Annotated in this window: 47 protein-coding genes, 1 tRNA gene and 1 pseudogene (1 of these 49 only partly in view); 31 read left to right on the top strand and 18 right to left on the bottom strand. The window is 70.3% G+C overall.

Translation table 11 applies throughout. The features are described 5' to 3' along the window. Positions 1–1076 (bottom strand): histidine--tRNA ligase (hisS, locus tag Q0916_RS07715; protein WP_299236327.1); only part of this gene is annotated, 1076 nt, incomplete at its 3' end. Between the two features lie 138 nt (positions 1077–1214). On the opposite strand from hisS, the gene ppc reads away from it, so the two are divergent. The 3 genes from ppc to Q0916_RS07730 all read left to right on the top strand — a co-directional run bounded on the left by ppc (position 1215) and on the right by Q0916_RS07730 (position 5809). After that, positions 1215–3890: a phosphoenolpyruvate carboxylase gene (ppc, locus tag Q0916_RS07720; RefSeq protein WP_299236329.1), complete on the top strand. Its 2676-nt coding sequence runs from the start codon at positions 1215–1217 to the stop codon at positions 3888–3890. Between the two features lie 96 nt (positions 3891–3986). Beyond that, entirely contained in the window at positions 3987–4772 is a 786-nt protein-coding gene (locus tag Q0916_RS07725) for a VOC family protein (RefSeq protein WP_299236331.1), read from the top strand. A gap of 83 nt (positions 4773–4855) precedes the next feature. Continuing rightward, a complete protein-coding gene (locus Q0916_RS07730) occupies positions 4856–5809 on the top strand; it encodes a DUF7260 family protein (protein WP_299236332.1) in 954 nt (317 codons plus the stop codon). Positions 5810–5815: 6 nt separating this feature from the next. On the opposite strand, the gene Q0916_RS07735 is transcribed toward Q0916_RS07730, so the two are convergent. Next, positions 5816–6427: a VOC family protein gene (locus Q0916_RS07735; RefSeq protein ID WP_299236333.1), complete on the bottom strand. Its 612-nt coding sequence runs from the start codon at positions 6425–6427 to the stop codon at positions 5816–5818. Positions 6428–6546: 119 nt separating this feature from the next. Here Q0916_RS07735 and Q0916_RS07740 point away from each other — a divergent pair, with 119 nt between their 5' ends. The 3 genes from Q0916_RS07740 to Q0916_RS07750 all read left to right on the top strand — a co-directional run bounded on the left by Q0916_RS07740 (position 6547) and on the right by Q0916_RS07750 (position 15415). Beyond that, positions 6547–11943, top strand: coding sequence for an AMP-binding protein (locus tag Q0916_RS07740; protein WP_299236334.1), 5397 nt, complete (start codon positions 6547–6549; stop codon positions 11941–11943). A gap of 120 nt (positions 11944–12063) precedes the next feature. Further along, positions 12064–12534 (top strand): hypothetical protein, encoded by a 471-nt coding sequence (locus Q0916_RS07745; RefSeq protein ID WP_299236335.1) that lies wholly within the window; start codon positions 12064–12066, stop codon positions 12532–12534. A 166-nt stretch (positions 12535–12700) separates the two neighbouring features. Further along, positions 12701–15415 carry a PAS domain S-box protein gene (locus tag Q0916_RS07750; protein WP_299236336.1) on the top strand — a complete coding sequence of 905 codons (2715 nt, stop codon included), beginning with the start codon at positions 12701–12703 and terminating at the stop codon, positions 15413–15415. 25 nt (positions 15416–15440) lie between these two features. Here Q0916_RS07750 and Q0916_RS07755 read toward each other — a convergent pair whose 3' ends face one another. Then, a complete protein-coding gene (locus Q0916_RS07755) occupies positions 15441–16241 on the bottom strand; it encodes an SDR family NAD(P)-dependent oxidoreductase (protein ID WP_299236337.1) in 801 nt (266 codons plus the stop codon). Positions 16242–16475: 234 nt separating this feature from the next. On the opposite strand from Q0916_RS07755, the gene Q0916_RS07760 reads away from it, so the two are divergent. From Q0916_RS07760 to Q0916_RS07780, 5 genes are all read left to right on the top strand, one after another. Continuing rightward, positions 16476–17567 (top strand): lysylphosphatidylglycerol synthase transmembrane domain-containing protein, encoded by a 1092-nt coding sequence (locus Q0916_RS07760; protein WP_299236338.1) that lies wholly within the window; start codon positions 16476–16478, stop codon positions 17565–17567. A gap of 23 nt (positions 17568–17590) precedes the next feature. Beyond that, a complete protein-coding gene (locus Q0916_RS07765; RefSeq protein WP_299236340.1) occupies positions 17591–18772 on the top strand; it encodes an alpha-1 4-glucan-protein synthase in 1182 nt (393 codons plus the stop codon). A 38-nt stretch (positions 18773–18810) separates the two neighbouring features. Then, positions 18811–19932, top strand: a complete 1122-nt coding sequence (locus Q0916_RS07770; protein WP_299236341.1) for an extracellular solute-binding protein — start codon at positions 18811–18813, stop codon at positions 19930–19932. A 165-nt stretch (positions 19933–20097) separates the two neighbouring features. Next, entirely contained in the window at positions 20098–22251 is a 2154-nt protein-coding gene (locus Q0916_RS07775; RefSeq protein ID WP_299236343.1) for a glycosyltransferase family 39 protein, read from the top strand. A gap of 127 nt (positions 22252–22378) precedes the next feature. Continuing rightward, complete coding sequence (locus Q0916_RS07780; protein WP_299236344.1) at positions 22379–23311, top strand: NAD-dependent epimerase/dehydratase family protein; 933 nt, start codon at positions 22379–22381, stop codon at positions 23309–23311. A gap of 54 nt (positions 23312–23365) precedes the next feature. Here Q0916_RS07780 and Q0916_RS07785 read toward each other — a convergent pair whose 3' ends face one another. The 3 genes from Q0916_RS07785 to Q0916_RS07795 form a co-directional block, all read right to left on the bottom strand. Beyond that, positions 23366–24013, bottom strand: coding sequence for a dolichyl-phosphate hexose transferase (locus Q0916_RS07785; protein ID WP_414689323.1), 648 nt, complete (start codon positions 24011–24013; stop codon positions 23366–23368). Between the two features lie 210 nt (positions 24014–24223). Further along, entirely contained in the window at positions 24224–25831 is a 1608-nt protein-coding gene (locus Q0916_RS07790; RefSeq protein ID WP_299236347.1) for a GMC family oxidoreductase, read from the bottom strand. After that, positions 25828–26379, bottom strand: coding sequence for a gluconate 2-dehydrogenase subunit 3 family protein (locus Q0916_RS07795; RefSeq protein WP_299236349.1), 552 nt, complete (start codon positions 26377–26379; stop codon positions 25828–25830). Before Q0916_RS07795 ends, Q0916_RS07790 begins: the two co-directional genes overlap by 4 nt. Before the next feature lie 121 nt (positions 26380–26500). Between Q0916_RS07795 and Q0916_RS07800 the strand changes: the two genes are divergently transcribed. Continuing rightward, positions 26501–28105, top strand: coding sequence for an ABC transporter permease (locus Q0916_RS07800; protein ID WP_299236351.1), 1605 nt, complete (start codon positions 26501–26503; stop codon positions 28103–28105). Between the two features lie 55 nt (positions 28106–28160). On the opposite strand, the gene Q0916_RS07805 is transcribed toward Q0916_RS07800, so the two are convergent. Next, positions 28161–28670 carry a hypothetical protein gene (locus Q0916_RS07805; protein ID WP_299236353.1) on the bottom strand — a complete coding sequence of 170 codons (510 nt, stop codon included), beginning with the start codon at positions 28668–28670 and terminating at the stop codon, positions 28161–28163. A gap of 176 nt (positions 28671–28846) precedes the next feature. Here Q0916_RS07805 and Q0916_RS07810 point away from each other — a divergent pair, with 176 nt between their 5' ends. The 3 genes from Q0916_RS07810 (at position 28847) to Q0916_RS07820 (ending at position 30407) form a co-directional block, all read left to right on the top strand. Further along, positions 28847–29272 carry a hypothetical protein gene (locus tag Q0916_RS07810; protein WP_299236355.1) on the top strand — a complete coding sequence of 142 codons (426 nt, stop codon included), beginning with the start codon at positions 28847–28849 and terminating at the stop codon, positions 29270–29272. A 109-nt stretch (positions 29273–29381) separates the two neighbouring features. After that, complete coding sequence (locus Q0916_RS07815) at positions 29382–29540, top strand: hypothetical protein (RefSeq protein WP_299236357.1); 159 nt, start codon at positions 29382–29384, stop codon at positions 29538–29540. A 3-nt stretch (positions 29541–29543) separates the two neighbouring features. Beyond that, a complete protein-coding gene (locus Q0916_RS07820; RefSeq protein WP_299236359.1) occupies positions 29544–30407 on the top strand; it encodes a sulfite exporter TauE/SafE family protein in 864 nt (287 codons plus the stop codon). A 40-nt stretch (positions 30408–30447) separates the two neighbouring features. Here Q0916_RS07820 and Q0916_RS07825 read toward each other — a convergent pair whose 3' ends face one another. Continuing rightward, complete coding sequence (locus Q0916_RS07825) at positions 30448–31206, bottom strand: pirin family protein (RefSeq protein ID WP_299236361.1); 759 nt, start codon at positions 31204–31206, stop codon at positions 30448–30450. An 89-nt stretch (positions 31207–31295) separates the two neighbouring features. Here Q0916_RS07825 and Q0916_RS07830 point away from each other — a divergent pair, with 89 nt between their 5' ends. Then, positions 31296–32654, top strand: a complete 1359-nt coding sequence (locus tag Q0916_RS07830) for a restriction endonuclease (RefSeq protein ID WP_299236363.1) — start codon at positions 31296–31298, stop codon at positions 32652–32654. Positions 32655–32752: 98 nt separating this feature from the next. Here Q0916_RS07830 and Q0916_RS07835 read toward each other — a convergent pair whose 3' ends face one another. Beyond that, entirely contained in the window at positions 32753–34117 is a 1365-nt protein-coding gene (locus tag Q0916_RS07835) for an MFS transporter (RefSeq protein ID WP_299236365.1), read from the bottom strand. A gap of 162 nt (positions 34118–34279) precedes the next feature. On the opposite strand from Q0916_RS07835, the gene Q0916_RS07840 reads away from it, so the two are divergent. Both Q0916_RS07840 and Q0916_RS07845 read left to right on the top strand, forming a co-directional pair. Then, entirely contained in the window at positions 34280–35506 is a 1227-nt protein-coding gene (locus Q0916_RS07840; protein ID WP_299236367.1) for a PQQ-dependent sugar dehydrogenase, read from the top strand. Between the two features lie 122 nt (positions 35507–35628). Beyond that, entirely contained in the window at positions 35629–36345 is a 717-nt protein-coding gene (locus Q0916_RS07845; RefSeq protein ID WP_299236368.1) for an SDR family NAD(P)-dependent oxidoreductase, read from the top strand. 54 nt (positions 36346–36399) lie between these two features. Here Q0916_RS07845 and Q0916_RS07850 read toward each other — a convergent pair whose 3' ends face one another. Next, positions 36400–36816 (bottom strand): NAD(P)-dependent oxidoreductase, encoded by a 417-nt coding sequence (locus Q0916_RS07850; RefSeq protein WP_299236405.1) that lies wholly within the window; start codon positions 36814–36816, stop codon positions 36400–36402. Then, positions 36802–37353 (bottom strand): annotated as a pseudogene (locus tag Q0916_RS07855) (NAD(P)-binding domain-containing protein); the annotation flags it as partial. The pseudogene Q0916_RS07855 and the gene Q0916_RS07850, both read right to left, overlap by 15 nt. Positions 37354–37405: 52 nt before the next feature. Between Q0916_RS07855 and Q0916_RS07860 the strand changes: the two are divergent. Next, positions 37406–37888 (top strand): DUF2062 domain-containing protein, encoded by a 483-nt coding sequence (locus Q0916_RS07860; RefSeq protein WP_299236369.1) that lies wholly within the window; start codon positions 37406–37408, stop codon positions 37886–37888. Positions 37889–37926: 38 nt separating this feature from the next. Here the strand turns inward: Q0916_RS07860 and Q0916_RS07865 are convergent, their stop codons facing one another. Beyond that, entirely contained in the window at positions 37927–39795 is a 1869-nt protein-coding gene (locus Q0916_RS07865) for a type II secretion system F family protein (protein WP_299236370.1), read from the bottom strand. Beyond that, positions 39788–41968 (bottom strand): type II/IV secretion system ATPase subunit, encoded by a 2181-nt coding sequence (locus Q0916_RS07870; RefSeq protein WP_299236371.1) that lies wholly within the window; start codon positions 41966–41968, stop codon positions 39788–39790. Before Q0916_RS07870 ends, Q0916_RS07865 begins: the two co-directional genes overlap by 8 nt. A 140-nt stretch (positions 41969–42108) precedes the next feature. Here Q0916_RS07870 and Q0916_RS07875 point away from each other — a divergent pair, with 140 nt between their 5' ends. Together Q0916_RS07875 and Q0916_RS07880 are read left to right on the top strand one after the other, a co-directional pair. Next, positions 42109–43320: a M24 family metallopeptidase gene (locus tag Q0916_RS07875; RefSeq protein ID WP_299236372.1), complete on the top strand. Its 1212-nt coding sequence runs from the start codon at positions 42109–42111 to the stop codon at positions 43318–43320. Between the two features lie 48 nt (positions 43321–43368). After that, positions 43369–43977, top strand: coding sequence for an urea carboxylase-associated family protein (locus Q0916_RS07880; RefSeq protein WP_299236373.1), 609 nt, complete (start codon positions 43369–43371; stop codon positions 43975–43977). Here Q0916_RS07880 and Q0916_RS07885 read toward each other — a convergent pair. From Q0916_RS07885 to Q0916_RS07895, 3 genes are all read right to left on the bottom strand, one after another. Then, on the bottom strand, positions 43974–45665 hold the full coding sequence (locus tag Q0916_RS07885) for a histidine kinase N-terminal 7TM domain-containing protein (protein ID WP_299236374.1): 1692 nt from the start codon (positions 45663–45665) through the stop codon (positions 43974–43976). The two genes, Q0916_RS07880 and Q0916_RS07885, sit on opposite strands and share 4 nt — an antisense overlap. A gap of 141 nt (positions 45666–45806) precedes the next feature. Beyond that, positions 45807–47051: an MFS transporter gene (locus Q0916_RS07890; RefSeq protein WP_299236375.1), complete on the bottom strand. Its 1245-nt coding sequence runs from the start codon at positions 47049–47051 to the stop codon at positions 45807–45809. A 79-nt stretch (positions 47052–47130) separates the two neighbouring features. Then, positions 47131–47277: a hypothetical protein gene (locus Q0916_RS07895; protein WP_299236376.1), complete on the bottom strand. Its 147-nt coding sequence runs from the start codon at positions 47275–47277 to the stop codon at positions 47131–47133. A 261-nt stretch (positions 47278–47538) separates the two neighbouring features. On the opposite strand from Q0916_RS07895, the gene Q0916_RS07900 reads away from it, so the two are divergent. Next, the gene (locus tag Q0916_RS07900; protein ID WP_299236377.1) at positions 47539–48549 is read left to right on the top strand and encodes a hypothetical protein; all 1011 of its coding nucleotides are present in this window, start codon (positions 47539–47541) and stop codon (positions 48547–48549) included. 69 nt (positions 48550–48618) lie between these two features. Further along, positions 48619–49008 carry a cupin domain-containing protein gene (locus Q0916_RS07905; RefSeq protein WP_299236378.1) on the top strand — a complete coding sequence of 130 codons (390 nt, stop codon included), beginning with the start codon at positions 48619–48621 and terminating at the stop codon, positions 49006–49008. Between the two features lie 24 nt (positions 49009–49032). Here the strand turns inward: Q0916_RS07905 and Q0916_RS07910 are convergent, their stop codons facing one another. Continuing rightward, positions 49033–50235: a CaiB/BaiF CoA transferase family protein gene (locus tag Q0916_RS07910; RefSeq protein WP_299236379.1), complete on the bottom strand. Its 1203-nt coding sequence runs from the start codon at positions 50233–50235 to the stop codon at positions 49033–49035. 124 nt (positions 50236–50359) lie between these two features. Here Q0916_RS07910 and Q0916_RS07915 point away from each other — a divergent pair, with 124 nt between their 5' ends. Together Q0916_RS07915 and Q0916_RS07920 are read left to right on the top strand one after the other, a co-directional pair. Next, positions 50360–51139: an enoyl-CoA hydratase/isomerase family protein gene (locus tag Q0916_RS07915; protein ID WP_299236380.1), complete on the top strand. Its 780-nt coding sequence runs from the start codon at positions 50360–50362 to the stop codon at positions 51137–51139. A gap of 107 nt (positions 51140–51246) precedes the next feature. After that, positions 51247–51666: a hypothetical protein gene (locus tag Q0916_RS07920; protein ID WP_299236381.1), complete on the top strand. Its 420-nt coding sequence runs from the start codon at positions 51247–51249 to the stop codon at positions 51664–51666. 276 nt (positions 51667–51942) lie between these two features. Here the strand turns inward: Q0916_RS07920 and Q0916_RS07925 are convergent. After that, a tRNA-Tyr gene (locus Q0916_RS07925) sits at positions 51943–52016 on the bottom strand. Between the two features lie 125 nt (positions 52017–52141). Here Q0916_RS07925 and Q0916_RS07930 point away from each other — a divergent pair. From Q0916_RS07930 to Q0916_RS07955, 6 genes are all read left to right on the top strand, one after another. Continuing rightward, positions 52142–52702, top strand: coding sequence for a double zinc ribbon domain-containing protein (locus Q0916_RS07930; RefSeq protein WP_299236382.1), 561 nt, complete (start codon positions 52142–52144; stop codon positions 52700–52702). Positions 52703–52932: 230 nt separating this feature from the next. Continuing rightward, a complete protein-coding gene (locus Q0916_RS07935) occupies positions 52933–53106 on the top strand; it encodes a ribbon-helix-helix domain-containing protein (RefSeq protein WP_299236384.1) in 174 nt (57 codons plus the stop codon). A gap of 3 nt (positions 53107–53109) precedes the next feature. Continuing rightward, positions 53110–54309, top strand: a complete 1200-nt coding sequence (gene ftsZ, locus Q0916_RS07940) for a cell division protein FtsZ (protein ID WP_299236386.1) — start codon at positions 53110–53112, stop codon at positions 54307–54309. Between the two features lie 213 nt (positions 54310–54522). Continuing rightward, on the top strand, positions 54523–55185 hold the full coding sequence (locus Q0916_RS07945; RefSeq protein ID WP_299236388.1) for a DUF7095 family protein: 663 nt from the start codon (positions 54523–54525) through the stop codon (positions 55183–55185). A 109-nt stretch (positions 55186–55294) separates the two neighbouring features. Then, positions 55295–56059 carry an AAA family ATPase gene (locus Q0916_RS07950; protein WP_299236390.1) on the top strand — a complete coding sequence of 255 codons (765 nt, stop codon included), beginning with the start codon at positions 55295–55297 and terminating at the stop codon, positions 56057–56059. Beyond that, positions 56056–56535: the 5' portion of a hypothetical protein gene (locus Q0916_RS07955; protein WP_299236391.1), read on the top strand. The gene runs 48 nt beyond the window's last position; only the first 480 of its 528 coding nucleotides appear in the window; it begins with the start codon at positions 56056–56058; its stop codon lies off the right edge, out of view. The genes Q0916_RS07950 and Q0916_RS07955 overlap by 4 nt, the downstream gene beginning before the upstream one ends.

Here is a 56535-nt window from a genome sequence, read left to right on the forward strand (position 1 = left end):
TCCCGGAGCTGTCGGGCGATCCCGAGGGCGACGTCGCGGGTGTCGCCGACGGTCAGCACGTAGTAGTCGGTTTCGACGGACTCCTCGGGCCAGACGCCGGCCCGCCGACAGAGCAACGAGAGCGTCTCGTGGCCGATCCCGACGCCGACGGCCGGGGTTGGCTCGCCGCCGTAGCCCTCGATGAGGTCGTCGTACCGGCCGCCGCCGAAGACCGACCGCGAGACCTCCCCCGCGGTGTCGAAGCACTCGAAGACGACGCCGGTGTAGTAGTCGAGCCCGCGGGCCGTCCGCAGCGAGACCGTACAGTACTCCCGGGCGCCGAAGGCCGCGGTCGCCTCGAGGACGGCCCGGAGGTTCTCGACGGCGGCGGCGATCCGGTCGGTCCCGGCGAACGCGACGAGGTCGTCGAGGTCGTCGGTCCCCAACACCGCGTCGAAGGACTCGGCCTCCGAGCGCGTGAGGCCGGCGTCGACGAGGAGGTCGTAGTACGCCTCGCGGTCGATCTTCTCGCGCTTGTCGACCGCCCGGATCGCCTCGGCGGTGGCGACGTCGCTGTCGAGCGACCCGAGGAGGCCGCCGAGGATGTCCCGGTGGGAGACCCGGAACTCGAAGTCCGAGCCGGTGAGCCCGAGCCCGGTCAACACGTCCGCGGCGGCGGCGAGGACCTCGGCGTCGGCGACGGGGCGATCGGAGCCGAAGACGTCGACGTTCGTCTGGTAGAACTCCCGAAACCGGCCCTGTTGGACCTGCTCGTAGCGCCAGAAGGGCCGCGTCGAGAACCACTTGATCGGCTTTGCGAGCGCGCTTCCCCGGTCGCCGACCATGCGGGCGACGGTCGGCGTCAGCTCCGGGGTCAACGCCACCTCGCGGCCGCCCTTGTCCTCGAAGGCGTACAGCTCCTCGACGATCTCCTCGCCGGACTTCTCAGTATACAGCCCCGTCCGTTCGAGCGCGGGCGTGCCGATCTCCCGGAACCCGTAGCGCCGCACCCGTTCTTCGATCGTGTCCGCCATCGCCCGCCGGGCGGACATCTCGCCGGGGTAGAACTCGCGGAACCCTTTCAGGCCGTCGTACATGCCGGAGGGTTCGCGGGCGAACCCCTAAAAGGTGCGATCCCGCCGCCGATCGGGGGAGGCGCCGACCGCGCCGGGGATCGACCGGAAGCCCTCTGTCGATCGAAAACTGTTATTCGTTACCGTGCCCACGAGCCCGGTATGGAGCTGTACCGCCGCGACATCAGTCAGGACATCCGAGAACTCGGCGCGCTCATCGACGACGTGATCGCCGAACAGGGAGCGCCCGGCGCGTTGGAGACGGTCGAATCGATCAGGACGGCCGCGGCCGGGTACCGCAACGGGGAGGCGGACAGCCGCGAGGAGCTCCGATCGCTTCTGTCCGGGCTCGACGACGGCGAAACGCTGACCGTCGCTCGCGCGTTCACGACGTACTTCGAGTTGATCAACCTGGCGGAGGAACGGGAACGGGTCCGGGCGCTCCGCGAGCAGTCGCAGGCGGCGGCCCCCGACGAGGGGCTCGAGGAGGCCTTCGACGCCCTCTCTGCGGTCGAGAAAAGCACCCGAACCCGGGTCTTGGAGGACGTCCTGATCCAGCCGACCTTCACCGCACACCCGACGGAGGCGCGCCGGAAGACGGTGAACACGAAGCTGCGGACAGTCGCCGGGCTCCTCGAACGGCTCGACGAGCGGCTGGTGACCGACGACGAGGCCGCGCGCCTCGAGCGGGAACTCCGCGCGGAGGTGACGAGCCTCTGGCAGACGCCCCAGATCAGAGAGCGCCGACCGGAGCCCAGAGACGAGGTCCAGAACGTCCAGTGGTACCTCGAGCACGTGCTCTTCGACGTGGTCGGGGGCGTCTACGGGAAGCTCACGGACCTCTCGCCGGAGGGGTCCGCGCCGAAGCTCCTCGAGTTCCGCTCGTGGGCCGGCAGCGACCGCGACGGCAACCCCTACGTCACCCCCGAGGTGACGACGGAGACGCTCGCCCGCCAGCGCGAGGTCGTCATCGAGAAGTACCGCGACCGGATCACCGCCCTCTCGAACACGCTCACCCAAGACCGGACGGAGATCGACCTCGGCGAGGGGCTGGCCGCCTCGATCGCCGACGACAAAGAGCGGCTCCCGACGACCGCCGTCGACGCCGAGACGCGCTACCCCAACGAGCCCTACCGCCAGAAGCTGCTGTTGATGTACGAACGGCTCGATCGGGTCGGCGACGTCCGGCCGGGCGGCTACGACGACGCGGAGTCGTTCCGGGCCGATCTCGCGGCGCTGGCGGCGGATCTGCGGGCCAACGACGCCGCCGACATCGCCGAGACGCACCTCGATCCGTTCGTCCGGACCGTCGAGACGTTCCGGTTCAACCTGGCGAGTCTCGACCTCCGGGACCACCGACAGAACCACACGACGGCCGTGGCCGAGGTGCTCGAACGGCAGGGCGTCGACTACGACGGGATGACGGAGGCCGAACGCGTCGAGTTCCTCACCGAGGCGACCCTCGAGGCGCCCTCGCTCGTCGGCTTCGACGCGACCGAGGGGCTCTCGGAGACGACAGCGCGGGTGCTCAGGCGCTTCGACGCTCTCGGCGAGTGGCAGCGGGAGTACGGCGCCGACGCGATCGACACCTACTGCATCAGCATGTGCGAGGAGCCATCGCACGTCCTCGAGGTGCTGTTCTTGGCGAGCGAGGCGGGCGTCGTCGACCTCCCGGGCCACAGCGGGCTCGACGTCGTGCCGCTGTTAGAAACCGAGTCCGCGCTCTCGGGGGCCCGCCGGATCATGGGAACGCTGTTCGAGAACGAGGCCTACGCCGCCGCGCTCGAAGCCCGCGGAAACACCCAGGAGATCATGCTGGGTTACTCCGATTCGAACAAGGAGAACGGCTATCTCGCCGCCCAGTGGTCGCTGTACCGCAACCAGAAGCGCCTCGGCGAGATCACCGACGACTACGGCGTCGAGATGCGGCTGTTTCACGGCCGCGGCGGGTCGATCTCCCGCGGCGGCGGGCCGATGAACGACGCGCTGCTCGCGCTGCCGCCCGAGACCGTCACCGGCGACGTGAAGTTCACCGAACAGGGTGAGGCCATCGCCGAGAAGTACGCCAACCCGGCCATCGCCGAGCGCGAGATCGAACAGATGCTCAACGCGCAGGTCCGGGCGCGACTGCGCGCGCTCGACGACGAGCCCGAGCCCCTCGAGGAGGAGTGGATCGAGGCGATGGACACCGCCGCCGACGCCGCCCGCGCTGAGTACCGCAACCTGCTCTCGACGGAGGGCTTTCTCGAGTACTTCGGCCGGGCGACGCCGATCTCCGTCATCGAGGACCTCAACCTCGGCTCGCGTCCGGCCTCCCGGAGCGGCGAGCGGACCGTCGAGGACCTGCGCGCGATCCCGTGGGTGTTCGCCTGGACGCAGACCCGGTGTCCGATCACCGGCTGGTACTCGCTCGCGACGGGGTTCGACGCCTACCTCAAGGGCGGCGGCGACATCGGGACGCTCGAGCGGATGTACGAGGAGTGGCCCTTCTTCCGGACGATGCTCGACAACGCCGCGTTGGCGCTCGCCCGCACGGAGATGGGGATCGCCGCCGAGTACGCGGCGCTCGTCGACGGGGACCTCAGGGAGCGGATCTTCGGGCGGATCCGGGCCGAACACGACCGCGCCGTCGAGTTGGTGACGGCGATCACCGGCCGGGAGTCGCTCCTCGATCGGGGGTGGCTCGCCGAGAGCATCGACCGGCGGAACCCCTATGTCGACCCGCTGAACCTGCTGCAGATCCGGCTGCTCGCGAACGAGGACCGCTCCGAACTCGAAGAACGGGCGCTGCGGCTGACGGTGAAAGGAATTGCCGCCGGCGTCAAGAACACGGGCTGAGTCGCGAGGCGGCCGCCGGCCGGCGGCCGACCGCCGACCCCCGGCGCGAGCCGCCGTCACTACGTTTTTGTACGCCGCCGCCGCTACCTCAGTGGTATGACGGGAACGCTCGATCACACGATGATGCGCGTCGGCGATCTCGAGGGATCGATCGACTGGTACCGGACCCACTTCGGCTACGAGCTGAAAGACCGCTACGACGGCGACGGGTTCAGCATCGCCTACCTCGGGCCCGAGGGCATGGGCGACGAGGAGGCGATGCTCGAGTTGACGAGCAACGAGGGCGACGACGAGGTCGAGATCGGCGACGCGTGGGGCCACATCGCGGTCCGGGTTCGGGACCTCGAGTCTGCCTACGAGGCGCTGATCGAGGGCGGCGTCGAGGACTACCGCGACCCCGAGTCCTGCGGCGGCCGGTACGCCTTCGTGAAGGACCCCGACGGCCACGAGATCGAACTCGTGAGGCGCGAACAGGGGTCGCGCTACAGCATCGATCACACGATGATCCGCGTCGAGGACGCAGACGAGGCGCTCGGGTTTTGGGCCCGGAAGTTCGAGTACGTCGGCGTCGGGCGCTGGGAGGCCGACACGTTCGCGAACTTCTACGTCGAGCCCAGGGGGGCCGCCGACGAGGCGATGAGCGTCGAGTTGACCTACAACTACGACGGCCGAAGCTACGGCGACGGCGACGGCTGGGGCCACCTCTGCGTGCGCGTCGATGACCTCCACGAGGACTACGAGCGGTTGGTGCTGCGGGAGGTGCCGGAGGACCGCGATCCAGCCTCCTGCAACGATCTCTACGCGTTCGTAACGGACCCCGACGGCCACGAGATCGAACTCCTGGAGCGGGATCCCGACGCCGACTCGCTGTTTCCGTTCTGAGAAGGTCGGATCCGCTTCAGTTGTCCGAGGGCGGCCCGCGTCGCCGGCAACAGTGTTATTTGTTACCATGAGAACAGTGACCAATGGCAGTATATCACCCGCTCCGGTCGGCGAGCGTTCGAGTGACCGTCGTCGTCCTCTGTCTGCTCGTGGTGAACGGCTTTGCGATCCGGCTCCCGCCCGCGGCGGCGAGGCCGCTTTCGGGCCAGGCCTGGCTCGCCCTCGGCGGGTCGCTCTCGCCGACCGGCACGGGCCTTCTGGCGGGCGGGGTCTGTGTCACCCGGTACGTGCGCCGGGCGGTCTCCCGCGTCGAGGACGAACGGGCGTCCGTCGAGGCCGAGCGCGACGCGTTCAGGGAGTTCGCCGACGCCGTCGGGTCCATCGACGCCGACGGTCGGGCGCCGACCGGTCGCCCGGCGGCGACGCTCGTTTCGCCAGAGGTCCGGGACGCACCGACGGAAACGGTTCGGGACGCGTACCGCCGGACGGTGATGGACACGCCCGACTACGAGCGGGCGTACGGCGAGAGCATCGGAGAGAACATGACCGCCGAGTTGGGCCCGGAGGTCGCGGGGGCGGTGCTCCGCGGCGAGCGGTTCGGCCCCCAACTCAAACGCGCCCTGCACGATCGGGCGGCGGTCGCCGCGACGCAGCGGCGGGCGTTTTTGAACGCGCTCGACGGCGAGCGCGACTCGCTGTCGGAGGCACGGCGGCGGATCGAGTCGACGGCGGTGCCGTTCGACGACGCCCCCGAGACCGACCTCTCCGGGCAGTCTTTCGGGACGCTCGTCGGGTACGACCGGCAGTTGCGCCGGAGCGAAACGCGGTGTCGGGAACTCCTCGAGGACCGACAGCGCGAGATCCACCGGGCGGACGGGTGGCTCCCCGGGGCCGACGGGGGCGCGGGGTCCCTACAGGAGTACCTCTACCGACAGCTCGACGCCACGTTCCCCGCGCTCCGGGCGGCCGCCGAGCGGATCGAGCGGCTCCGGGACCGCCGCCGCGCCGTGGTTCGGGCGGTCGTTCGCGCGGAGTGAGCGGCCCTACCGCCCGCGGCCGGCCGGCGCGTCGCCGATCTCCCGCTCGACGACCTCGATCCCGAGTTCCTCGAGGGCCGCGCGCATGTGCTCGGAGTCGACGTACTCGGCGCCCCGTTCGACGCGGTGTCGCTGCGCCGTCGCCAACACCTCGCCGCGTCTGTCGTCGGGGACGGCGAACTTGTCGGCGACCAACTCGAGGGTCAGCCCGTTGTTGTCCTCCGTGTACAGCGAGTGAAACGCCCCGCGGTCGTACTCGCTGACGGGGTAGCCGGCGTCGTCGAGTTCGCGCGCGATCTCGTCGATCTCGTCGGGGTCGATGCGGAAGGCGAGGTGATGGACCTGGCCGGGGGCGGCGGCGGTGGCGTCGGCCGAGTCGCGCTCGTCGCTGACGAAGACGGTGAGCAGCCGGCCGTCGCCGGTGTCGAAAAACAGGTGCGTCAGCTCCGAGCGATCCAGGTTCGGCTGGCTGAGCACGAGCGGCATCCCGAGGAGGTCCCGATAGAACTCGATCGTCTCCTCGGTGTTCGTCCCCTCGACGGTGATGTGATCCGTTCCTCGCAGCGAGATCGGGCTGTCCGGCGGCTCCGCGTCGACGTCCGTCGTCTCCCGTGACATGTACTCGCCGGTGGTACGGCCGCCGAGTTGAAGTATATTCGCCGTCGGGCGGCCGCGGGTCGCCCGCCGTCCGTCGACCGATTTTTCAGTGAGCCCGAATCATGCACGGACGACCGTGTATGTCTGAGCACCCGAAGCCCTCGGAGACACCCCGAGACGCCCGATCGAACCCGATCCGCAACGCCGACGACTGGACGTCGATGCGCGAACGGGCCCGGACCGATCCCGGGTCGTTCCACGGCGACATCGCCAAACGGACCGTCCACTGGTACCACCCCGACGCCGACGCCTGGGCGACGGTCGCCGACGGCGAGTGGCGCGGGTTCGACACCGACGGGGAGCCGACCGCCCTCGAGCGCCCCGCGTCGGCGGACCCCTGGGACATCGCGCTCGATGACTCCGATCCGCCGCTGTACCGCTGGTTCGTCGGCGCGAAGACGAACGCCTGTTTCAACGAGGTCGACAGACACGTCCTCGGGGGGCACGGCGACGAGATCGCCTTCCGCTTCGAGGGTGACCGCTGGGACCAATCGAAAACGGACGGCCGCGGCGGCGCGGTCGTCTCCGAGGCGGTCTCGCGGCGCGAACTGCTGTACGAGGTCGTCGTCCGCGCGCGGGTCCTCCGGAACCTCGGGCTCGAAACCGGCGACCGCGTGGCGTTCAATATGCCGAACGTCCTCGAGCAGATCTACTACATCGAGGCGTGCAAGCGGCTCGGGATCGTGTACACGCCCGTCTTCGGCGGGTTCAGCGACAAGACGCTCTCCGATCGGATCGCCGAACTCGACGCCGAGGTGCTCATCACCGCCGACGGCGGGTACCGAAACGCCGAGGCCGTCCCGTACAAAGAGGAGTACGGCGACCCCGCTCTCGACGACTACCTGCCGGTCGAGACCGTCACCGCGGTCGTCGACGACGCCCTCTCGGAGCTCGACGCGACGGCGGCGCGCGCCGAGCGGATCCGGGCGGCCGTCGACGAGACGATCGAAGGAGAGATCACCGTCGATCGGGCCGACGCGATGCGGGGCGTCGGGCGCGCGCTGTCGGATCTCGCGGTCGATCCGGACCGGGCGACCGAGATACGGACCGGGATCGCACAGTCGCTCGTCGACGCCGAGCACATCGTCGACGACGTCGTCGTCGTCGAGCACACCGGCCAGGAGATCCAGCTGTACGAGCGGGACCACTGGGCGCACGAACTTCACGAGCGAGCCCGCGAGGAGGTTCTCGAGAACGCCCGGAAGGCCGGCTTCGAACTCGACGACGAGGGGGCGCTTTTCGAACGCTCGGATCGGGGGTTCGTGCGCGCGCTGTGGGCGACAAACAGGCCCGTCCCCGTCGGGGCGGAGTACCCGCTTTTCGTCATCTTCACGAGCGGTTCGACGGGCAAGCCGAAGGGCGTCGTCCACGTTCACGGCGGGTACACGGCGGGGATCGCCCACACGATGTCGGTCTCCTTCGACGTCGTTCCGGGCGAGGACACGATCTTCGTCGTCGCCGACCCGGGGTGGATCACCGGGCAGTCGTACCTGATAAGCGCCGCGCTCTCGACGCGGACGACGAGCGTCGTCGCCGAGGGGTCGCCGCTGTACCCCGACGCCGGCCGGTTCAGTTCGATCATCGAGCGGTACGACGTCGACGTGTTCAAAGCCGGCGTGACGTTCCTGAAGACGGTGATGGAGGACGAGGGCAACGTCGAGGAGATGCGCGAGTGGTCGACAGAGAGCCTCCGGGTCGCGACGTTCTGTGCGGAGCCGGTCAACGAGGCCGTCCAGGAGTTCGGCATGGAGGAGGTCTGTCCGTGGTACATCAACTCCTACTGGGCGACCGAACACGGCGGCATCGTCTGGACGCACTTCTACGACAACGACGACTTCGAGTTGCGCCCGGACGCCCACACGTATCCGTGTCCGTGGGTCTTCGGCGACGTCTGGACGAAAACGGAGACGGAGGCGGGCACCGAGTGGGAGTCCGCCGGGTACGACGAGCGCGGCGAGATAATCATCCGCGAGCCGTACCCGTATCTGATGCGGACCGTCTGGGGCGATGGCGACGCGTTCGACCCGGAGCGGCCGGCCGAGTGGGACGGCAACCGCGAGCGCTTCGAGGACGTGTACTGGGTGCAGAAAGACGACGAGTACGCGTACCTGCAGGGCGACGTCGCAAAGCGCTACGAGGACCGCTCGTTCAGCCTCCACGGGCGCTCCGACGAGGTGATAAACGTCTCCGGCCACCGGATGGGGACCGAGGAGATCGAGGGGGCGATGCTGCGGGACAAACAGCTTACCCCCGACACGCCGGTCGCGAACGTCGTCGTCGTCGGCGCGCCGCACCACGAGAAGGGTCGGACGCCGGTCGCGTTCGTCCAGACGCGCTCCGGCGAGTCGCTGACGACGGAGGTCGAAACCCGGCTGTCGGCGCTCGTCCGCGACGAGAAGGGCGTCGTCGCCGTCCCCGACGCGTTCATCGAGGTCTCGGAGTTCCCCGAAACCCGTTCGGGCAAGTACATGCGCCGGATGCTGACGGCGCTTCTCTCCGGGGACCCGGTCGGCGACACGACGACGCTGAAAAACCCCGAGGCGATCGAGGCGATCCGGCCGAAGGCCGAGCGGTGGCGGCGACACCAACGCATCGCCCGCCAGCAGGAACTGCTCGACGAGTACCGCTTCTCGACGGTCCAGTACAACCCGGTCCCCGGCGCCGACCGAGACGTCGCGACCGTCACGATCGACAACCCGCCGGTCAACGCCCTCACCGAGCGGGCGCTCGACGAACTCAACACCGTCGCACAGCACCTCGAACGCCAGGAGGACGTGGGGGCGGTCGTCCTCGCCAGCGAGGGCGAGCCGTTCGTCGCCGGGGCCGACATCGAGCAGTTCCTCGAGGAGGTCCACGAGCACGGCGAGGCGCGGACGCTGGCGAAGAAGGCCCACGAGGCCTTCGAGAGCATAGAAACGCTCTCGGTGCCGGTCGTCGCCGCCGTCGACGGCGCGGCCCTCGGCGGCGGCAACGAACTGCAGTTGGCGGCGCACTACACGGTCGCCGAACCCCACGCGACGTTCGGCCAACCGGAGCTCCGGCTCAACCTGATCCCCGGATACGGCGGGACCCAACGGCTGCCGCGGATACTCGCCGACGCCAACGGCCGCGAGGGCCTCGTCGAGGCCGTAACCGCCATCACGAACGGCCGCGACATCGACGCCGAGGAGGCCCTCGAGGCGGGCCTCGTCGACGAGATCGCGGACGTTCCGGCCCGGATGCGGGCCGCGGAACTGGCGCGGGGGTACCTCCGCGGCGAGGACGACACGCTCGGGGACGCCCATCGGGACCGCGAGGCGGCGCGGGCGCGGTGGGCCGACCCCGGGACCTTCGACGAGAGCGTCCTCGGGGAGCCGCTCGTGTCGCGCAACCGAGGCCAGTGTGAGGCCGTCTCGACCGGACGAGAGCGCGCCTTCGAGCGGGCGATCGAGGCGGTCCGGACCGGCTTCGACGAGGGGATCGAGGCCGGCTTCGAGCGGGAGGCCGAGAACTTCGCCTCGGCGGTCGTCGACCCCGACGGCGGCAAGGCGGGGATCGAGAAGTTCCTCGAGGGTCGGGCCGAGCCGCTTCCGGTCCGTCCCGACGGGGCGCCGTCGGTCGCCGAGGCCGACGACCTCGCCGAGGCCGGCGAACTGTTGGAGATCGGCGAGCCGTTCTACCCCGGCGTCGACGAGCTTCCGGAGTGGCAGTACGGCTTCGCGGTCGAGAAGGACCGCGGGACGGCCGAACCAGCCCACGGCGACCCGATCGACGCCGAAGTCGAGGGCATCTACCCCGTCGAGGAGCCCGGGCCCAACGAGGTGCTGTTGTACATGCTGACGAGCGAGGTGAACTTCAACGACGTCTGGGCGATCACCGGGATCCCCGTGAGCCAGTTCGACAACCACGATCGGGACTACCACATCACCGGGAGCGGCGGCGCGGCGCTCGTCGTCGACATGGGCGAGGCCGTCCGCGAGGAGGGTCGGATCGGCCTCGGCGATCTCGTCACCACCTACTCCGGACAGAGCGACCTGCTCTCGCCGCGGATGGGCCTGGACCCGATGTACGCCGGCTTCTCGATCCAGGGGTACGAGGTGCCGAACGGGAGCCACCAGCAGTTCATGCTCGCGCAGGCGCCGCAGGTCCACCCGATCCCCGAGGAGACGAACATCGAGGAGGCCGGGTCCTACGTCCTCGCGCTCGGCACCGTCTACCGGGCGCTTTTCACGACGCTCGACATCCACTCGGGGACGTCGATGTTCGTCGAGGGCGGCGCGACCGGCACCGGGTACGAGGCGGTCCGGACCGCCCAGCGCAACGGCGTGTCGGTGACCGGGCTGTGTTCGAGCCCCGAGCGGGCCGAGCGCATCGAGGGCACCGGCGCGGGGGCGATCAACCGCAAGAGCGAGGAACTCGCGGACATCTGGGGGCCGATCCCGGCCGACCCGGACGAGTGGGACGCCTGGCGGGCGGCCGGCGAGCCGCTGCTCGAGCGGTTCCGGGCCCAACACGGCGGCGAACTCGCCGACTACGCCGTCAGCCACGCCGGCGAGCAGTCCTTCCCCCGCTCGTTCCAGCTGCTCGAGGAGGGCGGGATGATAACCTTCTGGGGGGCCTCGACTGGGTACCGGATGACGTTTCTCGGCAAGCCCGGCGAGAGCACGCCGGGGGAGATGTTCGATCGCGTCGACCTCCAGGCCGGCGACGGTTTGGTCGTCTACTACGGGACCGAAACGGGTCCGGAGGGCGTCCTCGACCGGACGGGGCTGCGGGCGATCGAGGCCGGCAGAGGCGCCGACGCGGACGTCGTCGTCGTCGCGTACACCGACGAGCAGGCGGAGTTCGTCGAGTCGCTCGGGTACGGCGACGCGGTCGCGGCCGTCGTCTCGATCGAAGGGCTCGAACGCCGCGAGGAGGAGTTCGAGTGGCCCGAGACGCTGCCGGAGTTCCCGCACCCCCAGGCCGATCCCGAGGCGTTCAAGCGGGCCGTTCAGGCGTACACCGACGGCGCGTTCAAGCCGCTCGGCAAGGCGGTCGGCGAGCACCTCCGCACCCCGGAGAACCCCCGCGGACACCCCGACGTCGTCTTCGATCGCGCCGGCCACGACGCCCTCGGCGTCTCGACGATGCTCGTCCGGCCCCACACCGGCCGCGTCGTCTACAGCGAGAGCCTCGAGGGACGGCGGTACTCGTTTTACGCGCCGCAGGTGTGGATGCGACAGCGCGGAATCCACATGCCGACGGCGTCGATCCTGGGCTCGCATCTCTCGAACGCCTACGAGATCCAACAGCTCAACGCGGAGATCGACGCCGGCGCGCTCGACGTGACGCCGCCGCTCGTCGTCGAGTGGGCGGACCTGCCCGAAGCCCACCAGGCGATGTGGGACAACGAACACGAGGCGGAGGCCTACGTCGTCGATCACGCGCTCCCGGCCGAAGGGCTCCGAAACCGGAGCGAACTGTACAAGGCCTGGGGCCGTCCCGACCGCGAGTGAGCCGGCGGGTCGCCGTCGGGCGCGGCGATCCGGCGGGCGGGTCGAGTCGCCGCGTATAAACGTTCGGCTCGTTTCGGAGCGTGGAACAGTTTTATTTCATACCGATTCGTAGCCGACCGTATGCGACAGGTACTCACACAGTGTTTCAGGGGGTACGCCGCCGTCGCGGTGGTCGTCGCGGGGTTCACGGCGCTGTGGGCGCTCGGCATCATCGAGGTCGCGCTGCCGATCGTCGGCTACGCGTGGTTCGCGGTCGCGGCGGCCGGGGTGTTCGTCTCGGTCGGCATAACGGCGAAGGACGACGAGGTGATCGAGCCGGACGCGGCCGAGGAACGCGTCGAAACGTTCGAGGACGCGACGGTGACCGGACGGCCCTTCGAGGGGTACATCCTCGCGCTCGCGGTGTGGGCCGCCGTCTCCTTCGGGTGGGTGCTCGGCGGAATGAGCGCGGCCGGGCTCGACGTGGTCGGGTACGGCTGGCTCGCGATCGCGGCCTACGGGGTCGTCGTCGGGGTGGGGATCGCGCGGAACCACAGCGAGGACGTCGCAACGGCCGCCGACCCGACCGAGAGCCTCGAGACAGACGGGTAGACGCGGCTCGGAGACGCGGAAAACGACCGGTGAGCTTTCGAGTCGTTCTCGCTGTCAGTCCGTCGGACACCTCGAGCGGTAGGCGCTCGGGGGTGCGTTACGTTCGGCAATTGTTCTCAAGAATTTATGTACCATGCCGCGCAACCGACGGCAGACGCCTTCGAGTATGAGTTCGGGTCCACACACGGTCCGGGTGCTCCACGTCGACGACGACGCCGAGTTCGCCGAGTTGACCGCCTCGTTTCTCGAACGCGAACACGACCGCCTCAGCGTCGAAACCGCCACCACCGCCGCCGCCGGCACCCAGCGACTCGCCGACCCCGACGCCGACATCGACTGTGTGGTCTCCGATTACGACATGCCCGAAACGAACGGCATCGAGTTCCTCGAAACCGTCCGCCAACAGTGTCCCGAACTCCCCTTCGTACTTTTCACCGGCAAGGGCAGCGAGGAAATCGCCAGCGACGCCATCTCCGCCGGCGTCACCGACTACCTCCAAAAGAAAACCGGACACAGCCAATACGCCGTCCTCGCAAACCGCATCACAAACGCCGTCGAACAGTACCGATCGAAGCGCCGGGCGGAGGCGAGCCAACAGCGGCTCTCGTTGCTCTTCGAGCAGTCGCCGCTCGGCGTCGTCGAGTGGAACGAGCGCTTCGAGTTCGCCCGCATGAACGACGCCGCCGAGGAGATCCTCGGATATGCCGAGTCGGAGCTGATCGGCGAGTCCTGGGAGCGGATCGTCCCCGAGGCCGAACGGGAGTCGGTCTCGACGGTCGTCGAGAAACTCCTCGAGAACGATGACGGCTACTACAGCCGCAACGAGAACGTCCGCAAGAACGGCGAGCGGATCGTCTGCGAGTGGCACAACCGCGTCGTGACCGACGACGACGGCGAGGCGGTGGCGATCTACTCGCAGTTCCGGGACGTCACCGAACGCGAACGGCGCAAGGACGAACTCCGCCGGAGCGAGCGGCGCTACCGGGCGGTGTTCGACGATCCGAACCTCCTGGCCGGGCTGCTCGACACGGACGGCGGCGTCATCGACATCAACCGGACGGCGATGGAGTACGCCGACGCCGGGTCCGGGGACCCGATCGGCGACCCGCTCATCGAAACGTCGTGGGTGGGGCGGTCGGGGGCGGACCGGGCGGAGATCGAGGCGTGGATCGACCGGGCCGCGGACGGCGAGTACGTCGAGTTCGAACTCGAGGGGGTCCGGCCGGACGGCGGGTCCTACGCCGTCGAGGGGGTGTTCCGGCCGGTCCGAAACGACGACGGGGAGATCGTCTCGCTGTTGGTCACCGGCCGCGACGTCACGCGCCGCCGCGAGCGGGAGGACCGACTGGAGGCGCTGAACCGCGCGACCGGGGAACTGCTCGACGTCGAAAACAAGACGGAGGCCGCCGAGGTCGGCGTCGAACTCGCGCGGGACGTCCTCGGCCTGGAGTCGAACGGGGTCTACTTCCGGGACGGGGGCGACGGCGACAGCGGGTCGGTGCTGCGGCCGGCCGCGGTCACCGAGCGGACCCGCGAACTCCTCGGCGAGCCGCCGACGTTCGACGGCGGCGACAGCATCGCCTGGCGCGTCTACGAGACGGGCGACGCGCTCGCGCTCGACGACGTCCACGGCGATCGGGACCGCTACGACGCGGAGATGTCCATCCGGAGCGAACTGTACCTGCCGATCGGCGATCACGGGATCCTCCTTGCGGGATCGACAGCGGCGGCCGCCTTCGACCAGCAGGACGTGCTCCTCGGGGAGATACTCGCCAACAACGTCGCGGCGGCGATAGAGCAGATCGAACGGACCGAGCGGCTCCGGGCGCGGACCCGGGAACTCGGCGAGACGAACCGGGAGATGGAGGCGACCGAGACCCAACTCGAGTCCCAGTACCGGCTCCTGTTCGAGGAGGCACCGATAATGGCCGTCATCGCGCGGGACGTCGAGGGGCGTCCGGTGATCGAGGACTGCAACGACCGGTTTCTCGACACCCTCGGCGTGGAGCGCAACGACGCGATCGGAAGCGGCCTCGCGGCGTACTACACGCCCGATTCGGCCGCTGAACTGCTCGAAAGCGGCGGGTTCGAACGCGCGATGTCGGACGTGTCCGGCACCGAACGGCGGGACCTCGTGGCCGCCGACGGCGAGACCGTCGAGACGCTGCTCCGCGCGGTGCCGTACTACGACGACGGCGAAACGGTCGGCACGGTCGCCATGTACGTCGACATCTCCGAGCGCGAGCGGCTCAAGCGCGCCAACGAGCGCCTCGAGGAGTTCACCGGGATCGTCAGCCACGACCTCCGGAACCCGCTTCGGGCCGCCGAGGGGCGCTTGGCGCTGGCCCGCGAGGGGGCGAGCGACAGCGAGCACCTGGCCGCCGTCGATCGGGCCCACGACCGGATGAACGCGCTCATCGAGGACCTGCTCGCGCTCGCACAGGAGGGCGACGCCGTGACCGACGCCGAAGAGGTCGACATCGCGGAGCTCGTCGAGCGCTGTTGGGCGACCGTCGGGGCGGCCGACACCGACCTCCGCGTGGAGACGGACGGGACGGTCCGGGGCGATCCGGGGCGGCTCAGGCGGCTCCTCGAGAACCTCTTTGCGAACGCGATCGAACACGGCGGCGAGGGCGTGACCGTCACCGTCGGCGCGTTCGACAGCGGCCTCTACGTCGAGGACGACGGACCGGGGATCTCCGAAGACGAGCGCGGGGACGTCTTCGAGCCCGGCTACTCGACGGGACGGGACGGCACCGGGTTCGGGCTCAGCATCGTCGAGCGGATCGTCGACGCCCACGGCTGGGAGATCCGGGCGACAGAGAGCGCCGACGGCGGCGCGCGCTTCGAGATCACCGGCGTCGGTATCGACCCCGCCTGAAACTCGGGGAACGCCCGGTCCGCGCTCACCCGTCGATCAGGCGGCCGAGGAGCCCGTCGGGCATCCCGGCGGCGACGAGCGTATCGAAGACCGACGCCGGGAGGAGCCACTGCAACACCGGGAGGAGCCGCGCTCTGGTCCCGACCGGGTACCGCGGGTCGGGGTCGGGCGCCGTCGCGGCGGTGACCGCGGCGTCGGCGACGGCCTGCGAGGACGCGCTCTCGGGGCGGTAGCCCTCGAAGGCGTCGTAGGCCGCCCGGTAGGCGCTGTCCGTGCGTCCCTCGAGGGCGTCGCTCGCCCGCTCGTTCAGCCCGGTCGCAACCGGCCCGGGTTCGACGAGCGAGACGTCGACGCCGCGGTCGGCGAGTTCGCGCCGGAGCGATCCGACGTACCCCGCGAGCCCGGCCTTCGAGGCGCTGTAGGCGCCGTGGTACGGCAGCGAGACGCGGCCGACAAGAGAGCCGACAACGACGATCCGTCCGTTGCGGCGGCGGAGCCGCGACGCCAAAGCGAAGACGACGGTGTGGACCGTCAGCAGGTTCGCCTCGACGTGGCGGCGCAACCGCGCCGGCGAGCACTCCTCGAGCGCGCCGAGTTCGTACCAGCCGGCGGCGGTGATGAGGGCGTCGGGGTCGACGCCGGCCAGGGCGGTTTCGACGGCCTCGGCGTCCGTGAGATCGACCGCCTCCGTCTCGACCGCGGCCGGGAGGTCGCCGAGGGCGTCGTCGCGGCGGTCCAACGCGAGGACGTCGTGTCCGGCCGCCGAGAGCCGATCGGCGATCGCTCGGCCGATCCCGCCCGCGGCGCCGGTGAGTACCGTCTGCATACGCCAGCCTGGACGACGACGCTCTTGACCGTTCCGGCGGTCGCCCCTCGCCGCCGGCTCGGACCGCGCCGCCTGTTCGGACCGCCCGAACAACGTCAGAACTAAGTTCTTTAGGCGAACCTAAATCGGTATGGACGGCGCAAAGCGCCCCGACGAGAGCGGCCTGACGGCCGCGCCTCCCGCTCGGGGGTCGAACCGAGCCCGCCCGGCCCTCGGGCCGTCGGATACGGGCGGATGAGCGGCCGCCTCCCGGCGTGGGTCCGCCGCTCGTGTTCGAGGGGCCGGCTCGCGGTGCTCGGGACCGTTCTCGTCGTCGTCGCGGTCGGCGCCGTCGCGGTCCGGACCGTCGATCTGAGCGCGGCGCTCGCACAGCTCCGGCGGGCCGACCCGGCGCTTCTCGGGGTCGGGCTCGCCGTCTACCTGCTCTCGTGGCCGCTCCGCGGGCGGCGCTACGGCGACGTGCTCGCGGCGATGGACCGACGGTACGGGACCGCGTTTCTCACGGCCGCCGTTCTCGTGAGCCAGACCGCAAACCTCGTCGTGCCCGCCCGCGCCGGCGACGGGGTCCGGGCGTACGTCCTGAAGACCCGCCGCGGGGTGCCGTACCCGACCGGCGTCGCGTCGCTTGCCGTCGAGCGCGTGTTCGATCTGCTGGCCGTCGCCGCGCTCGGCGGCGTCGCCTTCGCCCTGCTGGCGTTCGGCGGCCGGGACGTCACGCTCGCCGGCGGGTCGACCGGCGCCGCCGTCGCCGTCACAATCGCCGTCTCGGCGGCGGCGCTGTCGGTTTCGACGGTCGCCGTCGCCCGCAGCGATCGGCCGATCGGGGGCGCCCTCCGGGACCGCGCCGCCGGGACGCGGCTGTCTTCGGCCGCCGACGCGCTCGTCCGGTTCGGCGCCAGCGTCCGCGTCGTGGCGGCGAACCCGCGGGCGATCGCGACGGTCTACGCCGGGAGCCTCGCAATCTGGGCGGCGGACGTCCTGACGGCGGTGGCGGTGCTCGGCGCGCTCGTGGGCTTCGACGGCGCGAGCGTGTCGGTGCCGACGCTTCTCGTCGTCGGGACGCTCGCCGTCAGCGTCGGGAACCTCGCGAAGGTGTTGCCGCTCTCGCAGGGCGGGATCGGGCTGTACGAGGCGGCGTTTACCGGGATCGTCGTCGGTGTCGCACCGATCGCGCCCGAGGCGGCGCTGGCCGCGGCCGTGCTCGATCACGCGCTCAAAAACGCCGTGACGCTCGGCGGCGGCGCCGTCGCCGCCGCCGCTCTTAACGTCTCTCCGCGGGCCGCCCCCGAAGACGCCGACCCGGCGGCGGCATCGTCAGATATTTAGGCCAGCCTAAACCATGGCTAGCAATGAGTCCGACCGCCTCGAGACGCGCCGAGCGGGACACCTGCGTGATCGTCCCGACGATCCGGGAGTACGACTGCATCAGGGCCTACGTCGAGAACGCCCGCGAACACGGCTTCGATACGTCGCGGCTGGAGTTCGTGCTCGTCACGGAGGACTTCTGTGAGACCGACGCGATGCGGGACACCCTCGAGGAGTTGGACGTCTCAGGGGAGGTCTTCGACGGGACCCGCCGCGAGCGGTGGTACGACGAGCACGGGATCGCCGAGTACGGCCACGTCGTCCCGGCCGCCAGTCACGCCGAGACGAGCTTCGGGCTGTTGTACATGTGGGAGCACGACCGCTTCGAGTACGGCTTTTTCATCGACGACGACACGCTCCCGCACGACGGGAGCGACTACTTCGGCCGCCACATGCGGAACCTCGCGTTCGGCGGCGACGTCGAGTCGGTCCGCTCGGACGAGCGGTGGGTGAACGTCCTGTATCAGCGCGCGGACGAACACAGCCTCTACCCACGGGGATACCCCTACTCGGCGATGGACGAGACCGTCGAGACGGACACGAGGACGATCGAGGCCGGCGACGTCGTCGCCTCCCAGGGGCTCTGGACGAACGTCCCCGATCTCGACGCCGTTCGGATCCTGATGGACGGCGACCTCGAGGGGCAGGCCCAGACCCGGACGAGCGCCGAGGACTTCCCCCGGGACTTCGTTGCGGCCCCGGGCAACTACCTCACCGTCTGCTCGATGAACCTCGCGTTCCGCCGGGAGGTGATCCCGGCGTTCTATCAGCTTCCGATGGACGACAACGAGTGGGACGTGGGGCGGTTCGACGACATCTGGAGCGGGGTGTTCCTCAAGCGGGCCTGCGACGTGTTGGGCGCGGAGATCTACAACGGCCGGCCGCTGTGCGAGCACAACAAGGCCGCCCGATCGACGTTCGACGACCTCCACAACGAGGTCGCGGGGCTCGAGCTCAACGAGCACCTCTGGCGCATCGTCGAGGACGCCGGCGAGGGGGCCGACGGGTACGCCGAGATCTACGGCGCGATGGCCGATCGGCTCGCCGAGGGCTCCTTCGACGAGTTCCGGAACGGGGCGTTTTTCAACCACGTCGGCGAGTGCATGCGCGATTGGCTCGCGTGTCTCGACGCGCTCGACCGCGTTCCGGCGGCGGCGGACGACTGAACCGACAGGTATAACAATGTTTAGGTAGGCCTAAAAATATGGACAGCGACGAACTCGGAGACGGACTGGATCGGCGCCGCGTGCTCGCGGGGGTCGGCGCGCTCGGCGCGGCCGGCCTCGCCGGGTGCTTCAGCGGAAACACCGACGAGCCGACTGACTCCCCGGTCGGTCAGATCGGGTCCGGCCGGGAGGGACGCGGCGCGCCGGGCGGCATGCCGATCGCCGACATGCCGCCGCTGTCGGGCGAGTTGACCGTCTACTCGGGGCGCGGGGAGTTTCTCGTCGGCGCGCTCGTGCAGTTCATCGAGGACCAGTACGACGACTTCTCGCTCACGGTCCGGTACAGCGGCTCGACGGACCTCGTCAACCAGATCGTCAACGAGGGCGACGGATCGCCGGCCGACGTGTTTTACTCCGTCAACGCCGGCGCCCTCGGCGCGCTCGCCGAGGAGGGCCGCACCGCCTCCCTCCCGGAGGACGTCCTCGGGATGGTCCCCTCGGAGTTCCGGACCGACGAGTGGGTCGGAACGTCCGGCCGCGCCCGGAGCGTCCCGTACAACACCGACGTCCTCTCCGAGGAGGACATGCCCGATGACATCATGGTCTATCCCGACGAGTTCGACGGCGACCTCGGGTGGGCGCCCTCCTACGGCTCCTGTCAGGCCTTTCTCACAGTAATGCGCATTCTCGAGGGCGAGGAGGCGACCCGCGAGTGGATCGACGGCGTCCTCGAGGCGGGGATCCGGGCGTATCCAGACGAGTTCGCCGCCTGTCAGGCGATCGCCGACGGTGAGATCGACGCCGCGTTCACCAACCACTACTACATCCAGCGGGTGCTGGACGGGAGCCCCGGCGCGTCGATCGGGACGGCCTTCACCCGCGGCGACGCCGGGGCCGTCTTCAACGTCGCCGGCGCGGCGGTCGTCGACACGGCCTCGGACGCCGAACTCGCGGGGAACTTCGTCCGACACCTCCTTTCGGCGGAGGCCCAAGACTACTTCGCGCGATCGACCTTCGAGTACCCGCTCGTCCCGGACGTCGATCCGATCGGGGGCCTCCCGACGGTCGACGAACTCGACGTCCCCGACATCGACCTGACGCAGCTCTCGGACTTAGAGGCGACCGTTGATCTTATGCGGGAGGCCGGCGTCGACATCTGAACGGCCGCGTCCACCGTGTTGCCCCCACCGATCCGCGCGCTCCGTCGACGCCTTTCGTCCGCACGCAGCCCCGCCCTCGGCCGGGGTCGCGTCGGGCGGGCGCCGCTCGTTGGGCTTTTCGTCGCCGTCGCCGCCGGCGGTGCCGTTTTCGCCGTCGCGGCGACCGTGTTCGGGTACCACTCGAGCAACCACGACGAGGCCGTCTATCTGCTCCAGGCGGCGATGCTTCTAGAGGGGCAACTGGCGGTACAGGCCGGGGAGTTGGCCGGGGCGTTCCGGCCGTGGTTCTTCATCGAGGACGGCGGGCGGCTCTACCCGAAGTACACCCCCGTTCCGGCCGCGATGTTCGCGGTCTCGATGGGGCTGTTCGGGGAGCCGCGGGTGACGCTTGCGGTCGTCGCCGCCGCCAACGCGGCGCTCGTGTACCTCCTCGGGACGATGCTCGCCGGTCGCCGGGTGGGCGCGGTCGCCGCCGTCGCGTTCGCGGCGTCGCCGATGGCGCTCGTCACGACCGCGGCATTCCTCCCGTACGCGCCGACGACGCTCTGGAACCTCCTGTTCGCCGTCGCGTATCTGCGGGGGCTTCGCGACGGGTCGGCCCCCGCGGCGGCCGTCGCCGGGGTCGCCATCGGGATCGCCTTCTTCGCCCGGCCGTTCACGGCGGTCCTGTTCGCGGCTCCGTTCGTCTGTCACGCGCTGTATCGGGTCGTCGCCTCGCTTCACAGAGAGGGGCTCTGGCCGCCGTCGGGGGCCGTCCGCCGACAGGGCCTCACCGCCGCGATCGGCCTGTGTTTCGTCGGCGTGACGCTCGCGTACAACCTCCGGATGACCGGCTCGCCGCTCGTGTTCCCCTACGAGGCCTTCGCGCCGCTCGATGGCCCCGGGTTCGGGCGGCGGCGGATCCTCGAGCACTCGATCGTGTACTCGCCCGCCGTGGCGCTCGAGTCGAACGGCTACGCGCTTTGGTACCTCCTGACGCGGTGGTTCACCGCGGGCGCGGTCGGCAGCGCGTTCGCCCTCGGCGGGGTCGGGTACGCGCTGTACCGCGCGGTTCGGGGCCGCGGGCCGGCGCTCGGTCCGGGGACAGGACCCGGGAACGCCATCGACGACGTCGAGGGTCGTGGCTCGGTGCGGCGGCCCGGAACGGCGCTCGTCGGCGGCCTGTTCGTCACCGTCCCGGTCGGGAACGTCTTCTTTTGGGGCAACCACAACATGCTCGCGACCCGGACCGACCCGACCGACGGGATCGTCTCGCAGTTCGGCCCGATATACCACTTCGATCTGCTCGTTCCGCTGTCGGTGTTCGCCGCGATCGCGGCCGTCGCCTGCTGGCGGGCGCTGCCCGCGCTCCGGTCCGAACTCGGACGGTGGGTGTCGCCGGCGGCGGCGCGGGGCCTCGTCGTCGCCGTCGTCCTCGCCGCCGTGGTGTTCGCGGGCGCGGTGAACGCCGCGGCCGTCTCCGGACCGCTCGAGCGGAACGCGGCGCACGGAGACAAGCACGCGACCGCGTACGAACCGATCGAGGAGGCGTCGTTCGACGACGCGCTTGTCTTTCTCCCGACGCCGTACGGGGAGTGGCAGAACCACCCGTTTCAGTACCTCCGCAACGACCCCGGCCTCGACGGGGACGTCGTGTACGCGCTCGATCGGGGTCCGGGCGAGGACTTCGAGGTGATCGACGCCTACCCCGATCGGACGCGGTACCGCTACGCCTACCAGGGCGAGTGGACGCCGGACGCCGCCCGCCGCGTGACGCCGAAACTCGAGGCGATCGAACCCCGGCGCGGGGAGACCCTGCGCGCGCGGACGACCGTCGGGGTTCCCGACCGCGTCGACCGCGTCCGGGTCCGGTTGGACGCCGGCGGGGACGAACGCGCCGGATACACCGTCGAGGACCCGACGGAGTCGTTCGCCGTCGGGTGGTCCCTGCGCGGCGACGGCGCGCGACTCGACGCCCCCGGGGCGGACGCGGTCGTCGGACTCGACGGCCCCGAAACCGTCGTGGTGACCGTGACGCTCGTCCAGCCCGGGGGCTCGACGCTCACCTACCGCCAGGAGGCGAGCGTCCGGACGACAGAGGGCGGCGTCGAGGTCGTCTGGCCGCCGGAGCGGTACGTCTGTCGGCTCGTGACCGAGTGCGGAAACGAGGGGACCTACCTCCCGGACGACCCGGACGCACACCTCGATGGGGTGCGCTTCGAGACACGGATCGAGTCCGCGGAGGGCGCAAGCGACAGGCCGGCGACGCGGCAGGCGGCTCCGAACGGAGAAACGACGGCGGAACGACAATGGCGGACCACGCGAACGGAGAACCAATGAACGAACCGGAGACACCGACGAACGGGAACGGACGGACCGGCGGGACTGTGATCGAACGAACGGCGGGGGCGGCTCCCGAGGCGGACCCGACGACCGCGACGTCACTCGCGGGCGGGGGGACGGGGCGGTGACGTCCGGAACGGCACAGCGGGTGCTCCTCACCGGGGGCGCGGGGTTCATCGGGTCGCGGCTGGCCCGGCGGCTCCGGGAGGAGGGTCGTGAGGTCACCGTCGTCGACGACCTCTCGAACGGGGACGAGAGCCGGGTCCCGGAGGGGGTCGAGTTCCTCGAACGGGACCTGACGCGATCGGGGGCGTTGGCCGAGGTCGTCACGCCGGAGTACGGGATCGTCTACCACCTGGCCTCCCGGAAGGCGGTGAACGACCCCGACCCGCGCGGGCAGTTCCGCGAGAACACCGGGATGGCCTACGCCCTGCTGGAGGCGGTTCTCGACGCCGACATCCCCGAGGTCGCCTTCACCTCGAGTTCGACCGTCTACGGGGAGGCCCCGCGTCCGACGCCGGAGGACTACGCCCCGCTGGAGCCGATAAGCGGCTACGGGGCGAGCAAACTCGCCGCCGAGGCCGTCCTCTCGACTGGGGCCCACGCCCACGGCCTCACCGTCTACAACTACCGCTTTGCGAACATCGTCGGCCCGGGGCTCCGGGGGGCCGTCGTGCCCGATTTCATCGAGAAGCTCCGCGAGGACCCCGAGACGCTGCGGATCCTCGGGGACGGCCGCCAGGAGAAGTCCTACATGCACCTCGAGGACTGCATCGACGCGATGCTGTACGTCGAGGAGCACGCCGACGGGCCGATGGCGACCTACAACCTCGGGACCCGGACGACGACCTCGGTGAACCGGATCGCCGACATCGTCGCCGAGGAGATGGGGCTCTCGCCGGCGTACGAGTACACCGGCGGGGACCGGGGCTGGACCGGCGACGTCCCGCGAATGCGACTCTCGATCGAGAAGCTCACCGGGCTCGGCTACGAGCCCTCGATCGGGAGCGACGAGGCGGTCAGGCGGGCGACGCGTGAGCTCCGCGCGGAGCTGTGACGGGACAGAAAGCGCGCGGCGTGCGACCGGAGGCCGTTTCGGGTGCGGCCGGAGCTACCGGAACCGCTCTTCGAGACAGACCGAGACGATCGATTTGCCGATCGCGAGGCCGCCCTCGATCGGGTCGAGTTTCGTTTCGCCGAGGCGCTCGGCGTACTCGATCGGGTGCTCGCGGACGTCGTAGCCCCGCATCAGCGGCCTGATGAGCAGTTCCGCCGAGAGCCCGGTGTTTTCGCGCCAGCGGATCGACTCGACGACCTCGCGGCGGTAGGCGCGCATGCCGGTCGTGGTGTCGTGGACCCGCCGGCCCATCAGGACGCTCGCGACGAGCGCGAAGGCGCGGTTGCCGAAGCGGTTGAACGCCGGCATCGTCTCGGCGCCGTGATACAGCCGGTCGCCGCTGACCACGTCGTGGCCCTCGTTGATCAACGAGAGGAACTCGGGGAGCTGTTCCATCGGGTACGTGTCGTCGCAGTCGGTCGTGACGACGACGGGGCGGTCGGGGGCGAGGAGCGCCTCCCGGACCGCGACGCCGTAGCCCTGTGGCTCCTGTTCGATGACGCGGGCGCCGTGCTCGCGGGCGATCTCCGGCGTCCGGTCCGAGGAGCCGTCGACGCAGACGACCTCGGCTCGCCCGTCCGTGACCCGATCGATGTCCGTCAGGACGGTCCCGATCGCCGCCTCCTCGTTGTACGTCCCCATCACGACGCTGAGGTCCTCGAACCCGTAGTCGTCGGCGTCGGCGTCGGTCGACGCTTCGGCTCCGGCGGTCCCGGACGCGGCGTCCGATCCCGCGGCTGCGCCGTTTGCGTCCGCGTCGAGGTCCGCCGTAACGTCCGCATCGCGTGCTGTTTCGTTCATGACCGGAGCGTTTCCGCCGAGCGCACTTGAGCTTTTAGGTTTACCTAAAAATTAGTGGAGCGCCGCCGCGACGCTGTCGGCCGCCCGCAGCGCCAGCGCGGCGATCGTGAGCGTCGGGTTCATCGCCCCGGCGGTCGGGAAGACGCTGCTCGAGGCGATCCAGCAGTTCCCGAGGTCGTGGGTTCGCAACTCGGCGTCGACGACGCTTTCCTCGGGGTCCTCGCCCATCCGCGTCGTCCCCATGTGGTGGTACGCCGGACCGGTGTTTTCGGGGCCGACCTGCCAGCCGATGTCGACGCCCAGCTCCTCGAGGATCTCGCGTTGGATCTCGTTGGCCCGCTCGATCGTCCGGAGCGCCCGGTCGCCGACCGTCCAGTTGATCTCCGGGACCGGGTTGCCGCGGTGGTCGGTCCGGTCCGGATCGAGCGCCACGCGGCTCTCCTCGCGGGGGAGCTGTTCGACGAGCGCCCCCATGCCGATGTGGTTCCCGTAGTCCGCGCGGATCCGCTCGAGCAGCGCGTCGCCCCAGTCGTCGCCGGTGAGCGCCATCGTGACCGGCGAGGGGCCGTCGTAGTTGAAAAACTCCAGCTTGAACGGTCCGGTCTCCTCGTCGGCCTCGTCGTAGAACTGGTCGCACCCGCTCGTGAGAAATCCGACGTGGTTCTGTCGGGTCGGCTCGTCGAGCAGCCCCCCCATCCCCGCGAAGAGGTGGTCCATGAAGAACGACCCGACCAGCCCCGAGGAGTTCGCCAGCCCCTCTGGGTACTGCGAGGACTCGGACAACAACAGGAGTCGCGGCGTCTCGACGCCGCCGCAGGCGACGACGAACGCCTCTGCGGTCTGGCGGTGCTGTGTGCCGTCGGGGGTCGCATAGACCGCCGCCGTCACCCGCTCGGCGTCGTGATCGAGGTACTCAACCGGCGCGCGATCGAGGACCGTCGCGCCCTTCCGCTCGGCGCGGTCGACGTGAACCGTCGCGTCGTACTTCGCCCCCGACGGACAGACGGGCTGGCAGGTGCCGTAGCCGACGCAGGCCGAGCGGTCGTCGTAGGCCTCCGAGTTGCGCGCGTTCGGGACCGAGTGCATGTCGATCCCGAGTTCCTCGCAGGCCTCCGCGAACAGCGAGTCGCTGTAGGACGGCGAGAACGCCGGCATCGGGTGGGGCTGTTCCCGCGGCGGCGCGTAGGGGTTGTCGTCGGCGCCGGCGACCCCCAACTCGCGTTCGGCCGCGGCGTAGTGCGGGCGGAGGTCGGCGTACTCGATCGGCCAGTCGGGCCCGACGCCGCGTTCGGACCCGGAGTTGAAGTCGTCCTCGTGGAGGCGGACGACCATCCCCTGCCAGTGCAGCGTCGACCCGCCGATCCCCTTGACGCGGGCGTGGTTCAGCGGGTAGAACCACTCGCCGCCGTTGCTGTGGGCGTCGCGGTCGCCGCCGACGTCCCAGACGTCGGGGCGGTCGAAGGCGGGCCGGATCGCGCGCTCCTGTCGTTCGATCCGGTCGGCGGGGTCGAACCGCGGGCCGGCCTCAAGCACGACGACCTCGTGGTCGGCGGCCAGCCGGTCGGCGATCAGCCCCCCGGCCGGCCCGGCCCCGATCACGCAGACGTCGGCGGACTCGACGGGCGTCCGGTCGGCGCTCGGGCCGACGGAGCGCGTCATCGGGGCCCCCTCGCGTAGCTCTCTGCGCCCCCGGGGTAGCCCTGGGGGTTCTCGATCCCGGCGAGTTCCCCGCCCGTCGGGGAGGCGTACAGCGCGAGGAGGAGTTCGTTGACGACGTAGTACCGGACCCGCTCGGCGGTCGTCCCGTCGGGGTCCTCCTCGGCGGTGTCGGCCCCGAGTTCCCGGAGGAGGCGGTCGCGGGTCTCGGCCGACAGCGCCGCGATCGGCGCGTCGTACCACGAGCGGGCGATCCCGTCGACCTCGGCGACCGTCTCCCGCAGCGCCCGGGCGTGGGGGTCGCCGGTCAGGCGACCGTCGAGAAAGCCGTTGACGAACGCCTCGACACCCGAGACCTCCTCTGGGTACACGACCCGCGCGACCGCGACGAGCGACGCACGCACCTGCTCGTCGGTGATCGGGTCGGCCCCCTCGTCGGAGGCCGACGCCCCGTCGCCGGAGTCGCGGACCCGGTCGGCCCCCAGCGCGACGCCGCCCGTCGCTCCGATCGCGGCGAGTGCGGCCGCCGCGTCGCGCCTGGTCAGTTCCATGCGGTGTTTAGGCGGACCTAAACGCTTATATCCGTCGGACCGAACCGGTCCACACATAACCGACGCGCCGGTAGGGAAGACAGACCGCCGTCCCGGCGGCACCCGACACCGACACCGACCGATGGACCTACCCAACAGAATCGCGCTCCGCTCGGCCGACCGGACCGCCTCGACGTGGCTCGTCGTGCTGTCGGGAGCCATCGCGGTCGCGCTCGTCTTCCCGCTTCTGTGGCTCGTTATCGAGGCCGTCAGGGTCGACCGGGGGCGCGCCTCGGAGCTGCTTTTCAGCGCGGGGACCGCCGACGTGCTGCTCAACAGCCTGCTTTTGATGGGCGGCGTGACGGCGTGTTCGATCCTGCTCGGCGTGCCGCTTGCGTACCTGACGGTCCGGACCGACCTCCCGTTCCGTCGGTTCTGGTCCGTTGCCGTTGCGCTCCCGCTCGTCGTCCCCAGCTACATCGGGGCGTTCGCGTTCGTCTCCGCGTTCGGCCCCAACGGCGAGTTCCACGCGCTGTTGTCGCCGCTCGGCATCGATCGGGTGCCGCAGGTGTACGGCCTCCCCGGCGCGGTGTTCGTGATCACGCTGTACACCTACCCATACGTGTACCTCACGACCCGGGCCGCGCTGCTCTCGTTCGACACGCGGCTGTTCGACGCGGCCAGGACGCTCAACCAGGGCCGGTGGGCGTCGTTTCGCCGGATCACGCTCCCGCAGGTCCGACCGGCGGTGGGGGCCGGCGCGCTGTTGACCGCGCTGTACGCCGTCTCGGATTTCGGAACGCCGGCGATCATGCGGCTGTCGGTGTTCACCCGGCAGATCTACGTCGAGTACAACGCCTTCGGGCGCGACTACGCCGCGTTGCTCTCGCTGCAGTTGCTCGGCGTCGTCGTCGTCGTCCTCGCCTTGGAGTGGCTCGTCCGGACAGACGACACGGTCCAAGGCGACGACGCCGAGCGGGCGGGCAGTCGGGTCCGACTGGGGGCGTGGCGCTGGCCGGCGAGTCTGCTCCCGGCGGGCGTCTCGACGGTCGCGCTCGCGGTCCCCGTCTGGATACTGCTGTTGTGGCTCCGCCGCGCCGACGCCGGCCGCCGCCCGTCGCTCGCCTTCGAGTGGACGCAGGTGCTCAACTCCGTCTCGATCTCCGCCGCGACCGCCGCCGTCGCAGCGCTCGTTGCGCTGCCGATCGCGTACTACGCCGCCACGGACGACTCGCGGTTGGCGCTCGTCTTCGAGCGGATGACCTACGTCGGCTTTGCCGTTCCCGGGGTCGTGTTGGCCCTGGCGCTCGTGTACTTCGGCGCTGGATACCTCCCGTCGGTTTACCAGACGCTCCCGCTTTTGGTGTTCGCGTACGTCGTTCGGTTTCTCCCGCAGGCCGTCGGCTCCTCGCGGACGTCGATGCTACAGATCGACCCCAAGCTCGTCGAGGCCGGTCGCACGCTCGGCGAGTCGTCGCTCGGGACGTTCAGGCGGATCACGTTCCCGCTGACGCGCTCGGGGATCGTCGCCGGCGCGGCGCTGGTGTTCCTGACGACGATGAAGGAACTGCCCGTGACCCTCATTCTCCGGCCCTCGGGGTTCGAGACGATCGTCACGCAGATCTGGCGGGCCCAGGACACCGCGCTGTACCAGTACGCCGCGATCCCGGCGCTCTTGCTGTTGGGCATCTCCGGGCTGTCGATGGTCGTGTTGCTCTCTCAGGAGGGGACAGACGGGGGGCTGTGAGCGGGTCGAACCGGGGGCGGAACCCATCTCGTCCCGTCCCACCCCGCCCCGGGCGTCACCCGATAGCGACGGTCGCGTTGGCCGCCGGACGGTCGTTCAGGCGCGTCCCGACGGTGTACTGGCCGGACTCTGTCGGGTTGTCGACGGCGGGGTACTCGACCACCACGGTGTCGCCCGACGAGAGCGCGTACCCGGTGTCGAGCGTGACGTCGAAGGAGTACGCGTTGTTGTTGACGCCGCTGATGTTCGTCTCGTTGAACCGGCGTTCGACCTCGCCGTCGCCGTCGCTGTCGACACCGATCCCGATCTGATCGTGTTGGGCCGCCCGGACGGTGAAACGGTCCCGGGGGTACGTGGCCCCGATCGCGCTCAGTTCCTCGCCTTCGGCCGTCTCCTCGACCTCGATTACGACCGACTGCGTCACGTTCGTCGCTCCCGTGTCGTTGCTCTCGACGTCGACGCCGGGATCGGTGCCGGTCCCGTCGGATCCGGCTCCGGGAACACCGGAGCAGCCGGCGAGTGCGATCACCGCGACGGCCACGACGGCCAGCGCTGTTCTGTTCACGCCCGGGGGTTACGGGAACCGCGTTGAATGCGTTACGGTCCGGAGTCGGCCACAAGGGATACAATCCCCGTCGGTCGCCGGCCTCGACGCGTCTCGGGCCGTCGACGAACCGACGAGTGCCCCCGGACGCGTCGGCTATCCGGGAACTTATAAAAGCGTCGGGTGTAGCGACCGGCATGTCAGCGAGTCCGACGATGTGGAAGGTGTACGCGGGCGGATACGCGTTCCTCGGGGGCGTCGCGGTGATCGTGGCGCTCGCCTCGGCAACGGACGCGGTGACGCAGGCGATCGGCGTCTCGACGGTCTACGCGTCGATCGTCATCGCCTTCCCAGCGATACTGACGGGGACCATCGCGTGGGGCGTCATCGTCGAGCAGCGCCGGCACTACGCGTACAGCACCGGGGTCTGGTTCGGCGCCGCGACCGCGGTGCTGACGGTGTTCGTGTGGCTGTTCGTGTTCGTGTTCCTGCGCGGACCCCTGTTTTTGACGCGGGTGACGGTGATCCTCCCCGTGCTCGCGGGCGCCGCAGTCATTGGCGGCCTCGCGGGCGTGCCGCTCATGTACGCCCGAACTCGCTCGGGCACGCCGGAGGAGGCCTGAGGCCCCTCCCGAGGCGCCGACGCCGGGAGCACCGACGCGAGGAGGGTAACAGGGACGGGACCGGGGCCGGGACCGATGGTTTATGTCCGATCGCGGCCAAGACGTTGGTATGATACCCGATACGTTCCCCGCGGAAGCGGGGACGCCGGTCCGCGCCCCGCGTCGGCCGTCGGCGGTGGAGTGTCGCGCCGGCCCGGAGGCGGCCGACCCCGGCGTCGTCGGGACGGCGGGCGCCGCGAGCACCGTCGCCCCGGCTGGCACCCGGTAGCCGATGGGGGCTGCACGCGTCGGATCGGGGGCGGCGGGCGCGGCCGGGGACGCGGTCGCGTGGCTGCTCGCACAGGCGCCCGGCGCCGGCCTGCCGGCGGTGTCGGGCGGCAACGTCGATCTGGTCGTCTTCTCTGTGGTCGGGCTGCTCGCCGGGGCGCACTGTCTCGGGATGTGCGGCCCGCTCGTCACCGCCTACGCCGACCAGTTCAACCCCCAACGCGGCGGCAGGCGGACGAACGCGCTGACGCTGTACGAGGTCAGACAGCACGCGCTTTTCAACCTCGGGCGGGCGGCGAGTTACGCGTTCCTGGGCGGGGTCTTCGGGCTGGTCGGCGGGCTGGCGTTCGCGTCGGTCGATACGGTGACAGCGGTCGGCAACGGCGTCCGAGCGACGGTCGGGATCGCCGTCGGTCTCGCGATCGTCGCAAGCGGCGTGTACTACCTCCGGGGGCAGTCCGGGGTTCCACACGGGATCCCGGTCGTGTCGCCGGCGTTCAGGTGGGTGTCGAGCCAACTCACCGGACGGATCGGTCGGCTCGCGGACTCGCCGGGGATCGTCGGCCTGGGGGCCGTCCACGGGCTGCTCCCGTGCCCGATCATCTACCCGGCGTACCTCTACGCGTTCGCCCTCGGCGACCCGGCCCGGGCGGCCCTCTCGCTCGGCGTTTTGGGTCTCGGGACGATCCCGACGCTTTTCGTGTACGGGACGGCGCTCGGGTCGCTCGCGACGGCGAACCGGGTCCGGTTGCACCGGGTGTTGGGGGTCGCGTTCGTCGTCCTCGGATACGTCCCGCTGCAGCACGGCCTGATGCTGTACGGCGTCCACCTGCCCCGCCCGCCGATCCCGTTCTACCAGCCGCTTTGAGCCGCGCGCTCGACGATCGGAGGCCCCACCGACGGGGGGGTTACCGCCCGACGGTGCCCGCTCGCGTGACGGGGGCGTCCGGATCGATCGCGAAGGCGACGACGGTGGCGTCCTCGGTCGCAGTGACGGACGCGTCCCCGACCACGAGGGCGCTTTCGGTGTACCCGACCGACTCCCCGCCGACCTCGACGCCGCCCTCGAAGACGTACAGGTAGGTGTGTCGGCCCGGACGGTCGGGGAGTGCGACCGTGGCGCCGGCGGCGAGCCGGCAGTCATAAAACTCGACGCCGTTGCGGACGGACAGCGGGGCGTCGGTTCCCTCGGGGCCGAACAGGTGCCGCCACTCGCCGGCGACCGGATCGGGGATCGGCTCGTGCTGAATACCGGGTTCGAGACCGAGGCTGTGCGGGCGGACGAAGATCTGGAGCATCCGCAGCGGCGGGTCCTCCGCGAGCGTCTCCTCGGCGTGCCAGAAGCCGCTGCCGGCGTTCATCGCCATCAGGTGCTCGGGGTCGGTGACGAGTTCGTTGCCCCGCCGGTCGTCGTGGCGCATCACGCCATCTGGCACCCACGAGACGATCTCCTCGTTGCGGTGTTGGTGCATCGGGATCAGCGTCCCCGGGTCCATGAACGACTCGACGACGGTCGCCAAGGGCCCGTAGCCGTGGTCGTCGTGGCCGGGGACGGCCCGGCCGGGGAAATTGAAGTGGATCCGGAAGGCGCCTTGGTTCTGTGAGACGTCCGTTCGCGGCGCGGTGTGGACCCGCGGTCGGCTCTGTGCGCGCGGTGAGTCGTCCATCGCGTCACCGTACGTCCGGAGGCGGTATACCGGTTCCGCGCCGTCGGCAACGTATTTGACGCTCCGGGCGCACACGTCGTCGTACCGGCATGGCCGTACTGGACGAGCTCTCTGGGTTCGAGTTCGAGGACGTGATGGAGGACGTCTTTCGGAACCTCGGCTACGAGAACGTCCGGCAGGCCGCCCGGACGGCCGACGAGGGCCGCGACGTCGTCATGGAGGAGGTCGTCGACGGCACCCGCCGCGCGGTCGTCGTCGAGTGCAAACACACCGAAACGGTCGGACGGCCCGTCGTCCAGAAGCTCCACTCGGCGATCGCGACGTTCGAGTTCGACGGCCCGAAACGCGGCGTCGTCGTCACGACCGGTCGGTTCACCGGGCCCGCCAAGGAGTACGCCGAGAGGCTCCGAGAGCGCGACGATCCGTACCCGATCGAGCTGCTCGACGGCGAGGACCTCCGGGAGATCGCCGACGAGATCGGGCTGGATCTCTACAACGGCCGTATCGAGATCCTCTGTGAGGAGACCCTCCGGCCGCACGATCCGACCGCAGGGATCGACGCGCCCGTCCGGGAGGCGTTCCGCGACGTCGAGAACATCGGGGCTGCGGAGGTCCCGAGCCCGCGCTCGCGGGTAACGTTCCGTCCGGTGGTCGCGATCACCGCCGACACGGACGCCGTCTTCGAGACCTCGGTCGGCGTGATCCACCGGATCGACGACCGCACGCGGTTCGTCGTCCACGCCGAGCGCGAGCGTCCGCGGGTCGCCGACGAGGAGGTCGCGACGCTCGTCGCCGAGAACCGCCACGCGACGGTCGACGTCGGGTCCGAGCGGTTCGGGGAGGCCTTCGACGACGTCGAGAAACGGCGGTTCGGCCGGACACAGACGGGCTACAAGGAGTGGGCCGTCGAGCGCCTCCGGGAGTACCACACGACGACGGTGACCTACACCGGCGACAACAACGTCACGTACGACAGGGCCTGTGAGCCGAACCGCTCGGACGTCTCGGTGCAGTCGATCGAGCCGGTCTACCTCCCTGAGGTCCGACAGACGACGGAGCTACTGGAGTACTCCTACCCCTACGAGTACTACGCCGCCGGCCCCTCGCGGGTCGCAGTCGAGGACGGCATCCATCGGTGCGTCCACTGCGAGACCAGCGGCGCCGACGGGACGTACACCTTCTGTCCGAACTGCGGGGCGATCGCCTGCGAGAGCCACATCAGGGCCGAACGGCTCGAGGGGGAGCCGGTCTGTACCGGCTGTGCGGTGACCGAGCGGTTCGCGCTGAAGAGGAAGCACTTCTACGACGAGGAGAACCTCGAGGCGTTCCGCGAGGAGTACGCCGCCATGTCGCTCCGCGAGAAGGCGACGGAGAACCGAGCGTTGCTCGGCGTGGCCGCGGCGCTGGTCCTCGTCGCGCTTTTCGCCGTCACCGTCGCCGTCGTCTGAACTGCGGGTGGGGCCAAGCCGAAGCCTCCGTCCGGCGTCCGATGTCGGCCCCGGATCGCGGCGTCCGGCCCGCGGTCGCGCCCGAAAGGAGGGGGTGGTCAGCGGTAGGCGTCGAACTCCTCGCCGAAGGCGATGAAGTATCCCGTCCCGACGACGCCGATCGCCGCCGCGACGCCGAAGGCGACCTCGGGGCTGAGAAACTCCCACAGCAGGCCGCCGATCGCCGCGCTGGGGACGACGACGCTGTTCCGCAGGAGGTAGTACGTGCCGGTGACGCGGCCGGCGGCGCCGGCCTCGGCGGGGCCGACGATCAACGCCTTATGCGAGGGCAACCCGGCGAAGCGCAGCCCCGAGAACGCGAAGACGAGCACCATCGCCCACTGCAGCGACACCGCCGGGGCGAGGGCCTCCGGGCCGCCGATCAGGACGATCGGAAACAGGGCGTACACCGCGAACCCGAGCGCGACGACGGGTTTGAGCCCGACCCGCTCGGCGGCGTTCGCCGCCGGGGCCATCGAGACGAGCGCGACCAGCATCTCGACGCCGAGCAGGTACCCGAAGAACGCCTCCGGCGGGAGGTCGATCGGATACGAGAGGCCGGCGAGTCGGACCGTCGTCTCGAACCCGACCCGGTAGAACCGCGTGACGACCAGCACGAAAAACACGTACACCATCCCGTTTGCGAACCGGACGAGCGTGTCCCCGACCAACAGCGGCCGGAGCGGTCCGGGCATCTCCCGCAGGTCCCGACGGACCCGATCGAGGCCCGCGAACGAGCCGCCGACGGAGTCCTCGCGGGCCTCATAGAGGAGGTGCTGAGCGAGCGTGCCGGTAGCCCCAAAGACGACGGCGACGGCCAGCACGTACCGGAAGCTCACCGTGAACTCGGGGTGAGAGCCGATGAGTCCGGCGGCGAGGACCGGCCCGATGAGGAAGGCGCTCCGACGGAACGTCTCGGTGCTGGCGAAGCCGGCGGCCAACCGCGAGGGGTCGGTCGCCTGCTTGACGACCGCGAACGTCGCCCCCAGGCCGAACGACTTCCAGCCCTGTGCGAGCACCAGACCGACGAAGATCCAGACCCACGGCGGGATCGTCACGCCGCCGACGGCGACCGAACCGAGGGTCGGCGCGATCAGCCAGACCCCGAAGCCGAGCGTCGAGATCAGCCCGAACAGGGTGAGCGCGTACCGCGAGCCGATGCGGTCCGAGACCGCGCCGCCGGGGTACGGGAACACGGCGGAGATCACGTTGCCGGCGGTTCCGAACAGGCCGACGACGACCCCCGAGGCGCCGAGTGCGACGATGTACTCGGGGAGAAACCGGCTGGTCATCTGAAAGCCGAGGCTGAACGCGAACATCGCCACCGACAGCACCAACACGTCCCGTTCCAGCGCGAAAAAGCGCCGAAACGCGTCCAGCGCGCTCGTCCCCTCGGCACCGGCGGACCCCTGTGTTCGACTCATGGGTGGTTCGTACTCGCGCCTCGCCGCTCGTCCCCGGAGTCGGAGCCGCGGTATATAGGTTTTCGCGGGCGGCCCCCGGACCGGGGCGCACATCGAAGCGATCGCGGCGCCGGCGGCGGCCCCCGGCGATCCTGATTTCAGCGCGGAGGTCCTAGCTCGGATATGGACCGACGACGCTACCTACGGCTCGCCGGCGTCGGCGCACTCGGCGCGCTCGGCGGGTGTCTCGACGCCGCTTCCTCCGGGTCCGACGACGGCTCCGAACCCGCAGACGACCCGCCGGAGTCGGGCACCGACGCCGACGCCGACGCCGACGCCGACGTCGTGGTGACGGAGGCCGTTTCGGGGCTCTCGAACCCCTGGGGGCTCGCGTTTCTCCCCGACGAGTCCGGGATGCTCGTGACCGAACAGGCCGGACGGCTGCTTCTCGTGGACGTCGAAGGCGGCGAGCGGACCGAACTGGCGGGCGTCCCCGAGGTCCGCGCCCGCGGGCAGGGCGGGCTGTTGGACGTGACGACGCACCCGGAGTTCGACTCCAACCGGCTCGTCTATCTCACCTACTCCGTCTCGGGGGCGGGCGGTTCGAGCACCGAAGTCGGGCGCGGGCGGTTGGACCGAGACCGAGAGCGACTCGTCGACTTCGAGCCGCTGTACACCGCCCGCCCGTTCGTCGACTCGGACGGCCACTACGGATCGCGTGCGGTCTTCGACCCCGAGGGCTACCTCTACGTGAGCGTCGGCGACCGGCAGTTCAAGAACTTCGGCCCGGAGCACGTCGGACAGACCGTCGACGACGACCTCGGATCGGTCCTCCGGCTGCGCGAGGACGGGTCCGTCCCCGGGTCGAACCCCTTCGTCGACGACCCGGAAGCCTCCGGGGCGGTGTTCACCTACGGCAACCGAAACCCCCAGGGGCTCGCGGTCCACCCCGAGACGGGCGCGGTGTGGGAGACGGAGTACGGCGAGCGCGACGGCGACGAGATAAACGTCCTCGAAGCGGGCGCGAACTACGGCTGGCCGGTCGCCGACAACTCCTGTGAGTACGGCTCCGACGAGGACGTCGGCGTCCCCCACGACGAGCGCGAGGACGTGCGCGCGCCGGTCTTCGGGTGGCCCTGCGGGAGCGGGGGCTTCCCGCCGAGCGGCGCGAGTTTCTACGACGGCGACGCCGTCCCCGAGTGGCGCGGCGACCTGTTCGTCGCCGGCACGGCAAAGCGCTCGCTCGCGCACTTCGAGGTCGACGGCGAGGCGGTGACGGCGGTCGAGCCGCTGTTGGCCGACCGGGGCCAGCGGCTCCGGGACGTGACCGTCTCGCCCGTCTCGGGGCATCTCTACGTGGCGGTCGACGACGACGACGCGCCGGTCTACCGGATCGCGCCCGCGGAGTGATCGCCGGACGCGCTCGCGGCCCCCGCTTCGGTTCGAAAGGCGCCCCGTCGGGGGCGAACGGCGGACCGAGGCGTCGGCGGTCGACCCGGTGGTTCTAGTAGCGCCGCGGCGTACGTGGGGGCATGACGGAGACGCCGACAGGGGTCGAACTCAAGGCCGACCTGACCGACGAGACCGCCTTGATCACGGGGGCGACCCGTGGCATCGGCGCGGAGATCGCCGCGGGGCTCGCCGAGTTGGGGGCGACCGTGTACGCCGGCGCGCGCGACCCGGCGGACGTCGACGCGCCCGACCAGCGCGCGATCCGGTTGGACGTGACCGAAGACGAGGAGGTGCGCGCGGCCTTCGAGCGCATCGAGCGCGAACGGGGGACGCTCGACGTGCTCGTGAACAACGCGGGGGTGTTCCCGCGGTCGGGGCCGCTCGACGGGATGGACGTCGCCGATTTCGACCGGACGATGGCCGTGAACCTCCGGGGGCCCGTCGTGGTGAGCAAGCACGCGTTGCCGCTGTTGTTGGACGGAGCGGGGGGCCGCGTCGTCACCCTCTCGTCGGGGCTCGGGCGGTTCACCGAGGGCCGAATGGAGGGCGAGTACCCGGCCTACCGGCTCTCGAAGGTCGGCGTTGGGGGCCTCACGGCGTACCTCGACGGCGAGTACGGCGACGAGGGGCTCATCGCGAACGCCGTCTCCCCGGGGTGGGTGCGGACGGACATGGGCGGGGAGACGGCCCCGAGGTCGCCGTCGGAGGGCGCCGAAACGCCGGTCTGGCTCGCGCGGTTCGCGCCGGGGAGTCCCTCGGGACGGCTCTGGAAGGACCGCGAGCCGATCGCGTGGTAGCGTCCCCGGCCGGGCGGTAGGCGTACACGGTCCCGGCCGACGCGGGGGACGGGCTCAGAGGCCGGCGAGATCCTCATAAAGCGTCATCACGGCGGAGAAGTCGAGATCGCCCCGACCCTGTTCGTCGAGCGATTTGAACAGCTCGTGGTTCGTCGACGAGATCAAAAGCGGCGCGCCGTACTCCTCGCCGTCGTCGGTGGCGATCCGGAGGTCCTTGTACATGTAGGAGGCGAAAAAGCCGGGGTCGAACTCCCCCTCTATCATCCCCTCGGCGCGGTTGTCGAGGGCCCACGTCTGTGCGGCCCCACCGCGGATCGCCTCGACGAGGTTGCGCTGGGAGATGCCCGCCTTCTCGGCGAAGACGAGCGCCTCGGCGAGGACGCTCACCTCCGCGGCGGCGATCATGTTGTTACAGACCTTCGCGACCTGGCCGGCGCCGGTGTCGCCGACGCGGACGACGTTGCCGCCCATCACCTCGAAGAGGTCCCGGTGCTCGGCGACGACGGCCTCGTCGCCGCCGATCATGATGCTCATCGTCGCCTCCCGCGAGCCCGTCTCCGAGCCGCTGACGGGGGCGTCGACGACCTCGACGCCGCGCTCGGCGAGTTCGGCCTCGACCTCGGCGATCGCGCTCGGACCGATCGTGCTCATGTCGATGTACACGAGCTCCTCCTCGGCGGCCTCGACGATGCCGTCCTCGCCGAGGGCGACCTCCCGGACGTGTTTGCCCTCCGGCAGGAACGTGATCACGACGTCTGCGTCCGCGGTGACCGCCCGCGGCGTGGGCCGCGAGTCCGCGCCGGCGGCTTCGAGCGCCGCGACCGGCTCCTCGCGGACGTCGTTGACGATCAGGTCGTACCCGGCGTCGACGAGGTTCTTCGCCGCCGGTTCGCCCATGATCCCGAGGCCAATAAAGCCGATCGTTCGGTCAGTGGCGTCCATCACCGCCACGTCTCGGGGGCTCGAATTAAACTTACCGACGGGGCGGGTGTCGTCGCCGCGCGACGCCGGGCGCGCTGCCTGCCGGAACGCTCATGTCGGCTCCCCGCGGGGTCCCTGCATGGCTCGGGCGTCCGCAACGGGGTACTACGGCCGGTTTCGCGATGAGCTGCGGAAGGCGTTCGAGGAGAAACACACCCCACACGAGGTCGCGGGGAGCTTCTCGATCGGCGTGTTCGTCACCACGCTTCCCTCCCTGGGGTTGGGGCTGGTGTTCTTTCTGTTTCTCGCGCGGCTCTCCGGTCGGATCAGCCGGATCGCGATCTTCTCGTCGGCGCTCGTCATCAACCCGCTCGTGAAAGCGCCGATGTTCATCGCGGCGTACTGGATCGGGGTACAGCTGCTCGGCCCGGCCGTCGCGGCGGGCGGCAGCCTCACCGACGCGGCCGCCGTGACCCTCCGGATGACGCTCGGGTTGGTCGTCCTCGGGGTGGCGGCCGCGGCGGTCGGGTACGCGGTCGTGTACGTCCTCGTGACGCAGTACCGAAGGCGCGACGCCGACATCGTCGAGGACGTCATCGACGACGAGTTCCGCCCGGAGTGAGATCCCTCCGGCGCGAGCTGCGGGGTGGCGCCGGCGGGTCAGATCGCCCCGAAGGCCGCGAAGACGGCATAACAGATCACGACGAGCGCGCCGGAGTGAAACAGCGCCGCGTAGCGGCCCCGCGACGCGACGCCGGAGAACCACCCGCAGGCGAACGCCGTCGCCTGCGTCAGGACGTAGAGCCGCGGTCCGTCCGAGGCGGCCCCGAACGCGCCCGACGCGATCGCGGCACCGGCGTCCGGCGTCGTCGAAAAGCGAGCGAGCCACGCGAGCGCGTAGGCGTCGGCGGCGACGACGAGGCCGATCACGAAAAGCGCCGTCGCCCACCCGATCGCGGCGTACAGGAGCATCCTCGATCGGAACGCCGCGCGCCGGTCGTACAGCGACCCGATCTCCGTTTGCAGCGTCTCGAAGGTCGTCCCGGCGTCGCTGCCGACCGTCAGCGCCCCGGTGACGAGGCCGACGGTCTGGGTCGCAAGCGGCGTGCCGACGCGGGCGACGAACCGATCGAGCGCCTCGCGGCGCGCGTCGGCGTCGCCGGTCCCGGTCGTGAGACCGAGCCGGAACGCGAGGTCGTCGATGTCCCTCTGGAGCGCGTCGAATGAGACCTCCCCGGAGACCGTCTCGACGGCGGACCCGAACGGCTGTCCGAGGCCGACGTAGCCGGCGACCGCGTGGACGAAGTCCCGCATCTCGCGGTCCTTTCGGTCGTCGAGTCGGCCCCGCCGGATCGCGACGACGCCAACGGGGAGGGCGTGCGCCGCGTACCCGAGCAAAGCGACGTTTGCCGGGGGCTCGCCGACGATCCACAGACACCACCCGGCGGCGACGGCGGGAAAGGCGAACACGAACGCCGCGCTTGCGGGGTTCGAAAGCGCCGTCGAGAGCGTCTCGGGGCCGGGCGGCCGCTCGTAGGTCCGGCCCTGGGTCCGCGGGCGGAGTCGGGCGACCGACGCCGTCGCCGCCGCGCCGACCGCGAGGACCGATCCGAGACACGCGTACAGAAGCGTCGCGCGAACCGTCGCCCCGCCGGGGGCGAGCGCCGCCCGCCACGGCCCGGCCGAGAGGACGCTCGCCGCGGCGACGGCGACGACGAACAGCGCGGGCGAGGCGACCGAGGCGACGAACAGTTTCGCGAGGAGCCGCCGGTAGCCGTCGGCGCGCTCGCGGGCGCGGGACTGCCGGTGTGAGAGCATCCGGGACTCCGCGCGGAGATAGCGGCGAAGCGACGCCGACCCCTGTGTGGCGTGCTCGCGGAACCTCAACAGAAACGGCGACAGGAGCTCTCTCGAGGGCGTCTCGCGGGCGACGTTCCTGAGCCCGGTGTCGAGGCTCCCGGTGAGCGCCGCCGTTTCGAGCACGCGATCGAGCGCCTCGGCGGTCTCGCCGTAGGCGTCCCGGTCGGCGGTCCGTCGGAGCATCGCGCGCCGGCCCTCGCTCCCGTCGGCGAGCGCGCGGAGGTACCGGACGGCCCCCGGCAGCGAGCGCTCGATCGCGGCCCGGCGGGCGTTCGATCGAAACCGGAGGTAGACGCCGCCGAGACCGATGACAGCCAGCCTGAGCGACCCGGCGGCGAACAGCCCGCACGCGGCGAGGAGGGGGCGCGGCGAGACGGACCCCGAGCCGTCGCCGGGGACGACCGCGAAGGCGGCCTCGCCGAGCGAGTCCAGGAGGGCCGGATCGAGCGTCGCGCCGAGGGCGACGACCGCGCCCCCGGCACAGAGCCCGACGGTCCAGGCGAGCGCGTACACCCGGGCGAGGTACGTCTCGAAGCCGACCGACAGCGCCGCGCCCCGGTGTCGGTCGCGGTCGCGGTCGTGGCGCGGTCGGTCGGCGTGCCGCGAAAAGAGCGCGTACGCGCCGCGATCGAGGCGGGCCCCGAAGGCGCGTCCCCACCCGCTACGCATCGTCCGTTGTGGGTCGCCCTCGGCGCTGGATCCGTTCGATCGTCGCGGCCTCGTTCGTCCGGAGGTCGCTCAGAAAGCCGAACAGCGCGTCGACGTCGGAGACGTCCTCCTCGACCAGATACTCGACGTAGCCGTGTTTGCGGTGGAACTCGGATTCGACCTCCGCGAGGGGGCGGTTCGTCGCGTCGGCGAGTCGCTCGAGGACCCGGAGCCCGTTGCGCGCCGTCGGGTCTCCGAGTTCCGGGTGGCGGTAGGCGAACTCCCACCCGCCGTCCGGCGTCCGTTCGAGTATGCGGTCGTAGTGGATCGTCGCCCCGTCGGTCTCGATCGTCCCCGTCTCGCGGTCCGTCCGGTCGGCCTCCCGCTCGGAGAGCAACTCGACGGCCGAGGCGACGTACCGGTCGCCGTCGACCCGCTTCGGGAACACGACGAGGTCGATCTCGAAGAGCAGATGCGGCGAGAAGCCCTTCTCGACGACCCGGTTGACGAGCTTTTCGATGCCGTCGGCGTGGGTCGTCCCGAGGACGCCGTGGCCGGTCTGGAGGACCTCGCCGAACGTCTCGAAGGACTCGGCGGTGTTTATTTCGCCGATCACCTCGGTGTCGGGGTTGAGGTAGTTGATCTCGGTCATCAGGTCGGCCATCGAGACGTTCTTGAACTCGTCGCGGTGCTCTCTCGTCGTCAGCGAAACGCCCGTCTCGTGGGGCAACAGGACCTCCCTCGACCCCTCGTCGATGCTCACCGGGCGGGCGTCGAACCGGATGAACGGCGTGTGGGCGTTCAGAAGCGTCGTCTTGCCGACCCCGGTCGGACCCGAAAAGAGGACGACGCCGTGGTGTTCGTACAGCAGCCACAGAAGCGTCACGAGCTCCGTCGGGATCGAGTCCGAGGCGACCAGCTCCGGCGGCGTGAGGACGCCGGAGGCCTGTTTCCGGATCGAGACGTGCGGGCCGGCCTCCGAGATGGTCGGGAGCGCAACCGCACAGCGGATCGTCTGGTCGATCCCGGCCGGATCGAGGTTGACCTTCGCCGACGGACGGCTCGAGGAGAGCTCGACCCCGTCTTTCGCGGCGAGTTGGGTGACGACGTCGACGAAGGTCCGCTCGGAGTCGAACGCGAGGTTCGTCGGTTCGCGGCCCGCGCCGTTCGGCACGACCTTGATGCGCTCGCCGACGCGGTTCGCCTCGATGTCCTCGAGGTTCGGATCCCGTATCGGGACCGTGAGCTGGCCGTACCCGACGAGATCGCGGAGCACGTAGTAGAGGAGGTCGTCGATCCGTCCGTCGTCGAAGCGGCGATCGACGGGCGGGGCGATCAGGCCGCGATCGCCGAGCATCCCCCGCAGGCGATCGGAGAGCGAGCCGAGCCACGCCCGGGAGCTCCGGGCGGTGAGCAGCCGCGAGAGCAGCGTCTCGCCGCGGTCGCGCACGGCCGCCACCCGGTCGTGAAACGTCGCCTCCCCGTCGACGCCGTCGGTGCCCGCCTCCCAGATCCGGGCCTTACACGCGGCGATGAGCCGCTCGTCGGCCGGGAGCCGGTCGGGTTCGAGCACCGCGTACTTCCGCTCGAAGGGGTCGGTCCCGAGCAGGCGCTCGCGGTACCGCACCACCGGAATCTCGTAGCCGGCGAACTCGACGGTGTAGCGCTCGATCCGTTCGGCGCTGAACCGACCGAGGAACTCGGGGTCCTCAAGGCCCGTGTTGGCCGGGGCGTAGTCGGTCAGGTGGACCGAGAGCTCGGAGCCGGTCCGGTCGGCGATCTCAACCTCGTCGTCGAGGGCGTGCGGCGTCAGTTCGTCGAGACACGTCAGTTCGGCCAGCGCGTGGTACTCCACGCGGCGGCGCTCGGCCGGCGCGCAGTCCGTCAGGCGGTCGATGACCCGGCCGTACCTCCGGTCGAAGCCCTCGCGGAACCGTTCGGCGGTGCCCTCCCGGGTCCGGGGGCGTCTCGGCTCCGCCCCGGCGAAGTGCCGCCGGATCGATCGGAGATCGGCGCGCGCGGCCGTCGACAGCGACGGCGTGCGGGCGTCGTACGCGAAGGCGTCGTCCCCGTCGGCGACGGTCGCGACGACGCCGGGGACGACCTCGTACTGGTCGTGTACCGCCGGTGCGTACCACGCCCGTCTGCTGTCAGGCGGCTCCGGGTTCGGGACCGTCGGAGCGTCGTGTGGCATTCGTTTCGTCTTTTCGAAGTGTTCATTTAAATCTCAGAGGAGTGAGACGAACGCCTCGGACCGGCCGATTCGACGCGTATATTTAATTGCGGGGCGCGGAGGGCCACAGAACTAAGTCCGGACGCCCCGACTGTCGTCGGGTGAGAGACCCACAGCGACGGAAGGCCGAAGGGGTCCCGACGCCGCCGCCCGACGAGGAGTTCGAGCGCCGGATCGGACGCCTCAGAACCGCGCTCGACGACAGCGGTGCCGACGGCGCGGTGATCTACGGGGCGGGACCGGACCCCGACCCGATCCGGTATCTCACGGGGTACGTCCACGTGTTCGCGCGCGCGAGGTCGCTTCTGATCCTCCCGCGGCGGGGCGACCCGATACTGCTTCTCGACCGCGAGTGGCACCGCCCCGAGGCCGAGCGGATGACGTGGATCGACGACGTGCGCGCGCTCCCGTGGCCCGAGGCGGGGGCCGACCAGGCGGCGCTTCGGGCGCGTCTCGGGGAGGCCTTCGCGGACGCGGGGCTCGAGGGGGGCACCGTCGCCGTTCCCGACCTGGAGTTCCCGGCGGCGCTGTTGGGGGCACTGGAGGGCGCCGAGGGCGCGCCGACGGTGAGCGTGCTCGGGTCGCTGTGGCCCGGTCTGGTGACCGATCCGACGCCGTACGACGCCGCGCGGATCGAGGAGACGGCCGCGATCGCCGACGCCGGCCTCGAGGCGTTCGTCTCGGCGTGTCGCCCCGGCGTCAGCGAGCGGGCGGCCTGTTTTGCGGCCTTGGAGGCGATGGCCGAGGCGGGCGCGGAGTTCCTCCACGGCAGCGCCGTCTCGACGCACGTCGACGTCGGGTCGTTCTCGCGGGGCCGGAGCAACCTCCAGCCGTACCTCCACACCGAGAGCGAACTCGAGGCGGGGGAGCTGTTTTGGGTCGATCTGATCGCCTGTCACGACGGCTACTACGTCGATTGCGACCGAACGGTCTGCGTCGGCGAGCCGTCGGCCGAACAGCGGGCGCTGTACGAGGTCTGCCGGGAGATGTACGACGCGATGCTCGAGGCGATCGCCCCGGGCGTGACGGGCGCCACCGTCTGGCGGGCCGGTCGGGAAGTCGCCGAGCGCGCCGGACACGGCGACCGGCTCAACGCCATCTATCTCGGTCACAGCACCGGGATCACGATCTCCTCGTCGCCCGTCGTCCGGGCGGACGAGACGGCCGAGTTGCGGGCCGGGCAGTTCTTGAACGTCGAGCCGGGGATATTCCACCCGGAGATCGGGGCCGCCTGCATCGAGAACACGGTCCGGGTCGCCGAGGGCGGCGTCGAACCGATCAACGGGGCGTCGATCGACCTCCGGGTCGTCTGAGCCCCGCCGCGGGAGAAAACATACGGTCGCGGGGGTCACAGCCACAGCATGGATCACGTTCACGTCGAGGCGAAGCGAGGCGCCGCGTTCGAACTGCCGGCCGGGGAGTCGGTCGAGATAACCGACACGGAGGGCGGGCAGGCGATCGACGTCACCGCGTTCCCGGCCGCCGACCCCGAGGAGGCGTTCTCCGCGAAGTACACCTACCGGCGGACCGGGAAGGTCCGTCTCGAGACGGGCGACAGCATGTACACGACCGCCGGCGACCCGATCGCGACGCTCGTCGCCGACGACTGCGGCGTCAACGACCTCCTGTTGGGCCCCTGCAACGAGTGGATCGTCTCGGAGTACTACGGCCAAGAGGACGAGATCGGCTGTCGCGGGAACCTCCAGGCGGTGTTGGAGCCCCTCGGCGTCGATCCAGCCCGGATACAGGAGGTGCTCAACCTGTTCACGAGGGTGACCGTGACCGACCACACGTACATCGACTTCCGGGAACCGCCCTCGGAGCCGGGCGACACCGCCGAGCTGCGGGCCGAGCGGGACGCCCTCGTCGGCGTTGCCCCCTGTACCGGCGATTCGGTCCTGAGCGAGGGCGGTCCCACGCCGATCGACCTCCGCGTGCCCGACGGCGTCGAGGTCACCACGAACTTCTAAGCGTCCCCGGCGGTCGGCAGCGAAACGGTGACGACGTTGCCCTCGTCGTAGCCGAACTCGAGGTCCCCGTTGAGCGCGGTGAGACACCACGTGACGATCCACAGCCCGATCCCGGTGCCGTGTTGCAGCGGCGTCTCGTCGCCGGCCCGGATCGAGGCGATCTCGAGATCGGAGATCGCCGCGTTGTCGTCGCGCACCTCGAATGCGACCGCGTCCGGGTCGGCCTCGGGGCGGTACGCCCGAACCGCCACCGTCGGGTCGCCCTCCGCGTGGAGGATCGCGTTCTCGATCAAATTCGAGAGGATCAACGAGAGCATCTCGGCGTCGGATCGGACGCACTCGGCGCCGGCCTCGGTCTCCGCGTCGAGCGTGAACCCCGTCTCGTCGTGGCGCTCGCGTAGCTCCGCCTCGATCGATCCGAGGAGCCCCCGGAGGTCGATCTCGGTCGGCCTGACCTCGCGCTCCTGAACGCGGTCGAAGCGCTGGGCCTTGTCGCCGATCGAGAGCAGCCGGTCGCCGGCGTCGGCGATCGCGCCCGCCTGGGCGCTGAGACCCGGATCCGACAGGTCGGCTTCGAGCGAGTTCGCGTGGCCCCTGATGACGGTCATCTCGTTGCGGAGGTTGTGTCTGAGCACCCGGTTGAACACCGCGAGTTGCTGTTCGCGGCGGCGCTGTTCGGTGACGTCGTAGAGGACCACCATCCCGCCGACCGCCTCGCCGCTCGGATCACTCAACGACGTGTACGAGACCGCGAACACGCCGCCCGCGATCCCCGGGATGTCCATCTCGCCGGCCGACCGCATCTTCCCGAGGCCGACGCCTGTCAGCTCCGCGATCGGGAGCGGGAACGACGCGTCGTCGATCCCGAACAGCTCCGCGGCCTCGCGGTTGGCGTTCACGACGCGGGCGTCCGCGTCGACGGTGAGTATCGGGTCCCGGAGCCCGTTGAACCCGTTGTGCTCGGCGGCCCGCTGGGTCGTCGGGTTCGTCTCGAACATGTGGGTCCCGACGAAGGCGTACGCGTCGAAGAGGACGTGCGGCAACAGAAGCAGCGGGGCGAGGTTGAGTTCGGGCCAGGGTCCGACGCCCGCGAGCCAAACGATCGCCCCGGCGGCCGGCGGGAGGGTGCTGAGCGCGACCGCGATCGCCTCGCGCCGGTACAGCGGCCCGTACGAGAGGATCGTCTCGAGCAACAACAGCACGCCGATCGCGGCGGTTCCGAGCGAGACCGCGATGCTCAGAAACGCCCACGGCTGTATCTCGTACAGCACCGTCGAGAGCTCGAAGACGGGCGCGATCCGGAACTCCCGCCAGAGCAGCCCGTGAAACGGGTGGGTCAGCGCAAGCGCCGTCGTCCCGAGCGGAACGACGAAAAGCGACCGGAACGGCAGCGACCGGGTGAGGCCGCTCCGGCCGGTGTACGTGAGGACGAAGCCCAGAAACGTCGGTCCGAGACAGGCGATCCCGATCCAGAGAAACGCCTCCGCGAAGGCCCGCGCGGCCGGATCGAAGACGAGGAGGCCGACGCCGTAGGCGAACGCCGAGAGGGCCTGCGCCGCGATCGTCACGACGAACCACGCCGCGCCGGCGCGACCGACGTACCGGAGGAGATACCGGAGCAACGCGACGCTCCCGACGCCGGCGGCGAGCGTCCCGACCACGATCGCGGTGCCGTACGCTGTGCTCACGGTACTCGGATACGTCGGCGAGAACGGTCCTAAGCCTTTGTGTTCGCGGCGACCGGGCGGGCGATCCCGGTCCCAGTACCGGTCGCGCTCTCGCATGCGTCCCCGTTTGTCCCGCCGACCGCGGACCCCGAAACGGCGGCGTCAGCCGCGAAACACGAGCCGCACGGCGACGAGCGCCGAGAGCGCCGAGAACGACGCCATGGTGGCGAAGACGACGGAGACGGTGCCGTAGGTGCGGGCCGTGCCGATGATCGCCGCCCCCAGCGCGCCGATCCCGAAGATCGCGAGGTAGGTGTACCCAAAGGAGAGCCCCCGAGAGTCGGGCAGGGAGTACTTCGCGATGGTCGCCTGCGAGAGCGGCTGGGTCGCAAACAGCACGAAGCCCAAGACGACGCTCGCGGCGAGCAGCCCCCACGTCCCGAGGCGGACGGCCGGGACGAAGCCGACGGCGATCGCGGTCAGACAACAGAGCGCAACGACGAGCCCGCGGTCGGGCTCGATCCGGTCGGTGAGGCGCCCGCCGAGGTACTGGCCGCCGATGCCGATCGTCAACAGCCCGGCGTAGAGGTACTGGCCGGCGTCGAACGTCTCCGCGAAGGGGCTGTCGGCGGCGAAGATCCCGGGGGTGACGTCGCCGATGGTCGAATCGAGGAACTCCCCGAGCAGCTCCGGAAGGAAGGTCACCATCCCGCGGTAGTACAGCCCGTTGAGCGAGACGACGACGAAGACCAGAAGAAAGGCCGCGGTGAAGAGCCGTCGGGTCTCGGTGGCGAACCCCCCGATCGTCGTCGGTCCGGAGCCGCCGTCGGCCTGGGCGTCGGACCCGAGGGCGGCGGTCGGGTCGAACTCGACCAACAGGCCCACGACGGCGGCGACGAGCGCCGGCACGGCGAGGATCACGACGACGACCCGCCACTCGAAAAACAACAGTAAAACGGCGGTCGCGAGCGGGCCGCCCGCGATCCCGGCGTTGCCGGCCATGCCGTGGTAGGCGAACCCGCGGCCCCGGCGCTTGACGCCGTTGCTGATGAGCGTCAGCCCGGCGGGGTGATAGACGCTCGCGCTGATCCCCCACAGCGACACCGCGGCGGCGATGCCGGCGATCCCGGAGGCGAAACGCAGCACCACGAACGACAGCCCCATGCCGGCGAGACAGAGCGCGATGAGCGCGCGGGACCCGTACCGATCGACGAGCAGGCCCCCGGGCAGCGCGCCGATGCCGAACAGCCCGTAGCCGACCGCGACCGTCGTCCCGAGCACCGCGGCCGTCACCGAGAACTCGAGCAGCCAGATCGTCATCAGGATCGGGACCGAAAGCTCATAGAGGTGGACCAGCCCGTGGCCGACCATGACGTACCCGACGATCGAGCGGTCGTTCCGATCCACGCCGGCGGTACCGGTCTCGGCGTGTTAGTCGGTTCGGTTCGGCCCGATCGACAGCCGCCCTCCGGTCTACGAAGGCGAGTTACTCGACGTCGTAGGCGACGGCTTCGCCCCGCTCGCAGTGGGGGCACTCCTCGCTGTCGGCCTCGAGCGTCGCCCCGCAGTGTCGACACTCGTACACTGTGCCGCCGTCGGTGAGCAACTTCCGTACGCGTGCCAGTAGTGCCATATCGGATCTCCCCCGGTCGAGAACGGCCCGTCCCGACCGTACGCGCCACGTTCGTCGCTCTCGCATATAAACGTTCCAGACGGTTTAATCGCAAGCGGGCGGCCGGGCATGCCGCCGAGACGGTCCCGCCGCGCGGTCGCTTTTGCGGGGCGGACGGAAGCGGCGACGCCAACGGAAACTCGCGCGGTCGTCCCCCTCGCCCCGTCGCCCGCGGGACCCGGGACCGGAACGCTCCTTGTCGCCCGGCCCCGAACCCGACCGATGAGCGACGTGTCCCACGACGGGATCGAACGGCTTTCGGGCCCGCCGTCGGCGTGGCTGTCGACGCTCGAGGACCTCACGGCGCGCGTCGCGGGCGATTCGCCGGCGGAGACGGCCCTCGCCGAGTGGTTCTCGGGGCGAGGCGGCGGCGACCGCGAGAGCGCCGTCCGGCGGCTGCGGTGGCTGGCGACCGTCGGCGTCCTCGCACGCGAAGGCGGAGCCTACCGCCTCGGCGACGCGGGGCGTGCGCTCTGCGGTGACGGTGACGACAGCGCCCCGCTGTCGGCGGCGCTCGAATCGAACGTCGCCGGCTTCCGGACCGTCCTCGACGCGCTCGGGGTCCGCCCGCTGACCGACGTCGAGGTCGCGGACCTCCTAGAGCAGACGGACGCCGAAGCGGCCGGCAACCGAGCCGCCGAGGGGTGTCTCTCGTGGCTCGACGCGCTCGGCTACCTCGAGCGGGCCGACGGGCTCAACGAACTCACGGCGGCCGGGCGCGAGCGCTCCGGCGGCCGCGCCGGGCTGGTGGACGCCGGCGGCTCCGGACCGGAAACGGAGGGTACAGCGGGGACGCCCGCGAGGGCGGACACGGGAGCAAACGAGGGGACCGGGCCGAGCCGGGAGGCGACGGCGGACGACGGCGGCCCGGCGGAGAGCGATGCCGGGATCGGGACTCTGAAATCCCGCTACGACCACGCGTGTATGCTCTGTGGGGACCGCCGACGCCGCTCGCCGGCCGAGGCCGACGGGTTCGCCGAAATCCACTACGCGCTGCCGGTCGCGGAGCCGCACGACGGCCCCGAGACCCCCGAAAACGCGCTCGTCGTCTGTCCGAACCACCGCGCCGACCTCGAACACGGGCTGGTCCGCATCGACCCCCGGACGCTGACCGTCCGACACGCGTACGAACCGTCGGTGACGGGCCGGACCCTCTCGGTCGCCGACGGCCACCGCCTCGAACGGGCGTACCTGGCGTACCACAACGACGTCGTGGCCGCCGAGTTCGAGTGAGACGCTCTAAAACGGCTTCGCATAGGGCCGCGACGACAGGCCTATGGGACCGCGTGGCGAGCGCCCGGTATGGGGTATCACCACGTTCCGATCGCTGACCTCGAACAGCACGACGACCGGGCGGCCGACGTGCGCTCAATCAGCGGCGCCGTCGGCCTCGATCACGACGGCTCGCCGCTGGGGCTGCGGGTGTACGTCCTCGAACCGGGCGAACAGGCGCCGCTGACGTACCACTACCACGACGAGCAGACGGAGGTGTTCTACGTCCTCGAAGGAGAGTTGGCCGTCGAGACGCCGGACGCGACGTTCGCCGTCGGCGCCGACGAGGCCTTCGTCGCCGAACCGGGCAGCCCCCACCGCGCGCACAACCCCGCGGCGGCCGACGCGCCCGTCCGGACGCTGGCGATGGGCGCGCCGAGCGTCGTCGATCACCACGTCTACGATCCCGACGAGGAGTGAGCGCGACCCGGCCGCGGGGGCGGCTCACTCGACGACGCCGTCCTCCCGGAGCCGGTCGATCTCCGCCCGCGAGTAGCCGTGGGCGGAGAGTACGTCGTCGGTGCTCTCGCCGAGCGCCTCCGGGGCGGTCTCGAGGTGCGTTCCGAGGTTGGCGAAGTGGATCGGGTTGTCGATCACCTCGGCCGCCTCGCGGTCGGGGCGCTCCATCCGGCGGCGCAGCCCGCGGCGCTCGACGTGGTCGTCCTCCCAGACGGAACGCGTGTCGTGGATCGGCCCGGCCGGAACGCCGTGGTCCCGGAGCGTCTCGAGCCAGGCCGCCGCGGGGCGCGATCCGAGGGCGGCGTCGAGTTCCTCAACAAGCGCCGCCCGGTTGTCGAGTCGGGCCGAGAGGCTCCCGAAGCGGTCGTCGGTCCCGAGTTCCGGGCGGTCGATCGCCGCACAGAGGTCGGCCCAGAGGCTCTCGGTGCCGGCCGCGATCACGATCCGGTCGTCGGCGCACTCGAAGGCGCCGAAGGGGGCCAAGGAGGGGTGGCGACGGCCGGCTCGGGGGAACGGCTCGCCCGTCCCGAAGGAGTGGCCGGCCCGCAGGGTGAGCCAGGAGATCGCGGCGTCGAACATCGGCACCTCGATCCACTCGCCGTCGATCAGGCCCCGCTCGCGGGCGAAAAGCGCCGCGAGGACGCTCTGGACCGCGTACGTCGCCGCAGCTATGTCGCCGCTTGCGAGCCCGGACCACACCGGCGGGCCGTCGGGCTCGCCGGTCACGCTCATGATCCCGCTCATCGCCTGGATGAGCATGTCCCAGGCCGGTACCGCCTCGTAGGGGCTGTCGTGGCCGAACCCGGTGATAGAGCAGTAGACGATCCCCGGGTTCGTCTCCCGGACCGCCTCGTAGCCCAGCCCGAAGGCCTCCGCGCGGCCGGGCTTTGCGCTCTCGAGGAAGACGTCCGCCTCCGAGAGGAGCCGCATCGCGACCGCCCGCCCCTCGTCGGTTTTCAGATCGAGCCCGACGCTCCGCTTGTTGCGGTTGACGGTGTCGAAATAGGCCGGTGACGGTTCGACGTTCCGGGAGCGATCGCCGCGGCCGACGGCCTCGATCTTGATCACCTCGGCGCCCATGTCGCCGAGGGTCATCGAGGCGAAGGGCCCGGCGAGCACCTGCGTCAGATCGATCACGGTCACGCCATCGAGCGGTAACACGCCGGAGTCGGACTCGACGGGGTGCATGTCTCCGTTCTCCGGGGCGGTCGTGATAGGCGTTGTGTCGGGCGGGCCCCGAGGCCCGGCGGACGCACGTTCAAGTTCCCGCCGGACCACGTCCGAGCCGACCGCGGCGGACGCGGATCAGACAATGTACGACGACGTTGCCTACGAGACCGACGACGGTATCGCCGAGATAACGATCGATCGCCCCGAAGCGTACAACGCCTTCACCCGCGAGACGGTCCTCGAACTCAACGAGGCGATCAGGGCGGCCCGCGAGGACGACGGCGTCTACGCGATGGTGCTGACCGGCGCCGGCGAGGCCTTCTGTGCCGGCGCGGACGTCACCGGCATGCCAGACTGGGAGGAGATGCGCATGGAGGAGTACGCGGGGTACCTGTGGGCCGTCCAGAACGTCGTCCGACAGCTGCGGGCGGCGGCCACGCCGAGCGTCGCAGCGGTGAACGGCCCCGCCGTCGGGGCCGGCTGTGACTTCGCGTTGGCCTGTGACGTCCGGATCGTCGGCACCGACGCCTCGCTCCGGGAGGGGTTCGTCAACGTCGGGTTGGTGCCGGGCGACGGCGGCGCGTGGCTCCTCCCGCGGCTGGTCGGCGAGGCGAAGGCCAAGGAGTACCTCCTCACGGGGCGGGAGATCACCCCGCGGGAGGCCGTCGATATCGGGCTGGCCGTCGAGGAGCGCTCCGACCCGGCCGTCGGGGCCCGCGAGTTCGCCGCCGAGATGCGGGACCTCCCGGCGACGGCCGTCCGACACACCAACCGGCTCGTCGATCCCGAACAGTCCTTTGAGGCGTACTGCGAGCGGGCGATCGCCTACCAGTGGGAGTGCGTGAACGATCCCGAACACGCCGAGGCGGTCGCGGCCTTCGGCGAGGACCGCGAGCCGGAGTACGACCGGGAGTACGCGTGAGACCGACGCCGGGCGGGGGCGAAACCGAGACGACCGGATCGGGATCGAGAGCGGAGAGCGGCGGGCCGAACGTTTAGGTCGTCACCCCCGAAACACGGGGTGAAACGATGGACGACACGTACGTCGAGACGGAGGTGCCCGCCGAGCTCGGCGCGCGCATCGAGGCGTTCTGCGAGGCGGAGGGGCTCGCCCGCGAGGAAGGCGTTCGGCGGCTCGTGCGGCGGGGACTGGACGAGAACGGAACCGAGGGGGCGGCGGCCGGTCCGGCGGGGGTTCCCGAAGGCGGCGAGGGGACGGAGCGGGTCGGCGTGCGGTTGTCCGGCGAGCGGGCCGATCGCTTCGACGAGTTCTGTGCCGCCGCCGGGGCCTCCCGCGAGGCGGGGCTTCGCCGTCTGCTCGCGGCCGCGCTGGAGACGGCGGACTCCGAGTGGAGCCTGCGGTCGAGCATCGAGTCCGTCCTCGTCGAGGCCGTGCTCGTGGTCCTCGTCGTGTTGGCGTTTCTCGGGCGGGCGGTCGGGTGGTGGTGAACGGATAAACGAGAGCGCGGCTTCCCGTTGGCTGGTTGAAAAAGGTCCGCCCTCCCCGATTTGAACGGAGGAAGACATTCCTGCTCGCTACGCTGTGCGGGCTGTGACTTCCAGGCTCGGATCGGCTCGGGACTGACGTGCTGTCCGCTCACCGTTTGGTTCGCGGAACAGCAGTCCGCCCTCCCCGATTTGAACGGAGGAAGACGGTCGCGCTCACTGCGTTCGCGCGCTGCGACGTCCAGGCTCGAATCGGGTCGGCCGGATTCACTGCGTTCATCCGCCCTCCCCGATTTGAACGGGGGACAAGTCGATCTACAGTCGACTGCTCTACCAGTCTGAGCTAAGGGCGGACGCACCCGAAACGACACGGCTGTTCGACTTAACGGTTTTGACCTCGCGGCGCCGCGTCTGACGGACGGCTGTCGGACAGCGCGCGAAGATTGAAATACCGTCACACGCAACTGTTGGACGCGAAATGAGCAAGATCACGTTCCGGGCGGACGACGAACTCGTCCGACAGCTCGAGGAGTTCGACGCCTCCAAGAGCGAGGTCATGCGCGAGGCGCTCCGGGAGTACCTCGGCGAGAGCGGGACGTCGTCCGTAAACGCGGGCGAGGCGGGCGTAAACACCGGTTCTGAGGCCTCCGCGGGCGGCGAGTCCCTCGACGAGATCGTCGTCGAGCGCGTCGACGAGATCATCGCCGACCGCCTTGAGCGCGCGTATACGCCCGCAGAGCCGCGGGACGTGAACGTGAACATCGCGCTTGATGGGGATTCCGGGGACGTGTCACACGAGTCCGCCGAGGGTCGTAAGACAGAACCCCCGGAGCGCGAGAACGCGTCCGACACCGGCGAGCACGCGTGTAAACAGTGCGGCGAGGACCTGTCGCAGTCGGACGTGTACTGCCCCAACTGCGGCGAAAAAGCCAGTCACAGGGTGTTCTGCGAGTGCGGCGACGAGCTCCGCTCCGACTGGGGGTTCTGCCCGGGATGCGGGCGTCGGACCCCCGCTGCGGACGTTCTCGGCGACTCGTAAACACCGAAATTCGGTCTCTGAGCCTCGTAAACGTGTGTTTCCGCCGTGTGTCTTACGCCGGACCCAAGTTTTAAGTACCTTCCTTCGTACCGTACGCTTGCGTAAGACGACGCGTCTTACACTCGGCGGGAATCGGGCGGATCGCCCGGTTCCGACTGTCTCGCCGGTGTAAACGCGGAGCGATCGCGTGTGCAACGTCGTCTTACCTACAACCCAGAGGGGAATCAAAAATGGAGCGTGTGACACTACGAATCCCGAAGCAGCAGATCGAAGAGGTCGAACGCATGGTCGATACGGGGCAGTTCCCGAACCGGAGCGAGGCGATTCGCTCCGCCGTGCGCGAGATGATAAACGAACAGGAAACGGAGACGGGCGAGAAGACCCGCCCGTGGGCCAAGGTATAGACGATGCAGGACATCGTCAACTCCGCGCTGGAGAACGCCGAGGCCGAGCAGCGGGAGCTAGACACCACGGCCGAGGGCGACGAGTTCGGCGACCCGCGGATCGTCATCATCGGGGCGGGTGGAGCCGGCAACAACACCGTCAACAGGCTGTACAACATCGGTGTCGACGGCGCGGAGACGATCGCGATCAACACCGACAAACAGCACCTGAAGATGATCGAGGCCGACACGAAGATCCTCGTCGGCAAGTCCCTGACGAACGGCCTCGGGGCGGGCGGCGACCCCTCGATGGGCGAGCGCGCCACCGAGATGGCCCAAGGGACGATAAAGGAGGTCCTCGGGGAGGCTGATCTCGTCTTCGTCACGGCGGGCATGGGCGGCGGGACGGGAACCGGCGCCGCGCCGGTCGTCTCGAAGATCGCCAAAGAGCAGGGCGCGATCGTGGTCGGGATGGTCTCGACGCCGTTCAACGTCGAGCGCGCCCGGACGGTCAAAGCCGAGGAGGGGCTCGAAAAGCTCCGCAACGAGGCCGACTCGATCATCGTCCTCGACAACAACCGGCTGCTCGATTACGTCCCGAACCTGCCGATCGGTAAGGCGTTTTCGGTGATGGATCAGATCATCGCGGAGACGGTCAAGGGCATCTCCGAGACGATCACCCAGCCGTCGTTGATCAACCTCGATTACGCCGACATGACCTCGATCATGAACCAGGGCGGCGTCGCCGTAATGCTGGTCGGCGAGACCCAGGACAAAAACAAGACGAAGGAGGTCGTCAGCGACGCGATGAACCACCCGCTTCTCGACGTCGACTACCGCGGCGCCTCCGGCGGACTCGTCCACATCACCGGCGGCCCGGACCTCACGCTCAAGGAGGCCGAGGGGATCGCACAGAACATCACCGAGCGCCTCGAGGCGTCGGCGAACGTCATCTGGGGCGCGCGGATCCAAGAGGAGTACAAGGGCAAGGTGCGGGTCATGGCCATCATGACCGGCGTGCAGTCCGCGCAGATCCTCGGCCCGACGACGCAAAAACAGGTCGACGCCTCCCGGGAGGCGATCGAGGGCCTCGACGACGACGGCGAGTTCAGCTCGGCCTCGGCGGAGGCATCGGGGACCAACAGGCGGGAGTACGACGTCGGCGAGACCGACGGCGGGCACTCGGGCATCGAACAGAACAACGGTATTGACGTCGTCCGATAGATACGAAAATTTATACGTTTTACGAAGCCTTCGTATTGCGTTTTTCTTGCTATTATCAACTGTGTTAGTTGATACATCCGGCGTAAACGGCGTGTATGACGGACGGCTGACCGCTGTCGCCGGACGGCGGAAGCGTCCCCGCGAAGGTCACACCGCCCTGCGGTTCGCGGTCGGGAGGCAACCGTTTTTACCGTCGCTGCCCTACCGAGGGCGATGAGCTACAGTCGCGCAACGGCGGTGTCGCGGCTCCGGTCGGTGGTCGAGGCCGTCGAGACCGGGCCGATGCCGGTCCCCGTGCGGGAGGTGTGGGCCTTCGGCGACGTCGTCCTCGGCGCGGACCCGATCGACCGGCTCCGGGTCTACCTCACGAAGGACCTTCTGTTCAAGGACGCCCCCGAGCGCGAAGCCGAGTTCGAGGCCGAACTCGGGGTCGGCGGCGTCGGTAAGACGGTCTCGGCCGCGTGGGCCGAGGACTTCCCCGACCGCGTTCGGGCGAACGCGAACGGGCACGCCGCGCCCGAGCGGTGTCTGGCCGCACACCTCTTCGAGCCGGACGAGCCGGTCCACCTGGAGGTGTGTAACACGGGGTTCGAGAACAACGTCAGACAGCGGCTAAAGGGCGCGCTCGCCCGGGAGGACTACACGCAGTTGCTCGACCCGCGGGCGGCCTGTCTGTGGGTCGATACCGACGACGGCGGACGGACGAGCGAGGAGGCGTTCCGGAAGCTGGCCGGCGGCGAGTTCGTGTTTCCGACGCTTTCGGCGGCCTTCGAGAGCCTCGGGATGGACCCCGATCAGGCGGCGCGGGCGGCGGAGGCGCTTCGCGCGCACCGAAACGACGAAACCGGCGTCAGCGTTCGCGGCGACGTCGTCTGAGACGCGGGCGGCGCTCGCTACTCGAGACCGCGTCGGCGTCGTCGCGGCGTCGGTGCGGCGCCGCGGGGACCCGAACCCTTATCTTCGAACCCGGCACAATCGGAACAAAATGGTCGAGGCGTTCGCGGTCGCCTCCGGAAAGGGCGGGACCGGCAAGACGACGAGCACGGTCGCGCTCGGGATGGCGCTGGCCGATCGGTACGACGTGACGATCGTCGACGCGGACACGGGGATGGCGAATCTCCTGTTTCACGCCGGCCTCGAGGACGTCGAAACAACGCTTCACGACGTCATGACCGCCGGGGACGTTCCGGTCGAGGCGGCGACGTACGACCGCTTCGGGATGTCCGTCGTCCCGTGTGGGACCTCCCTTGCGGGCTTCGAGGACGCCGACCCCGAGCGCCTCCGGGGCGCGGTCGCCGACCTCGCGGCCGGGGCCGACGTCCTCCTGCTCGACTCGCCGGCGACGCTCGGCTCGAAAAGCGCCGTGTTACCCATCGTGTTGTCCGACCGGGTCATCGTTGTGCTCAACCCGACGGTTCCGGCCGTCTCCGACGGGCTGAAAGTACAGGAGTACGCGCTCTCGTACGGCTCCGACATCGCCGGGACGATCTTCAACCGGACGCGCGGCGACGCCGAGAGCGTGACCGAGAAGGCCGACCGGTACTTCGAGGGGCCGACGCTTGCGACGGTGCCGGAGAGCGACGCCGTGCAGGCGGCCCGGTCCGACGGGACGCCGCTTTTGAAACACGCGCCGGACAGCCCCGCCGCCGCGGCGTTCCGGAGAGCCGCCGGGGCGCTGTCGGTGGCCGACGGCGACTCCGAGGCCGTCGCCGAGCGGTTCCGCACCGCGGTCATCCCCGATCCGCCATGATCCCCGAGGGGGACCTGCTGCGATCGCGGGTCCTCACGGCGCTCGCGCCGGCGCTCTCGGCGGTGTTGGAGCGGCGCCTCGACGGCTACGCGCTCGTCGCCTCGCGGGACGGCCTCCTCGGGTCCGACAGCGAACGCGGCGTCGTCACCTTCGAGGACGGCGTGCCGGTCCTCGCGTACCACTCCCGGACCGACCGGGGCGGGCCGCAGGCGCTCGACGACATCGGGGCGGCGCCGTACCGGTTCGATCTGTACGCCCTCGATCCCGACGCCCTCGAGTTGCCCCACCGCAACGAGGACCTCCGCGTCGGGCCGGGGACGGTCGCCGAGCGGTTGGCCGGCGACCCCGCCCTCGCCGACCGGACCCGAGAGCGGGCCGGGACCCTCGACCGGGACCCCGACGACGGCCTCGAGGCGTTCCTCGACGACGAGGCAGCGATCGAGGGGATCAAACGCTCCGCGCGCGAGGAGGCCACA

Source organism: Natronomonas sp., from assembly GCF_028274965.1.
Taxonomy (GTDB): domain Archaea; phylum Halobacteriota; class Halobacteria; order Halobacteriales; family Haloarculaceae; genus Natronomonas.

What these genes read in the sequence shown, in the direction of transcription:
- Q0916_RS07820 (WP_299236359.1), top strand. Translation starts at nt 29,544, where the DNA reads ATGGGGGCTGCACGCGTCGGATCGGGGGCGGCGGGCGCGGCCGGGGAC.
- Q0916_RS07915 (WP_299236380.1), top strand. Translation starts at nt 50,360, where the DNA reads ATGTACGACGACGTTGCCTACGAGACCGACGACGGTATCGCCGAGATA.
- Q0916_RS07825 (WP_299236361.1), bottom strand. Translation starts at nt 31,206, where the DNA reads ATGGACGACTCACCGCGCGCACAGAGCCGACCGCGGGTCCACACCGCG.
- Q0916_RS07785 (WP_414689323.1), bottom strand. Translation starts at nt 24,013, where the DNA reads ATGGGGACGTACAACGAGGAGGCGGCGATCGGGACCGTCCTGACGGAC.
- ppc (WP_299236329.1), top strand. Translation starts at nt 1,215, where the DNA reads ATGGAGCTGTACCGCCGCGACATCAGTCAGGACATCCGAGAACTCGGC.
- Q0916_RS07880 (WP_299236373.1), top strand. Translation starts at nt 43,369, where the DNA reads ATGGATCACGTTCACGTCGAGGCGAAGCGAGGCGCCGCGTTCGAACTG.
- Q0916_RS07865 (WP_299236370.1), bottom strand. Translation starts at nt 39,795, where the DNA reads ATGCGTAGCGGGTGGGGACGCGCCTTCGGGGCCCGCCTCGATCGCGGC.
- Q0916_RS07810 (WP_299236355.1), top strand. Translation starts at nt 28,847, where the DNA reads ATGTCAGCGAGTCCGACGATGTGGAAGGTGTACGCGGGCGGATACGCG.
- Q0916_RS07755 (WP_299236337.1), bottom strand. Translation starts at nt 16,241, where the DNA reads ATGCAGACGGTACTCACCGGCGCCGCGGGCGGGATCGGCCGAGCGATC.
- Q0916_RS07835 (WP_299236365.1), bottom strand. Translation starts at nt 34,117, where the DNA reads ATGAGTCGAACACAGGGGTCCGCCGGTGCCGAGGGGACGAGCGCGCTG.
- Q0916_RS07870 (WP_299236371.1), bottom strand. Translation starts at nt 41,968, where the DNA reads ATGCCACACGACGCTCCGACGGTCCCGAACCCGGAGCCGCCTGACAGC.
- Q0916_RS07740 (WP_299236334.1), top strand. Translation starts at nt 6,547, where the DNA reads ATGTCTGAGCACCCGAAGCCCTCGGAGACACCCCGAGACGCCCGATCG.
- Q0916_RS07845 (WP_299236368.1), top strand. Translation starts at nt 35,629, where the DNA reads ATGACGGAGACGCCGACAGGGGTCGAACTCAAGGCCGACCTGACCGAC.
- Q0916_RS07945 (WP_299236388.1), top strand. Translation starts at nt 54,523, where the DNA reads ATGAGCTACAGTCGCGCAACGGCGGTGTCGCGGCTCCGGTCGGTGGTC.
- Q0916_RS07930 (WP_299236382.1), top strand. Translation starts at nt 52,142, where the DNA reads ATGAGCAAGATCACGTTCCGGGCGGACGACGAACTCGTCCGACAGCTC.
- Q0916_RS07735 (WP_299236333.1), bottom strand. Translation starts at nt 6,427, where the DNA reads ATGTCACGGGAGACGACGGACGTCGACGCGGAGCCGCCGGACAGCCCG.
- Q0916_RS07900 (WP_299236377.1), top strand. Translation starts at nt 47,539, where the DNA reads ATGAGCGACGTGTCCCACGACGGGATCGAACGGCTTTCGGGCCCGCCG.
- Q0916_RS07935 (WP_299236384.1), top strand. Translation starts at nt 52,933, where the DNA reads ATGGAGCGTGTGACACTACGAATCCCGAAGCAGCAGATCGAAGAGGTC.
- Q0916_RS07910 (WP_299236379.1), bottom strand. Translation starts at nt 50,235, where the DNA reads ATGCACCCCGTCGAGTCCGACTCCGGCGTGTTACCGCTCGATGGCGTG.
- Q0916_RS07760 (WP_299236338.1), top strand. Translation starts at nt 16,476, where the DNA reads ATGAGCGGCCGCCTCCCGGCGTGGGTCCGCCGCTCGTGTTCGAGGGGC.
- Q0916_RS07765 (WP_299236340.1), top strand. Translation starts at nt 17,591, where the DNA reads ATGAGTCCGACCGCCTCGAGACGCGCCGAGCGGGACACCTGCGTGATC.
- Q0916_RS07770 (WP_299236341.1), top strand. Translation starts at nt 18,811, where the DNA reads ATGGACAGCGACGAACTCGGAGACGGACTGGATCGGCGCCGCGTGCTC.
- Q0916_RS07860 (WP_299236369.1), top strand. Translation starts at nt 37,406, where the DNA reads ATGGCTCGGGCGTCCGCAACGGGGTACTACGGCCGGTTTCGCGATGAG.
- ftsZ (WP_299236386.1), top strand. Translation starts at nt 53,110, where the DNA reads ATGCAGGACATCGTCAACTCCGCGCTGGAGAACGCCGAGGCCGAGCAG.
- Q0916_RS07730 (WP_299236332.1), top strand. Translation starts at nt 4,856, where the DNA reads ATGGCAGTATATCACCCGCTCCGGTCGGCGAGCGTTCGAGTGACCGTC.
- Q0916_RS07920 (WP_299236381.1), top strand. Translation starts at nt 51,247, where the DNA reads ATGGACGACACGTACGTCGAGACGGAGGTGCCCGCCGAGCTCGGCGCG.
- Q0916_RS07790 (WP_299236347.1), bottom strand. Translation starts at nt 25,831, where the DNA reads ATGACGCGCTCCGTCGGCCCGAGCGCCGACCGGACGCCCGTCGAGTCC.
- Q0916_RS07795 (WP_299236349.1), bottom strand. Translation starts at nt 26,379, where the DNA reads ATGGAACTGACCAGGCGCGACGCGGCGGCCGCACTCGCCGCGATCGGA.
- Q0916_RS07750 (WP_299236336.1), top strand. Translation starts at nt 12,701, where the DNA reads ATGAGTTCGGGTCCACACACGGTCCGGGTGCTCCACGTCGACGACGAC.
- Q0916_RS07905 (WP_299236378.1), top strand. Translation starts at nt 48,619, where the DNA reads ATGGGGTATCACCACGTTCCGATCGCTGACCTCGAACAGCACGACGAC.
- Q0916_RS07800 (WP_299236351.1), top strand. Translation starts at nt 26,501, where the DNA reads ATGGACCTACCCAACAGAATCGCGCTCCGCTCGGCCGACCGGACCGCC.
- Q0916_RS07830 (WP_299236363.1), top strand. Translation starts at nt 31,296, where the DNA reads ATGGCCGTACTGGACGAGCTCTCTGGGTTCGAGTTCGAGGACGTGATG.
- Q0916_RS07850 (WP_299236405.1), bottom strand. Translation starts at nt 36,816, where the DNA reads ATGGGCGGCAACGTCGTCCGCGTCGGCGACACCGGCGCCGGCCAGGTC.
- Q0916_RS07815 (WP_299236357.1), top strand. Translation starts at nt 29,382, where the DNA reads ATGATACCCGATACGTTCCCCGCGGAAGCGGGGACGCCGGTCCGCGCC.
- Q0916_RS07725 (WP_299236331.1), top strand. Translation starts at nt 3,987, where the DNA reads ATGACGGGAACGCTCGATCACACGATGATGCGCGTCGGCGATCTCGAG.
- Q0916_RS07950 (WP_299236390.1), top strand. Translation starts at nt 55,295, where the DNA reads ATGGTCGAGGCGTTCGCGGTCGCCTCCGGAAAGGGCGGGACCGGCAAG.
- Q0916_RS07745 (WP_299236335.1), top strand. Translation starts at nt 12,064, where the DNA reads ATGCGACAGGTACTCACACAGTGTTTCAGGGGGTACGCCGCCGTCGCG.
- Q0916_RS07840 (WP_299236367.1), top strand. Translation starts at nt 34,280, where the DNA reads ATGGACCGACGACGCTACCTACGGCTCGCCGGCGTCGGCGCACTCGGC.
- Q0916_RS07895 (WP_299236376.1), bottom strand. Translation starts at nt 47,277, where the DNA reads ATGGCACTACTGGCACGCGTACGGAAGTTGCTCACCGACGGCGGCACA.